Raw genomic sequence first — 57,671 nt, 5'->3', positions numbered from 1 at the left:
AAAGCGAGAAAGACAGAACAACTCATTACCGGGAAGGCAGCCTGACGCTAGCTGGAACCGTAATGCTGGGGACGGGCGTCATGATCGGTGCCGGTATCTTTGCGCTTACCGGGCAAATGGCAGAGATGACCGGCGCCCTGTTCCCTTTGGCGTTTTTGGCCGCAGCGGTGGTTGTCGGCTTTAGTGCATACTCCTATATAAAAATCTCCAATGCGTATCCGTCCGCCGGGGGCATTGGCATGTATTTGCACAAAGCCTACGGGAATCGCCTGCCTACAGCGTTTAACGCCTTGTTGATGTACTTTTCGATGGTGATCGCGCAGAGCTTTCTGGCCCGCACCTTCGGCTCCTACACCATGCAGCTCTTTGGTGGCGATGACGGTGGTCGCATGGTGCCCATTCTCGGGGTGTCGCTCATGCTCGCCGCCTTCCTGATCAACCTGCTTGGCAATCGAATGATTCAGGGGGTGGCCTCCTTTATCGGTATCTTGAAGATCACGGGCATTGTGACTTTCGGGCTGGTGGGGGTCTGGATTTCCGACAGCATTTCCGTCGATTTTTCCTCCCCTGGAGAGACTGGAACCCTGGTTAATTTCCTGGGAGCGACGGCTCTGGGGATACTGGCGTTCAAGGGCTTTACAACAATCACTAACAGCGGTTCAGAGGTGCAAGACCCCCATCGCAACGTTGGCCGCGCTATTGTGATTTCCATCGCGGCGTGTGTGGTGATCTATACCTTGGTCGGCTTCGCCGTTTCCAGCAATCTCTCACTGCCTGAAATCATCGAGACACAGGACTACTCCCTGGCGGCGGCGGCACGACCGGCATTGGGCGATTACGGGGTTTGGATTACCGTAGCTATTGCCATGATGGCCACCGCCGGTGGCATTCTGGCCAGTATTTTCGCGGTTTCGCGAATGCTGGCCATGCTGACCGAAATGAAGTTGGTGCCTCACCGTCACTTCGGCATGCCCGGGAGCATTCAAAAGCACACGTTAGTCTATACCGTAGTGTTGGGGCTGATGCTGACAGCATTTTTTGATTTATCCCGAATTGCTGCACTGGGTATTGTGTTTTACTTGATTATGGATATTGCTATCCACTGGGGCGTTCTTCGCTACCTGAAAGCTGATGTTAAAGCACAAGCTTGGGTGCCCTTTGTGGCCATTGTTCTGGACCTACTCGTTCTAGGTGGCTTTATCTGGGTGAAGTTAAACACCGATCCATTTGTAATTGGTGTGGCAGTCGTCACCATGATATTGATCGCCACAGCGGAACAGATCTTCCTGAAGAAATCTCCAGAATCTGCGCAAGCAGAAAAGAAAACCGCTGACACTCATCATCACCGCTAATGAACATTAAGCTATTGCCCAATGAATCCTTACGATGTTTGGCACTCACCCGAGAGAATAAGGATCGTTTAACAGGGTGGTGAAGAAATCGAGCTAAGGTTTCGTCGGAAAGGGGAATAAATATTAGTATTTACAAATACAAACCTTTAATGCGGTACAGACATCCTTCACTGTATGCGGACAGATTAATGTACCAGCTCGCAAAATTTGAATAGAGGACAATGAACCATGAGTTACACAATCAACCGACTGATCCAGAACGCCGATTTCGATACTGTCGATGCTCGTACCCGTAAAGCCCTGGCAGACCAGGGATTTGGCGTACTGACAGAAATTGATGTTCAGGCCACTATGAAAAAGAAACTGGACAAAGAGATGGCTCCCTATCGAATTCTCGGTGCCTGCAACCCGACAATGGCATTTGAGGCCATCGGTCTTGAACCACGCGCCGGCGCGATGCTGCCCTGTAACGTCATTCTTCGATCGATCGAAGACGGCGTCGAAGTGAGCGCAATAGACCCCGTGGCCTCAATGAGTGCGATAGAAAACGATGAACTAAAAGCCGTTGCCGGTCAGGTAAGGGACTTGTTAAGTAAAGCAGTTATGTCTGTGTAGTAAGGCTAGCAATCGCCCTGCCTGACTGGCAGGGCAATTTGTTAACATTAACACGGGATTCAACCAGTCAACGCCCCTCTCACACAGCCCGACGACGATACTGCCGATAACGAGGTGTCCAGAAGTTCGCTTCGATGGTTTCGCGAACCTGCTCTTCGCTGCTCATCAGAGCTACGCCATCGGCCTGGGCCTGACGGGCGACTTCAAAAGCAATCAGTTTGCTGGTTTCGCGAATATCGGCCAGCGGTGGTAGCAATGCGCCCTCACCGGTTTGCACCATGGGTGCCTGATTGGCCAGCGCCTTTGAAGCGGCCATCAGCATGGTATCGGTGATGCGTTCGGCACCGACGGCCAACGCACCAAGCCCAATGCCCGGGAAGATGTAGGCATTGTTGCACTGAGCGATGGGGTAAGTCTGGCCATTGACCGTTACCGGCCCAAACGGAGAGCCTGTTGCCACCAACGCCTGACCGTCGGTCCAGGCCAGCACGTCGGCCGGCGTTGCCTCGACTTTGGATGTCGGGTTCGACAATGGCATGACCACAGGCCGTGCACAGCCCGCATGCAATGCCTTAATGACGTCCTCTGTGAACAAGCCTCTCTGGCCTGAGACACCAATCAGAATGGTTGGGTTGGCGTGTTTCACGACATCCAGCAAGTCGGTACCAGACCAGTCGGCAACCATGTCGGCTGGCTGGGCTAGCCGCGCCTGAAAGTCATAAAGGTCCACCATATCACTGGTCAGCAACCCAAAGCGGTCGACCATAAAGACGCGCTTGCGGGCTTCGGCTTCCGACAGGCCTTCATCCTGCATCGCCACGATGATTTGCTCGGCAATACCGCAGCCGGCGGAACCGGCACCTACAAACGCAACACGCTGTTCGCTGACCGGCTCGCCCTTGGCTTTACAAGCGGCCAACAGCGTTGCCACACAGACCGATGCCGTGCCTTGAATGTCATCATTAAAGCAGCACAGTTCTTCGCGGTAGCGTTCCAGCAACGGCATGGCGTTGGTCTGGGCAAAATCCTCGAACTGCAACAGGGCATCGGGCCAGCGGCGTTTTACGGCCTGAATGAATTGTTCAATAAACGCATCGTACTCGTCCTGGCTGATGCGGTTATGGCGCCAGCCCATGTACATGGGGTCGTTCAGCAGCGTCTGATTGTTGGTGCCCACATCCAGCATGATCGGCAACGTATTGGCCGGGCTGATGCCACCGCAGGCGGTGTATAGCGACAGTTTGCCAATGGGAATGCCCATGCCGCCGATACCCTGGTCACCCAGGCCCAGAATGCGCTCGCCATCAGTTACCACAATGACTTTCACGTTGTCTTTGGTGGCACTGCGCAGCATGTCGTCCATGTGATCGCGGTCCGGGTAGCTGATGAACAGCCCCCGGTGGTTGCGATAAATATTGGAGAACTCCTGACAAGCCTCACCCACCGTCGGGGTGTAGATGATCGGCAGCATTTCCTCGAGATGATCTTCGAGCAAGCGGAAAAACAGGGTTTCGTTGTCGTCCTGAATCGAACGCAGGGCGATGTGGCGGTCCAGATCACTCTGGCACAACTGGTACTGGCGGTAGGCCCGCTCGGCCTGCTCTTCAATGGTCTCCACGTTTTGTGGCAACAACCCGATCAGATTGAACGAAACCCGCTCTTCCTGCGTGAAGGCACTGCCTTTGTTCAACAGCGGCAGCTCCAGCAGGGTTGGTCCGGCATAGGGAATATAAAGCGGGCGTTTTTCAGAATTACTCATAATGGGCTGGTCTGTTCCATGTCATTAATCGGATTTAACGGTCACTAATGGACGTATTTTAGCATCAATACAGCACCCTGTTCCCGCCACCGCCGGGTAGAATTCCCGGGACAGGTAGCGGGAACCTGCGTTCCAGCCAGCGAACCCGGGCATTGAGTCAGGGGGCCTGGTTGGCATCCAGTGCCGCTTCAATAACGTCGGCGCCGATTTGTGGTTCGTACTCCTGCCACAGGGGCTTCATGGCATTCTGCCATTGAGCCAACTGCTCCAACGTCGGTTCATGCAAACTCACGCCTGACATGGACGCAATGGCGGCACGGTCATTCTGGTTTTTCGCCAGGGCCACGGCATTGCCGTATTTCACCGACATTTCCATGGCAAAGCGGAACTCCTGACGTTGCTCTGCCGTCAGGCTGTTCCAGAAATCGGTATTGGTGATCACCATGTAATCCAGTACGCCATGATTCGATTGCATCATGAAAGGCTGATGTTCATAAAAGGCCTGCGAATAGATGTTCGACCAGGTGTTCTCTTGTCCCTGAATATCATTGTCTGCCAATGCTTGATACACCTGGCTAAAAGCCATAGGTACAGGCTCTGCGTTGAGCAATACAAACTGTTTTTGCAACACATCTGACGCGATGATTCGGAATCGCAGCCCGGCCAGATCCTCCGGCAGACTGAAATCACGGCTCGCAGTCAATTGCTTCAGACCGTTGTGCAAATAACTCAACCCCAGGATACCGTCTTCGCTCATGTGAGTGAGCAAGGCCTGTCCGGCGGTACTTCCCTGGAAACGTTCAACTGCGCCCATATCCGCAAACAAAAACGGTAAATCATAGACCATCAATTGAGTGGTATAGTTTTGAAACTTGGACAATGACGGTGCCGCAAAGTGAATACGGCCTTCGGCAATGGCATCCACAGCCTCGTCGTCATCCATCAACTCGGTATTCGGATAAATCTCAACCTGAAACTGATCCCCCATCCGACGCTCAATCATCGATTTGAACATCAGTGCCATTTTGCCTTTGGGTGTGTTTTCACTGACAACGTGAGAAAAGATCAGGGTTTGGGGTTCGGCCGAGGCGAACCCGGCGACCAGCACGCATGGCAATGCGAGTCGCAACCAGCGGAGAGAGAGCAGCGTCATGAACGTTTCCTGTGATTCGAATTGTTGTAATGGTAGGTCGCCGTAGCGCCAACCCGAATCATCTGCAAGAATGGCGCCACTCCCACAAGGCCGTGGCGACGCGAAGCTGCTTCGGATGACGGGTAGGAATCCACCCAATGCCAGACCGGAAGTGGCAGTATCCCATCCATTTATCCGGATTGGCTGGCAAGAGCGCTATTGCGGAGGGCGCTGCTTCTTGCGCCTGCCACTGACCACGTCGAAAACGACACCGGAAATGGGTGTGAAGCGTGACACTCGAAAAACCAGATCACGCACGCGACCACGTTGCTTCACCCGCAACTCAGGCGCCCTGGGCAAGTACCACAGGGCAACGACGGCACGAAGCACCGCAGAGATCACAAATATGACCCAGATGGGACGCTCAATTGGCCACGACCAGTTGCCGAGAACGAGAGCATCCGGCACCCAACTGATCAGATACCCGCCGCTGATGGCACCTACAAACACAGCAGCCGCGCCAATGGTGGATTGCATGGCGGCATAGCCGGCGAATTCACTGTCGTCGGGTTTCAGGTCATAGAGGTAGTTCGATGTTGCCAGCGTAAACCCGGCCCAGGCCGCGCCCCCCAGCATTTGCACACCCATCAGATACACCAGGTTATCGGAAAACAGCCAGAGTACCGGCAACACCGGTATGACCGTGGCACCCAGAGCCATGACATAGCGGTTACCCTTGCGGTCGGCAATGCGCCCCCAGTACCGCAACAACACAAACTGAACCAGAATGGAGGCAGCGGTGTTCAGCGTAAATTGCAGATAGGTGAATTGCAGATCGCGCAGCATATAAACGGCAAAAAACGGTGCCGACAGGGCCACCATGCATTGCATGCCGGCCAGAAACAACGTGAAACGCCGAAACCGCTGGTCGGCAAAGGCGCGTTTCATGCTGCGCAGCGTATGCATCAGGCCGCGGCCACGGGAGTGATCTGGCCGGTAGGGGTCGTACATCCGGTGCAAGTATCGGGTGGACATACCGCGGCCGAATACGGCAATGAGAAACAGTGCAGCAAAGCCCAGTGATTCAACACCCAGCGAGGCCGACCCATTCAGCAACAGGCCACCCGCCAGAAAGGCGAAGAAAGATGTTGCCATGGCCAGCCGGGAACGAACGCCGAAATAGCGCCCGCGCAACCGGGGAGGAACCAGGTTGCCCATCAGGGCTTTCCATTGCGGTTGCGCCAGGTTGGAAGCACCGTGATAGACAATGGCACAGCCAATCAACAGCGGCACCCGGGCGCCCTCGGGCCAGGGGAACGGCAGCGCCAGAGCACACAGCCCCACCAGCGACAGGGTCTGTACGGCAGCGCCCAACACGATCAGGCTGCGACGTGGCCAATAGCCGCCAAGCCAGACCGACAGTATCTGAAACAGGCCGCCCAGTAGCTGCGGTATGCCGGTCAACCAACCAATTTGCACACTGCTTGCCCGCAGAAATATCGCAAAGGCGTTGAGGAACTGATCCACCGTCCCGGTCATCACCGAAGACGCCACACTGTCTTTCATCGACACCTTCAGGCTGTAGCGAACCCGTTGCGCCTGTTCGGGCTTAGGTGGCGAAAGGTCCGTTGATTTTGGCGCTGCAGGTTCAGACATGAGAGATCCGTTTGAGACGACCGCCGGCCCTGACGCTCAGAGATGCTCCGGACACGCCATCCGATCCGACAAAAAATCGATGAATGTTCGCACTTTAGCAGACAGATAACGCCGGCTGGTATAAACCGCATACAGTTGGCTGTTAAGCGGTGTGTAGCCGGGCAGTATCTGGGTCAGATTACCCTGCCCCAACTCCCGCTCAACCAGGCCGCCGGGCAAGATACCGATGCCCATATCATTGATCGCCGCCGACAATAACAACGACTCATTATTTGACTGCAACACAGCGTTGAATTTGATTTTCACCTCCCCTTCCGGCCCGGTCAGGGTAAATTCGTTGCCGCGAATCAGCGAATACGCCAGCATGCTGTGCCGCTCCAGATCGCTGCCCTGCTCGGGCGTACCGTGGCGCTCCAGGTAGCCTGGCGAGGCGACAATGTAGAATGGGATCGTCATCAGCGGGCGGGCAATCAGGTTGGGGTGCAGCGTGCGGCTGGCCCGAAGTGCCAGGTCGAACCCCTCCTCAACGATATCGACAAAACGACCGCTGATGTCGATATCGAAGGTAACTTCCGGGTAATGCTCACGAAATTCCCGCAGCAACCGGGTGAAGTAGTCTGTTGCCAGCCACATGGGGGCGGTAAAGCGAATGGTGCCGCGCGGTGTTACCGTCGCACGACTGACCGTGGCTTCAACTTCATCGAGCTCTTCAAGCATGGCCCGACACCGCTCCAGATAGACCCGGCCAGATTCCGTCACACTCAGGTGACGACTGTTCCGGTTCAGCAAACGGGCGCCCAGCCGGCTTTCCAGGTGCATGACGTGCTTGCTGACCATCGCCTTGGACAAGCCCAGATGCTCGGCCGCCTGAACAAAACTGGCGTGATCAACCACGGCCACCAGCACCTTCATGCTCAGCAACGTATCCATAATCCTTGGTTTCCTATTAAGAAACGATCTGTCAATAATAGCCCCATTGATTGCCGCTGGGTAGTCTTCATACTGTGGGAGTGATACAGAATTCGGGTGCCCATTCGGTCACCCCAGAGGAGCTTACTATGAACAAGATTGCTGTCGTAACAGGTACAACCCGCCCGGGCCGTAACAACATTGCCGTGGCAAAGTGGGTTCTCGAAAACGCCCAAAAACGCGATGACGCTCAATTCGAGCTGGTCGATATTGCCGACTTCAACCTGCCGATTCTGGACGAAGCCATGCCCGCTGGGTTCCAGCAATACGCCAACGAGCACACTAAAAAGTGGTCACAGACCATTGCCCAGTACGATGGCTACATCTTCGTGACACCGGAATACAACCACAGCATTTCCGGTGCGCTGAAGAACGCGCTGGATTACATCAGTGTCGAATGGAACAACAAAGCCGCCGGTTTTGTCGGTTACGGTTCCGCTGGCGGTGTGCGTGCCGTTGAACACCTGCGCCAGATCGCATCAGAACTGCAACTGGCCCACGTGCGCAACCAGGTTCAATTGTCGCTGTTCACTGATTTTGAAAACTTCAACGAGTTCAAACCAGCCGACATGCATCAGGAAAGCCTGACCGCCATGCTGGATCAACTGGTTTCCTGGACTGCCGCCATGAAAACACTGCGCTAAGCGCGTCGCTTCATCAAAAAAGACGGGCCTTGCCCGTCTTTTTTTTGCCTGAATTCTCAGTGGGTCAGTGCCTGGCGCATCACATGCTGAGGCCCTGCCGCACCGCCCAGATACAGGTCACCGGTGTCTGTAAAACCACCCTGTTCATAGCACCGGTAGGCGGCCAGGTTCTTGCAATTGACCGTTAGCCAGATCATGGCCGATGCAGGGTAAGCCCCTGTCAGATAAGGCCTCAGCGCCTTTACGGCTGTTTTGCCCAGGCCCTGGCCTTGTCGCTGGCCATCGATCAAAAAGGTTCGGATGCCCAATGACCCCGCCTCGCAAAAATCGAACTCGTGATCAAATTGAGTATCGACGATAAAGAAACCGACCATTGACCTGTCGAGCCAGATGCCATGCGGGTGACACGCCTCATCAATCCCAGCCAGTGCGTCTGCGACGGTGCCGGTAAACTTCAGTTGCTCTGGGGCTACTAACAAGGAGGTGGCCGACTCATACAGATCATGAGTCAGCCGTTTGAGAACCACTGCCATCAACGCGCAAATAAACTGCTGCGATCGACAAACCCCTTCATTTCAATGGCATTGCCACTGGGGTCGCGGAAAAACAACGTGCCCTGCTCTCCTGGCTCGCCTTTGAAGCGAATGTAGGGCTCGATCACGAATTCAAAGTTCATGGCCGTCAGCCGGTCAGCCATGGACTGCCATTCGTCCATCGACAGCACGACACCGAAATGGGGCACCGGCACCTCATGCCCGTCAACCGCATTGGAGATGGGTTTTGCTGCTTCAGCCTTCTCGGACAGATGAGCGACAATTTGATGCCCGAAGAAGTCGAAGTCGATCCAGTGGTCGGAACTGCGCCCTTCGGCACAGCCCAGAACCTCGCCATAAAACTGCCGGGCGGCGCCCAGGTCGTGAACCGGAAAAGCCAGATGAAAAGGCGATAACGCTGTGGATTGGGTAGACATGGGGGAACCTCTCTCACGCAAAGAAATATAACTTGCCGGCACCAGAGATTATCGGCTCCGGTCCGGGCAATCAATGTCGTTCACTGGTGTTGCCTCACAACCCACCGGCCAGATCAATCAGACTGCCGGTGCAGTATGACGACCGATCCGACACCAGCCACGAAATCGCCTCGGCAATCTCTTCCGGCTGGCCACCCCGCTGCAACGGTATGAGCTCGCTCAATCGCGCCACCCGGCCCGGTTCGCCGCCATCGGCATGAATGTCGGTGTGAATAAGCCCGGGCCGGACCGCGTTCACCCTTATACCCTCGGCGGCCACCTCCAGTGACAACCCCCGGGTCATCGTATCCAGCGCGCCTTTGGAGGCTGCGTAATCGACATATTCATTGGGTGAACCGGTTCTCGCCGCCGCCGAAGAAACGTTAACAATGGTGCCACCGGGCCCGCCATAGCGTGTGGACATGCGTTTTACGGCTTCACGGCAACAAATAAAAGGCCCGGTCACATTCGTCGCCAGAACCTGGTTGATGCGCTCGGCGGTCATGTCTTCCAGGCGCATCTGGGTCTTCAATAGGCCAGCGTTGTTGACCAGAACGCGGAGTGTTCCGGGCAACTGGTCGATCACCTGGAACAACCTCACCACCTCGGCTTCCTGCGATACATCAGCCTGGATAACCTGGCACTTTCCGCCCGTTTCGCCAATGCTCATCGCCAACGCCCGGGCCGATGCGGCATCGGACCGGTAGTTGATGCACACAAAATACCCTTCTTTTGCCAATAACCGGGCAGTCGCCGCGCCGATGCCCCGGCCAGCGCCGGTTACCAGTGCGATGGCGTTTGTCGTTGTCATAGCGTTACCTGCCTGATCATGAGAATGGTGTGTCAGACACTGCCGGCCTGTTCGACCACCAGTATCCGGGCTTCACCCATTGGATGGGCGACGTGCTCGGTGCCAACCGACGCGTAAAACACATCACCGGTTTCCAGAACAACGGAGTGCTCAACGCCGGCTTCGCGATACAACATCTCAACCCGGCCATCCAGCACTGCAAAAACTTCCTGCCCGTCGTTGATGTGCCACTTATAGGGCTGATCAGTCCAGTGCAAGCGCGTTGAAATTCCGTTCATCAGGGCAATATCCTGAGCGCCCCAGGCTTTCTCTGCAGTGAAATCTTTGGCTCGATAGGTGTTCATGGTGTTAGAAGTCGCTTTAACAGTTAATTGAAACCCAACTCAACATGTTTTGTTTGCGGCTAAGTTCGCAGCTCACATCACAATAACGGCAACACCTGCCAAATCGCATCGATATTGGCTGCACCCAGTCGCTGGCAACGGTCCGGCGACCAACCGGTAGAGGGCATGGGTGTGGCGGTGGTGTCCTTGAACGGCATTTCCAGCGTCATCGCAAGGCATTTGTGGTGCTCGGCCACATGAGCGGTGCACAGCGTCAGGTTTGCCTTGCCCGGTTCCGCTACCGGATAACCAACATCAGTCTGAAAATCCGGGCAAGCCGTCTGCAACACTGACTTGAAGGTGCTGAGCTGCAAGGCCATGTGCTTGTTCCAGGCCGGTATGCCCTCGGCCCCGGCAATAAAGTTGTAGGGCAATTCTTCATCACCGTGAACATCCAGACAAAAATCCACACCGGTTTTAGCCATGGCTTCGCGGACGAAATAGACTTCCGGTGAAAACTCTTCACTCGGCTCCAGCCATTCACGGTTCAGGTTACGACCATGTGCGTTACAGCGCAGATGCCCGCGCACACTGCCATCGGGGTTCATATTGGGTACCACATGGAACACGCAATGCTCCAGTAACTGACGGCTCAGGCTATCCTGTTCATCCAGCAGGCGCTCCAGAAAGCCCTCCATCCACCATTCCGCCATGGTTTCACCGGGGTGCTGGCGTCCAATGACCCAGCAGACTTTCTTGTCGGAGGACGGTTCGCCAATGGTCAGGCGAGTCAGCGGATGGCCATCCGGAGTAATGCACAGGGTATTGGCCTGCACCAGCGGCGATGCCAGCGTCGCGGCAATCAACTGCTGATGCCGCTCAAAGCTGTAGGGCGCAAAATAGGCATAGTAGATGCTGTCGGTTTCGGGGCTGTGCTCGATGGTCAGCGTCTGACCGTCGTACCGGGTTGGCACCCGAAACCAGAATTCACGATCGTAGGACGCCACGGCCTGATAGTCGTGGAAGGCCCTGGGGAAAGACACCTGCCCGGCATTGGTAATGTCGAACCGGCACGCCTGATCGCGAGCATCCAGCACCTGAAAATAAAACCATTGTTTGTGCTCATCCCCGACATCGGAGCGAATCTGCAACTCCACCGCACCGGGGTCGGAGGCATCCAGACAAATAATATTACCGCCATCGAAACGCTGGTTAATGTGCATGCTCTTCACCCTCTTACCAATGTAATGGATAACTCAAGTCCCGGCGATCGCCTGGGAGACTGGCGGCGGCTACCGGGTGTGCCAACACCTCTCAGGCAACCCGAACGACGGAACTTGCGTTGATTAAATGACAGTCGATGCTACCTCACCATTGCCGCCAGTAAAGAGGCAAAGGTGAATCCTTTTTTCTCAGAACCGTAAAGCATCCTGAAAACTCGACCCAATCTCAATTAACCTGAGTACGCCATTCATCCCAAGCCTGAATAACCGATTCAGACTCCCAGATCTGCGGGTTGGAAGGGTCATATTGCTGGGCGAGCTCACGCTCGGTGACCGCGGCCTTGGCATCTTCGAAGACATCATCCAGCGGCTTTTCCAGTGAGAAAGCCGTTTCAAAGAAAGCACGGCCAAAGTAAGTCATGGTCTCTTCGTTGGAACAGCCGAAGGACGGTTTGTCGGCGGCGGCAGCGGTGATGACGAGCGTATTTTCATCGCTGAGTTCGGGAATAAAACCACCGGAATAGCAGGCGGAGATCACCACTACTTTCTGTTGTGGGGCTTCATTGAGGATCTCAGCCAGTTCCGTTGGGTCTATATCGGGCAAAGACTGGTCACTGTTGAAATCGATCGAGAGTTCGTGATCGGGGCTGCCGTGAGAGGTGAGGTAGACGAAGATCAGGTCTTCTTCTCCAAGCCGTTTACCGAGAGTGCGAAGGATGTGAGTCAGGCTGGTCTCGGTGGCAAGCGGGTGGTTGTCGCGATCGTGCAGTTCATTGGCAAGGGTGACCAGACGCCCTTCGAAGGGGGGCATGGCCGTGAGTTGAGCATCAATGGTTTCAATTTCGGTCCGAAAAACGGTTTCAGCGTTACTAAGGGCAGCGAGCACGGTGAAGACTTCGCGCTCGCCCGGGGTTTGGTCGCGCAGGCGTTTCAGCTGGGCATCGACCAGGGTGCGCTGGGAATAGAGTGCCCGCTCCAGTCGCGCCTGCTGGCCGGCCTGTTCTTCTTGGAAACGGGACAGGCCACTGTCGTTAATGTGCTCGCCATAGGCGAACTGGCCTTCAAGTACCTCGCCATCTGCCTGTACCAGGCGACCTTCCCCGTGCGGGCGCCAGTTCCTTAATTCACCGTCATAGACCGAGCCGTCCCTCGAAGTAAGCGTCCCCTGCGTCAAACGATCGTCACTGAAGGCGCCCTCATAGACAGTGCCATCCGCCGCGGTCATCTGCCCTTCTCCTTCCATCTTTCCGGCCTGAAAATCGCCCTCGTATACGGCCCGGTTACCAAAGGTGAGCTTGCCTTTGCCATCAAAGCGTTGCCGCTCGAATTCACCCTCATAGGACTGGCCATTGGGGAAGTGCAACACTCCGCTCACCCACTGCCCGTTTCGATACGCTCCCCGGTATATCCGGCCATCCGGCAGGGATTCCGTACCTTCTCCGTGCTTCAAGCCGTTACGGAAGCTTCCGATGTAATAAGTGCCATCGGGCCAGTCAATGCGGCCATCGCCGTGCAACAGGCCATTTTTCACATCACCTTCATAGTCACCGCCATCCGGGGTAGTCAGGGAGGCCGCTAAAACGGGCCCCGAGAGCGCCAGCAAGAACAACAGAGAGAACAGTGGCTTAGGCAAAGTCATTTCCTTGGCTTAAAAGGCGAAGCGTGAGATGTGCATTATCGGGATGACTATTGATGCTACCTCACCAATGCCATCAGTAAAGAGGCAATCGTGAATCATTTTACTCAAAGTTGGTAAATCATCCTCCGATACTAGACCCCCTGCCCGGCACCTCCTACTTTGAAGCACGCAGTAAAACAGCCTAATAAAAACAAAAAAGGCGAACAGATGAAACAACGATGGGTACTGGCCGGGCTGGCACTGGTCACCCTGGCTACTGTGAGTGGCCTGGCGGCGCTGAAACCCGTGTCGGATCCAGCACATACAAAGGTTTCCCGGGCATCGACCAATCCTGCGCCGGAAACCCATACGCCTGTGTCCGGTGCTGAAACGGCGTCCGGCGCTGCGAATAACACAACCCAGACCGGTGTTGCGCAATTACCAGCCGCGCCCCGGCTGATGCCTCCCAGGGAAATACCCGATGCAGAAACGGGTGCAGACTCTCTGGACGATGAAGTCAGCTTACCCGCCAACCTGCGCCAGTCGCTGACCCAGGTCGCCGATGTCTACCGGGAACAGAACCGGTATCCGCCATTTTCACAGCCCATAGGCTCTGAACTGGACGCACTGCGCTATCGGTTTAATCAGCCGCAGCAGGTCAGCATTCCCTTTCCGCTGGCCAACGGCGCCACCTTTGATGCCAGACTGACGCTGGACCGCTACCACTATTTTATCGGCGACGAACAGCGACTCACCTTGTCGCTGACAACCAGCGATAACAGCCTGGTAGGAGACGTCTCCCTCAGCGTAACCGACCATGCCGGTACCGTACTGCATCGCCAATCGCTGTCGTTGCCCGCGGATTCATCCATTCGTCACAACCTGACGGTCGATCTCAGCGACCACGCCAGTGCCTGGCCGCGGGAGCTGCAATGGCGGCTGCAAGCCAGTGTGGGCCAGCAACGGTTATCGGTTGCGGCGCCCTTCACTTACGAAGCCCCGGTTGTAACGCTAACCGGCATTACCGACCCGCACATCGACGGCGAGTTTCTGGTGCTGCCGCTGTCACTGGATTACGACCGCAGTGGCTACTATTTCGTGCAGGCCAACCTCTACAGCAGCGGCGGCGACCCGCTGCTGCACCTGGAAACCGAAGGCCCGCTAACGGCCACTGAACCGGGCCTCAGGTTGCGTGCCTCGGGCCCTGCCTTGATCGACCTAGAGGCGCCAGGCCCCTATGTACTGCGTGACGTGCACCTGACCCGCATGGGCGGCAATGGCATACCCGACTTACAAGGCCAGGCACCTCAGGATGAATTTCCGATTCCGGCCTTTGATCTGGAAGGCTATGCCGACAGCACCTGGAGCGACCCGCTGGCACAGCAACGCCAGGAATTTCTCGATGAACTGAGCAACAACCTGTAATCGGCGGATCACGTTCTCCGCTCCGGTACAGGACCTACAGGGACGTACTGACCTGGCAATAACGAGTGTCGGGCAAAAAGTCTGGGCGCAGAGCCCGTCGTACTGCGCCGCAACACCACAACAACAATAAGGTAGGTTCACTATGATACGACCCATCACCCGCGCCACCACGCGCCTTCTACTTCTGCTCGGCTTTGCGTTGCTGAGCTGGCAGGCCCAGGCAAGCCTTAACGGCAAACCGGTTGTGCTGATACACGGTTTCCAGTACCAGCAACTGGGCACCCAGCCGACAGATGCCAGTCTGCAGGCTGAAGCCATCGATTACTGGCAGAAATACTGGCTGCAACGCTCCGAAGTCGTGCTGTACTGGTCCGCCAGTGAACGCATCAGCCAGGGCATCAGCGATCAGATCAAGCGGCAGGTAAAAACTCTGGCCGACAATGGCACCTGCCAGTCCGGCTGTGTGCTGCTCACACATTCGACGGGCGATCTGGTCGCAAGACAGATGCTACGCAATCTCAATGGCTGGTTGTGGGAATGGGGTTATCCATCCAGCCGGGTCAATTTCCTGGTGTCTCTGGACATGGCCGGTGCCGGTGGCGGGACTGAACTGGCCGACCTGGCCGTCTCGGTGATCGACAGCGATAACATCTTCACCGGCGCCGCCACCTCGGTCGTGAACTGGTTTCTGGGCACCAATGTCGGTCCAAACGAACTGGGGGTCGTGCGTGATTTACAACCGGCGGCAGCCCGCTCTCTGGCAACCCAGAACAATGCGGTACCCAGGCTCCGTTTTGTCGGCAGTGGCGATGCCTTCCTGCGTGCCAGCAAACCCTTCATTCTGGGGTATGACGACAGCGTTGTGCCATTGCACAGCGCCTGTGGTTCCGTCCGTCAGGAGAACCTGGAATCCTGCTCAGCGAGTATCAAGACCAACGGCGAACTGGATGCGGTGGCGAAGTCACCTACCGGCCTGCGCTATAACAACTTCCCGGTTCTGATGGGCGACAGCACCGATCACTTTGAAGTGATCGGTTCGGCCACCTCGGGCGATTACGCGCCCGTGATCAACAACTTCACGGTCGGTGGACTGGGCGTCGACTTTGCCATTGACCAGTACTGGAGCTGGTGGCATTGGGACACCCTGCGACTGGTGCGCAACGGGTCCGACAAGAGCCTGTCGGCCAATGTGTTCGATACCCTGAATCAGTAGCACACCAGCCGGGGCGTTCACGAACTTGCGACACGCACTAACCTGAACGCCCCACTGACGGTTCGCACTGCCGACACACTGACCTGACGGTCGGCATTATTGAAAAACTCGAGGGTTCAGCCAGGGATTCAGTAACATTTTTGCCATAAATGACAGTGTGCGGACAAAAAACACACAAACAGTCGCCTTTAAATCTCGCTGCTTTACTATCCGAACCCGCTCAGGTGATCGTAAAAAAAACCGTAAAAATTCATCGGACTGTCCGGCTATTATCACTATCCGACAGAACCGGGACGCGCCTGATAACCGGTGTAAAACAGGAAAATCCTATGTGGTACCGTATTCTGGTCGCTGCCGTGCTCAGTCTGGCATGCAGCAGCCAAACCCTGGCCAACGAATTGATGTTAAATGGCCTGGCTCCCTATCAATACCTAAGTAAGACCTTCTATCTAGCCAGCTTCTACGCTGAACAACCGATCACATCGACCCGTCAGTTTGCGGCCGATAGCGGTGCCAAACGCATGGTGATCAAGGTCAGCGCCGATAAATGGTCGCCCCGTCAGTTCAATCAGATGTGGAAACAGGACATCGCGATCAACAATAACTTGCGGGCGAATCCGGAGGTTATTGACCTGATCACCGCCTTTACCGAAACGCCGAGCGACGACTTTACCCGGGGCGATACCATCGTGGTCGACTATACACCTGACCAGGGAACCCGCATTACACTGAACGATGCTGTTTGGCTCCAATCAGGCGATGAGGTGCTGTTTCGCACCCTGGCGAATGCCTGGCTTGGCGAGATTCCCACCTCGTTACGGTTTCAGGAAGCCATGTTAGCCGGCGGCGCCTTTTCAGACCATCGCACTCATGCGCAATGGGTAAACGAGAACAATGACCTGACTTATGCGGCCAACCGCCGGCAATTGCTTGCATCATTCAGCGGTGAATCGGTAGTGGCGCGCCGCCAGGCTGAACAACGTGCTGCCGAAGCCGCCGAGCGAGAAGCTGAACGGGCCGCTCAGGCCGAACAGGAGGCACAACGCCAGCGCGATGCAGCACGGTTGGCCGATGCCCGCGAACAGGCCCGGCAACTGGCAGAAGCACGCGCTCTGGCCGAGGCTGAAGCGGCGGAACTGGCACGCGCCAGAGCGCGGGCCAGTGCGGAAGCGCAGGCGCTGGAACAAGCCAGAGCCCAGGCTGATGCCGAGCGCAGGGCCGAAGAACTGGCCCGAGCACAAGCGGCGGCTGAAGCCGAGGCAGAGGCCGAGCGTCAGGCTCGCTTGCAACAGCAGGTTGCGGAGTATCACCAGGATCAGTATCGATGGGAATTGTTGCGTACCATTTACCCTCGGGTTAGCTACCCGGACTGGGCACAGCAGCTATCCCAGGAGGGTCGGGTTCAGGCTGAAGTCGTCATCACCCGGGGCGGTGAGCTGGTCGAAATTGCCTCGATCCGCCCTGCCGATGCCGGTCTGCTTGGCCAGGCGTTTCGCACCGCCATTGAGAACGCCGCTCCCTTTCCACCGGTGCCGGACGCCTATGAAGGCAATGGCGACAGCGACCGCTTTCGCGCCACCCTCGATTACCACTTTCAGCTGAACCAGCCCCAGGCCGCCCTGCCACCTCGGCCAGTGCCACCCGAAGATTACCGGGAACTGCTGGGTGCGTTGTCTGAAGAAGATCGGCAGAACCGGCTTATTGCCTACCAGACCCGGTTGCAAGAACAGATCCTGAGCCAGGTTGAATACCCCTACTGGGCCGAAAACCTGGGCCAGGAGGGCCTGGTTGCGATGCGCCTGAACATCACCGCCGATGGCCAGGTGGGACGCATGGAGTTTACCGAACGTTCCCGCCATGCCGTTCTGAACAAAGCCCTCGAAGATGCCATCAGCCGGGCCTCTCCGTTCGAATCCATTCCGCCGGAACTGGATCTGCCGGAAACCGATCTGACCATTCAACACGAATTCGCCATTAACTGACCTTTGGCCCGGCCCAACACGGGCCGCGCCCATTTACCACTGCTGGAGAACCCTATGAAACCAACCCTCTGGGCCCTGATTGGCGCCCTGGCAATGCCCCTGGGCGCCTCTGCCTTTGACATGCGACTGAACGGCTTTATGTCCATTGCAGGCGGCATGACCCTCGGCGATGACCAGACCCTGGTCATCGACCCGGTCAACCTTGCCGCCTACGACAACGACCTCAACTTCGCGACCGACAGCCTGGTGGCCATTCAGGCCATTGCTGAAGTCAACGACCGCATGACCGCCACCGCGCAAATGGTTGGCCGCGGCGGTGAAGACTTCAACACCCAGTTCGAGTGGGCCTACCTGACCTATGAAGCAACCGACAGCCTGGATGTGAAAGCCGGCCGCCTGCGCATGCCGCTGTTCTATTACTCCAACTTCCTGGAGCTAGGCTATGGCTATCAGTGGGTTCGTCCACCGGTTGAGACCTACAATATTTTTGTGACGACCCTGGAAGGCATCAGCGCCGACTACAACTTCTATATCGGTGATTTTTCGGCAAAAGCATCGGCTTATGCTGGCTCAACTCAGGGCACCGATCCGGAATCCGGGTCAGAGGTAGATTTCAACACCCTGGCGGGTGGTTCACTGGACCTGGCGATCAACAATTTGTCATTCCGTGGCTCCTACAACACGGCCGACAACGCCACCCTGACACGCGGTGCCAGCCCGGCGTTTGACTTCCCCATCACCTTTATATCCGGTGCGGCCATGTACGACAACGGCACGCTGTTCAGCATCGCTGAATACACCAGCACGCTGAACGACACTGACCTGATCAATAACCGCTACAACAGCTACGTCTCGCTGGGTTATCGCGTCGGAACCTTAACGCCCCATGCCACCTTCGCCCGGTACGAGGAAGAAACCAACTCCATCGACCCGGGGTACAACCAGAACCCCAGAGAATATCAGTCTGCCACTCTGGGCATGCGCTGGGATTTCGACATCGCCGCCGCCCTGAAAGTGGAATACACCCGCCGGGAAGACACCAACCCGGACTCCCAACGTGCAGTCGGTGATGCTGACCTGCTCTCCTTCGCCATCGACGTTGTATTTTAAGGCTGGATACTGACTTATGAAGCACTTTGCACTACGAACCCTCGCCGGCCTGATGCTGACAACCCTGATGATGTCTGCAGCCGCACTGGCTGATCTCGTGATCGTGGTTCACCCCAGCAACACAGCGGTGATCGACCAGAGTTTTTTGAAAAACCTGTACCTCGGCAACACGCGCCAGTTCAGCACCGGTGTTCGTGCCGAACCGCTCGATCTGCCAGCAGGTGACGCCATTCGCGAGACCTTTTTGAACACGGCCATTGACCAGACACCGGTGAAATACCGGCGCCACTGGTCCAAGGCGTTGTTCACCACCGGTCAGCAACCACCGCAGGAACTGACCAGTTCAACAGCGGTAATCAATGCCGTCGCATCCGACCCCTCGGCTATCGGCTATGCAGATTCAGAGGCCCTGAACGACAGCGTTAAAGTCGTTATGCGCGTGCGTCTGTAACCCCGCCAGCGGAGGCTGGGGCGTTCGCCGCGCCAGCCTCCGTAACGCCTGATCAACGCTCTGAAACGGTGCTTTTGCTCAGGTGAATCTTCCACTACGGATAACAAAACAGTAGGGTAACCGCAAAACAACGGAGCCCTGCCTGATGTCGTTAGATCGTAGTCATTGCCTGTCCCTGGATACACAAGACCCCCTCGCCCCTCTGCGCGACCAGTTCGAGATTCCCGACGATGTTCTGTATCTCGACGGCAACTCTCTGGGTGCCCGCCCCAAAGCCGCTTCGGAACGCGCGCGCCAGGTGATCGAACAGGAATGGGGCCAGGGCCTGATTCGCAGCTGGAACCAGGCTGGCTGGATTGATCTGCCACGCCAGGTCGGCGGCCAGATCGCTGCGCTGATCGGTGCCAAACCGGAAGAAGTAGTGGTCACCGACTCCACCTCAGTCAACCTGTTCAAGGTCGCCGCTGCGGCACTGAAACAGCAACTGGCGACAGACCCGTCACGGCGGGTCATCCTCTCTGAGCCTGGCAACTTCCCCACCGATCTGTACATGCTGCAAGGCCTCAGCCAATTCATGACCGGTGGCCCGGTTCTGGAAACCCAGCCGGCCGATTCACTGCTTGAGCGTATCGACACCGATGTGGCAGTGGTTGTATTGACCCACGTTCACTACAAAACCGGCAAGCTGCATGACATGGCGGCCATTACCCAACGTGCCCACGAGCAGGGTGCCCTGGTGGTCTGGGACCTGAGCCACAGTGGCGGCGCGGTTGAGGTAGACCTCAATGGCGTCAATGCCGATTTCGCCATCGGTTGTGGCTATAAATACCTGAACGGCGGCCCTGGCGCCCCGGGGTACATCTTCGTTGCAGAGCGCCATCTGGCGGCTTTTGAACAGCCGCTCAGTGGCTGGTTCGGCCATGAAGCTCCGTTTGCCATGCGTGACGACTTTGCTCCGGCCGGTGACATCCGCCGCGCTCTGACCGGTACGCCTTCGGTGGTGGCCACGCAATTGCTCAGCGTTGGCCTGGATACCTTTGCCGACACCAACATGGCTGAATTGCGCGCCAAATCGGTCGCACTGACACAGTTGTTCATCGAGCTGGTCGAAACCCGGCTGCCCGATGCGGGCTTCGAACTGGTCTCGCCGCGCAATGCCAACGAGCGTGGCAGCCAGGTAGCCTTCGCGCACCCGGAAGGTTACGCCATTATGCAGGCGCTGATTGATCGCGGAGTGATCGGAGACTTTAGAGCGCCGGATATCCTGCGCTTCGGTTTTGCGCCACTCTATGTGCGTTTTACCGATGTATGGGACAGCGTCGACTGTCTGAAAGACATTATGGACAACCGCACCTGGGATCAGCCCAAGTACCATGAGCGGCACGCGGTCACCTGAACCCCACGCAGTCCCTCAGCAACACCCCTTGAAGCGTTGTTCAGAGGCTCGTAAGAAAGGGGCTGAATCATCAGCCCCTGAATGGCCGCAAACGCTTCTCTAGCCGTAGCGCACTTCGGGCAACCACAACACCAGCGGCTCCCAGAAAAAGACCAGTGTCACCGCCAACACCTGCAATGCAATAAACGGCATAACGCCCTTGTAGATATCCGTTGTTTTAATCTCCGGCGGCGCTACGCCTTTCAAATAGAAGAGTGAGAACCCGACCGGTGGCGTCAGGAAGGACGTTTGCAACGTCAGCGCAAACAACACCACAAACCAGGTTAAATCAAACCCCAGCTGCACCACCACCGGCCCGACCAGCGGCAGCAAAATCAAACTGATTTCCAGCCAGTCCAGGAAAAAACCGGCCAGAAAGGCGATGAACAGAATCACCAGAATAATGCCACCCGGCGACAGCGGAATACCGGTTAACAGGCCGGCAATGAATTCATCACCACCGAGCGACCGAAGCACTACAGCAAAGGCCGTTGCACCCAGAAAGATACCGAACACAAAGGCTGTAGTGATGGTTGTTTTACGCGATACATCGCGCAGCACATCCCAGCTCAGGCGTCCGTTCATGGCCGCCAGAATGGTCGCTCCCAGGGCGCCGACACCGGAGGCTTCTGTCGGTGTGGCGATGCCAAAAAAAATGGAGCCCAACACCGCCAGAATCAGCGACAGCGGCGGCAACACCGAGCGCAGCGTTTCAATGACGACCGCCCGGGTAATGGGTGGCAGGTCGGCCTTTGGCGGCGCCAGCGACGGTTTGAGCCAGGCCGCGATCACAACAAAGGCAATGTACAACATGCCTAGCATAACACCCGGAATCAGCGCCCCCATAAACAGATCACCGACTGAGAGCGACAATTGATCGGCCATGATAATCAGCATGATGCTCGGCGGAATCATAATACCGAGCGTACCCGACGAGGCGACAATACCACTGGCAAAAGCCGGCGAATATTTCTGATCCAGCATCACCGGTAGCGACAACATCGCCAGCAAAACCACCGAGGCGCCGACAATACCGGTGGACGCCGCCAGCAGGATACCAATCAGAATGACCGCAACGCCCAGACCACCGTTAAAGCGCCCGAACAGATTAACGAAATTGACCATCAGCCGCTCGGCAACGCCGGAGCGTTCTAACATCAGCCCCATAAATATAAACATGGGCAAGGCAACCATGATCCACTTGGTCATCTGATCATAAATTCGCTGAACAACGATGCCGAATATATTCCAGTCGGTTAAAAAGTAGGTATCTGCATCCAGATAGTTATAGGCCAGCACCGCGCCAATACTGAAAAAGACGGATACGCCCGCCAGGACCCACGCCACCGGAAAACCGGTAAAAATAAGCAGAATAAAACTGCCCAGCATGGCCATGACGATGAGTTCGTAGGTTTCAAACACAACAAGTCTCCACGGCTATTCAACCGTTACAACACAATAACAACGGGCATTGGTTCAACGATCCGCTGTAACCCGTGCCCGGGGAAAGCCGGTTAAAAACGACAGCGCCCGAACAAACCGGCTGAAGGCAGCGATCAACAGGAGTCCGAATCCGATCAGAATCACAGACTTGATCAACCAGCGCATGGGCAAGCCACCCGGAGATCCGGAGATTTCGCCCATCAAATAAGACCGTTCAACAAAGGGATAGGCGTAATACAGTACGAACAGGCAAAACGGCATTAAAAACAGAGCCAGCCCCAACAATTCAAGCCACGCCCGTTTGCGATGCGACAGTTTTTCAGCCAGCACATCTACCCGAACGTGTCCGTCGTGCAATACGCAATAAGACAGGCCCACCATGAAACCGATGGAATAGATATGCCACTGCAGCTCTTCAAGGGCAACGTAGGAGTTACTGAAGAAATAGCGCAGCACGACATTCAACACAACCAGCACCATCAGCAGTAGCCAGCTCCACGAGAAAAAACGCCCGACGACTTCAAGAAAGGCATCGAGTTTGTCGGATAACCAGGTGGGTGGGTACGGAACGGCGGTGGGGCCATGCCCCACCGCTTGCTCCACCTTATCCAGATCGAGCTTTATGTCAGACATGGATCAGTCCTGTGCATGCCAGTCACGTGACAGGTAGCCATACTTCTTCCAGGTAGCGTGCTCAGCCTGGAATTCCTTCATGGAGCTGTAGATCCGATCGAACATCTCGTCCTGCTCGGAATACTTGGCCATGACAGACGCCGTGGCTTCTTCAAAAGCACCCAGCATCTCGGCATCGTATTGACGCAGGTTCACACCTTCTTCGGCGAACTCGTTCAATACAGCGCCCTGCAGTGCTTCGGCTTTCGCCAGTGCTACCGCATTGCCAGCCATGCAGGATGTTTCGATCAGGCTTTGTGTCTGACCGTTCAGCTTGTTCCACTCATCGAGGTTGATGTACAGGAACTGGTTGGTTGACGGCTGGTGCCAACCTGGCAGGTAGTAGTACTTGGCCACCTGTGAGAAGCCCAACTGCTTGTCGACGGTCGGCAACGAGAATTCGGTGGCATCCAATACACCGGTTTCCAGTGCCTGGTACAACTCACCACCGGGCAACACGTTAATGGACATGCCAAACTCGCCCATGATTTCGCCACCAAGACCCGCAGCACGGAATTTCAGACCACGCAGGTCTTCAACTGAATTCATTTCCTCGGTAAACCAGCCAGCTGATTCAGGGCTGATGGTGCCGCACAGAATCGGGTAAACGTTGTAAGGCTCAAACATTTCTTTCAGCAGATCATCACCACCGTGGTGATACATCCAGGCCAGAAATTCCTGGGATTCCAGACCGAATGGCGTGGCGCCGTAAAGGGCTGAACCCGGTACCTGGCCCCATTCATACCCCATCCAGGAATAACCGGCAGAAATGTTGCCAGCGCTGACGTTGTCGAAAATTGAAAGGGCGGGAATCAACGCCCCGGGCTCTACAGTTTGCAGTGTAACCCGGCCATCACTGATGGTGGACACCATGTCGGAAACCACCGGCATGGTGTCGCCCAGTGCGGTCAGTGACGATGAAAACGCCATCGGAACCTGCCAGCGAACCCGGTTGAATTCAGCCTGAGCGGCAAAGGGCGCGGCGGCCAGGGTGGTGGCCAGTACGGCCAGGGGCAATGCTTTTTTCATGATCATTGTCTCTCTGTTTTTGTAATTGTGGAGTGAGTCTTAGTGCTTTCTACCAAATCTACGGTCTGGCTCTGAGCCTCCTGAAACCGGCAACACCGATATCCAAAAAGAGGCTTGGCTTGACCCGTGGGTGTAAGCCAGTGACTGCATGCTAGGCCGGGGCTTAGAGCGTGGCTTTCGTTCGTTAGTAGGAGGGTGCTACAGGCCACCGGAAATCGGGCGCTGGCGGGCCTCCTGCTTTGGTAGGAGAGGCTGCTATGGTGGTAAAGCAGCGGCCACCGGGTAAGCCTCTGTGGGGTCGGCGTGAATCCGTCCATGGAGCCTAGGCCGCAGCATCCCTGCTGCGGACTTCCCCACAGAGGCTCACCCGGTGGCCGCTGCAAGCGTGTACTTTCCAGCCAGCTCCGGCTCAAATAACAGATAACACAAAGAAACACGGCGAATAAGATGCGTGGCGCTTGAAGCCAGATTGGAAGGCGCTACAATACCGCTCCTTTTTTGACCAGCCCTGAGGTTTTCATGACCACCCATATCGTCAATCCCCGCGAAGGCAAGCCCGTTACCGAGCAGGGGCGCGTCGGTTTTGTCAGCCTGGGCTGCCCGAAGAACACCGTCGACTCCGAACGCATCCTGACCCAGCTGCGGGCTGAAGGGTACGATGTGGTGCCGTCCTACCACGATGCCGATGTGGTGATTGTGAATACCTGCGGCTTTATTGACTCGGCGGTGAAAGAGTCACTCGACACCATCGGTGAAGCGCTGCGCGAGAACGGCAAGGTGCTCGTCACTGGCTGTCTGGGCGCCAAGGAAAACGACATTCGGGAAGTCCACCCGAACGTGCTGGCCGTTACCGGACCGCATGCCTACGAAGAAGTGGTGCGCCAGGTGCATGATGTGGTGCCGCCGCGTCACGACCCCTTTATTTCCCTGGTACCGGACACTGGCGTCAAGCTAACTCCGAAGCATTATGCCTATTTGAAGATTTCCGAAGGCTGCAACCATCGCTGCACCTTCTGCATCATTCCCTCGTTCCGGGGTGATCTGGTCAGCCGCCCGGTCGGACAGGTGCTGAGCGAGGCCGAGCGCCTGGTGAAAAACGGCACCAAAGAACTGCTGGTGATCTCCCAGGACACCAGCGCCTACGGTGTCGACATGAAATACCGCACCGATTTCTGGAACGGCAAGCCGGTGAAAACCCGGATGAAGGAACTGTGTGAAGAGCTGGGTCAGCTGGATGCCTGGGTGCGGTTGCATTATGTGTACCCCTACCCGCACGTCGACGACATCATTCCGCTGATGGCCGAAAACCGCATTCTGCCCTATCTGGACATTCCCTTTCAGCACGCCAGCCCGACCGTGCTCAAGGCGATGAAACGCCCGGCACACGCCGAAAAGGTGCTGAATCGGATCCACAAATGGCGGGAAATCTGCCCGGACATCACCCTGCGCTCGACCTTTATTGTCGGCTTCCCCGGTGAAACCGAAGCCGACTTCCAGATGCTGCTCGATTTTCTGGAAGAAGCCCAGCTGGACCGCGTCGGCGCGTTTCAGTATTCCAACGTCGATGGCGCTGCCTCTGCCGCCCTGCCCAACCACGTAGACGAAGCCGTCAAGCAGGAACGCTACGATCGCTTTATGGAAGTGCAACAGCGCATCAGCACTGCCCGACTTCAGGCGAAGGTCGGCACCGACATTGAAGTCATCGTCGATGAAGTCGTTGCCGAGGGCGCTGTTGCGCGTTCGAAAGCCGATGCACCCGACATCGACGGCCAGGTCTTTCTCGACAACCAGACCCAGCTGAAACCTGGCGATCGCCTCTGGGTTCACGTCGAAGACGCCGATGAGTATGACCTGTGGGCTCACCCAATTACGCGGTAAAACCCTGCGTTAGACATTCAAGTTTCGGAGTTCGCCAAAGCAGAGTCTGTGGCAATAACTCGCCCTCGGCACTGGCAGTGCCCCTGCTGGGACGCCGTAAACCCATCCATGGGGGCTCGACTGCCGCATCCATGCGGCAGACGCCCTGCAGTGGCACTGCCAGTACCAAGGGCTAGTCTGTAGTGCAAACTCCGAAACTTGAATGTCTAACGCATGCCACAGCGGCTCAATATTGATTCCCGGCTACTCCATCCTTTAATCCGGCCCCCAACCATTCAATACACGCCCGAACCTTAGGCGACAAATGCCGATTAGGCGGGTACAACGCCCAGACGCCCTCTTCCGCCGGTGCAAACGCATCAAGCACAGTCACCAGCCGGCCAGCTTGAATATCCTCTTTAACGTAGTAGTCCGGCAATTGAACAATGCCCAGACCTTTCAAAGCCGCATCCCGCAGCGCAGGCCCGCTGTTACATCGAAGCCTGCCGGTAACCCGGACATCCCGCCGTTCACCCTGATCGGTAAAACGCCAGTGGTCCAGTGTGCCCAGCAAACAGGAATGGTTCTTTAACTCGGCGAGAGTGTGGGGCTGTCCGAACCGGGCCAGATAATCCGGTGAGGCACAGACGAACTGGGCTCTATGCGCCAGCGGCCGGGCGACCAGGCGTTCGTCCTCCAGCACGCCAACCCGAATCGCCATGTCGATGCCTGATTCAATCAGATCGAGGCGCTGGTTGGTCAGTTGCAGGTCGATTTCGAGGCGGGGGTAATGCATCGTGAACCCGGCTATCAAAGGGGCTATGAAGCGCTCGCCATAAGACAGCGGCGCGGTAATCCGCAACCGCCCGGTTGGCTCAGACAGCCGCTCGCCGATGGCCTGTTCGGCCTCAACCAGGCCATCGAGCAAGGCGCGGCAGTGGTTGTAGTAGATCCGGCCATCGTCAGTGAGCGTGACCGAGCGCGTGGTGCGCTGAAACAACTGAACATCCAACCGATCCTCCAGCCGGCTGATCTGTCGACTGATATTGGCAACGGAACTGCCCAGACGCTCAGCAGCCCGGGTAAAACTGCGGGTCTCGGCGACTGCTACACACTCTTCAATACCATCCCAACGCGCCATCAGCCCCTCTCTCATTCTATTATTGCACTATGGTAAAAATGATTTACTCAGTGGTCCCATTATTAACTTGGCGAACCCTAATACAATCGACTTTACTGTTCCAACTCATCTGACCAACGAGGTTCGACCATGATCAAATCCAAAGCCGCCATTGCCTGGGGCCCCGGCCAGCCGCTGAGCATTGAAGAAATCGACGTCATGCCACCCAAAGCGGGCGAAGTGCTGGTGCGCATCGTCGCCACCGGCGTCTGCCATACCGATGCCTTTACCCTTTCGGGCGACGACCCCGAAGGTAACTTCCCGGCCATTCTCGGCCATGAAGGCGGTGGTATCGTTGAACAGGTCGGCGAAGGCGTAACCAGCGTGAAAGTCGGCGACCATGTTATTCCGCTGTACACTCCGGAATGCGGCGAGTGCAAGTTCTGCCTCTCCGGCAAAACCAATCTATGCCAGAAAATCCGCGCAACTCAGGGCCAGGGCCTGATGCCGGACGGCACCAGCCGTTTCTACAAAGACGGCAAGCCGATTTTTCACTACATGGGCTGTTCAACCTTCTCCGAATACACCGTGCTGCCGGAAATCTCTCTGGCCAAGGTGAACCCGGAAGCGTCGCTGGAGGAAGTCTGCTTACTGGGCTGTGGCGTGACCACAGGTATTGGCGCAGTGATGAACACGGCCAAGGTCGAAGAAGGGTCAACCGTGGCCATTTTCGGCATCGGCGGCATCGGCCTGTCAGCGGTCATCGGCGCGGTAATGGCCAAAGCCAGCCGCATCATTGCCATCGACATCAACACTAGCAAGTTCGATCTGGCCCGCAAACTGGGCGCGACCGATTGCATCAACCCCAAAGATTACGACAAGCCGATTCAGGAAGTGATCGTCGAGCTGACCGATGGTGGCGTCGATTACTCGTTCGAATGCATTGGCAATGTAGACGTTATGCGCTCGGCGCTGGAATGCTGCCATAAGGGCTGGGGTGAATCAGTCATCATTGGCGTCGCGGGCGCTGGCCAGGAAATCAGCACCCGTCCGTTCCAGCTGGTGACCGGTCGAGTCTGGCGTGGCAGTGCCTTTGGTGGCGTGAAAGGACGCACCGAATTGCCAGGCTATGTTGAGCAGTATCTGTCAGGTGAGATACCACTGAAAGAGTTCATCACCCACACCATGTCGCTCGAACAGATCAACGAAGCCTTTGATTTAATGCATGAAGGCAAGAGCATTCGCAGCGTTGTGCATTACTGAATACCAGCCGAGCGAATGCTCCCGAAAGAGTGCATCCGTTTTTAATATCTCAAGTTTCGGAGTTCGCAATGGGCTAGCGACGGGTGGCAGGGCTGCTTTTGCGGGGGTATCTGAGGCATGGACTAAAACGCCGGGAGCGTTTTAGCATGAGCTCAGCGAGCCCGGAGGGTGAATCCCAGGGATGGGATTCATATCCCGAAGTTAAGCCTACATGGAAGTATTTACGGCGCCCTCGCAGGAGCAGCCCTGCTATCCGTCGCGGGTTCTGGCAACGCAGTCAATTTGTCCTCCGAAACTCAAGTTAAGACTTGAGGATTCCATGAGCTTGAATCATCTGAACAGCAACAAGTGCTTCAACGGTTGGCAGAAACAGTATGAACACGCTTCCGCCACCCTCAACTGTACCATGCGTTTCAGCGTCTACCTGCCGCCCGGTGCCGATGCCCAGCACCCGGTACCGGTGCTGTACTGGCTCTCGGGCCTCACCTGTACCGACGAAAATTTTGTGCACAAGGCCGGCGCCCAGCGCATAGCAGCTGAGCTCGGTATTGCCATCGTCGCTCCCGACACCAGCCCGCGCGGTGACGGCGTCGCGGACGACCCGGAGGGAGCCTATGACCTGGGCCTGGGCGCTGGCTTTTACGTCAATGCCACTGAAGCACCCTGGAACCGGCACTACCGGATGTACGACTACATCGTGTCGGAATTGCCCAGCCTGATTGAGGCGCATTTCCCAGTGACAGAACATCGGGCGATCAGCGGTCATTCCATGGGTGGCCACGGTGCGCTGGTGATTGGATTGCGCAACCCCGATCGTTACAGCTCGGTCTCGGCCTTTGCACCCATTTGCAACCCAACGGCGGTACCCTGGGGTCACAAGGCGTTTTCCGCCTATCTCGGCGACGACCAGGCGACATGGCGTGACTATGATGCCAGCCTGTTACTGGCCAGCAGCGACGCTCACTTTCCAATTCTGGTGGATCAGGGCGATGCCGATAACTTTCTGGAAGCGCAACTGCACCCCCAGGCACTGAGTAACGCCGCTGAACGCAGTGCTCATCCGTTTGAAAGCCGCACTCAACCGGGTTATGACCACAGCTATTATTTCATTGCCAGCTTTATTGATGATCACCTGCGCTTTCACGCCAAAGCCTTGCAGAGCAATTAGCACGAGCGTTCACCGGTCATCCGAGGTGACAAGCCTGTGCAACGAAGTCGACCCGGGATCAACATTCGGGCTACACTGAGATTCACACGTTGTATCTCGGAACTACCGCCACCATGCGCCATGCCGATTACCAGGATTTGTCTGTTTCCGTCCAGGATCTGGAAATCGGCATGCGTGTGGTGGCGCTAGACCGGCCCTGGGAAGAAACTACCTTCCTGTTACAGGGCTTTGTCATCGCTTCCACCGATGAGATACGGGAACTGCAGCGTCAGTGCCAGACCGTGACAGTGCAAGTCAGAATTGACGCATCTCCCGCGTCGGGACAACGCACAACCGCCAGCCATGGCCCAGCGACCCCCACGCCCAAGCCAACCAAAACCGGGCCAGCCAGTACCCGACGGGTCAACTACATCAATCAGGTTGGCTTTGAACGGGCGGTTGAAGCGTCCCGACTGACCTTTGATTCGGCGCGCTCATTGGCCACGTCCATCATGGATGGTTTGCGCGTCGGGCGCAGCCTGGAAGTAACTGAATGCCGCGACATCGTCGATAAGGTGGTCGATAGCATTCTGGCCAACAAAGATGCCCTGCGGTTTCTGTCGATGATCAAACACAAAGACAGTTACACCGCCGAACACAGCATGAATGTCTGCATACTCAGCGCCACCTTTGCTCGCCACCTGGGGCTGATGGAAGCTGAAATCCGGGATGTTGCACTCTGTGGCTTGTTGCACGATGTGGGCAAGAGTCGAATTCCCGCCGACATACTGAACAAACCTGGCCGGTTTACACGGGAAGAAGCCTACATTATGGCCGAACACCCTACGCACGGCCGCAATATTCTGATGTCCGCCTCGGCCGAATTCAAACATGCCATTGATGTTGCGCATTCGCACCATGAGCGCATCGATGGCAAGGGGTATCCACGCGGGTTGCGCCAGCAACAAATTTCCTACTACGCCAAAATTGTGGCCCTGGCCGATGCCTATGACGCCATGACCAGTGAGCGCTGCTATGGCACGGTCAAAACCTCCGAACAGGCACTGAAAAGCATCTTGCGCGAGCGGGGTACGCACTTCGACTCTGACTTGTCCAAAGCCTTTATCACCTGTATCGGGTTTTACCCGACGGGCAGCCTGGTTCAACTGAGCGGAGGACAAGTTGCCATGGTACTGGAACCCAACCCGGACGATTTTGCCCGGCCTCGCATCCGGGTGCTGACCAATGCCCGGCAACAACCCTTGCCGGCCCCTCATGAACTGGACCTGGCCGATCCTACCAATCAGAGTGTGACCATCCGCAGTGAAGTGCTGAATGGCACGGCCAGCGTCGATATCAACACGGCCGTAAAACAGGAACTCAGCCTGCTCTGAGTGATTACACCAGATGACTCAGGCTGTTGCGCAGGCGCCGTACCTGACGGACCGGTTCTGAGGTCGTATCCAGATCGCAACCACCGTGCTGATGGTCCAGAAGCCGAACCAGTCGCTCTGGCTGAGCGACCCAGCGGAACGACTCCGACTTGCCTGTGCGCGTAGTCACCGTCAGCTTGCCAACCTGAAAGAGCAGCCCGAAATCCCGGTTCACCAGATCGATACTGGCCAGTTCATTCAGCGGTATACAGCGGGCTCTGCGCCAAAAAAAGCCTTTGTGTTCGATGATCTGACGGCTGGTTACGGAAAACGAGTAACTCAGTTGCTGTACCGCCAGTATCAGCAGGGGCAGCAACAGCCAGGCAGAGGCCATTAGGCTGACCATTGACGCGACACCCAGGGCAACCCAAACCGCCGGGTGGCGTTTGCTGGTATGCAGTATGAATTCATCCACAGCCAGTGTGGGGACGGCCGCTTGCGCTGAAGCGGTATCGGCTTGGTTTGGAGTAGCGGTTGTTTTATGCGTTAACGTCGTAGTCATGAGCCTGTCTCCGGTTGAGTGACTAGCCCATGCTACGAAGCGCCTTAACCAGGCGCAGTGATGTAAATCACTCGCTCTGATCCAGTATCGCCTGCAGCGCTGGTGCATCCAGCACGGTCAGCTGACCACGATGAAACTGCAGCCACCCCAGCGCCTGCCATTCTTTCAACAGCCGATTGACGTTTTCTCTGGCCAGCCCGGCAAATTCGCCCAGCTCTGCCTGGCTTAGCTGTTGTGACAGGTGCAGGATGCCTTGCTCGTCCGTTTCGCCCCATTTGCGTATCAGCGTCAGTACACAATGCGCCAGCCGCACTGACGCGGGCGCAACGGCCCGGTTCTCGAACATATCCGATGCGTTACGAACCCGGCTGCACAGCAACCGAATGACTTCCAGGCAGGCATCGCTGTCATCGCGCAATACCTCGGCGAGCCGCTGCTTGGGAATCACCAGACCCCCGGTATTGGTCAGCGCCAGCGCATCAGCACTGCGCGGCAGCTGATCCAGTGCCGACAGTTCGCCGATCACCTCGCCCGGGCCCAGGTGGTTTAGCGTGGCTTTTTTACCCTGCAACGACATCAGGCTGATCTCGACCAGGCCCTGCTCGATCAGGTACAGCCAGCTGCCATCATCGCCCTTGTAAAACAAGGCGGAACCGGCGGTAAAGTGACGCGGTCGGGCATGACGCATCAGTTGCTCGCGGGACTTGGCCGTCAGGGCTTCCAGAATGGATACTGCCTCAGCCATTACCTTGCCCTGGTGCACAGTCTGTCGTTCCAGTAACGCTCACAATGACGTCGCAACATAGTCAGCCACCGAGTCAAGCACCGACGTTTCAAGAACTTCCAGCTGATCCAGCTCACCCTGCCACTGCTCACTGAACAATATGCTGTCTTCGTCGGCTTCCACTACGCTGATTTCGATCGTCACCTGCTGCCCGACCAATAACAGGCTGCCCTCCATGAAAAAGTCGACTTCTTCATCTCCCAGGTACCCGCTGGCATCGGTTAATCGCCGGGCATTGGCCTGTGACGCCAGGTTGATGTTTTCAAAGGGAGCCAGGTGAGATTGCAATCGGCTGGTAAGCGCCGAGGCCAGGTACTGGTAATCGGCATCGGCACCGACATACTCAAGTGGCAGAACGGCCAGCGAATCCGGGGTGTCAAACACCTGAGAGGCGACAAAGGCCGCCGCCAGGCTAAAACACAGCACTGTAGCCAGCGCCACGACGCGGGTGCGGCTGAACTGTTGATGGCGGTAAGAAAAACGCGCTCTGGGTGCGGCGGCCGGTACCGTACCGGATACCGACCGAACCTCAAAAAGCTCCAAAGCCTCTGGCAAATTCTTCAGTGTAAACAGGCCGGCCGATTCAAACGTCAGTTGGGCGCTGCTGCGCAGATCGGTCGCCACCCTGGCCGAGACCCAGACCCCGGGCGCCGGTGCATTGCTTTCTATCCGGGAAGCGGTATTGACGGCATCGCCGATCACGCGCAAGCCCCTAAGACCATCGCGCTCTACCACCGTATCGCCGACGTGAATGCCTACCCTCAACCGGGTGTCATCCTGGTTGGCCAACAGATCATGCTGCAATGCCAAACCGGCATATACCGCGTCGAGACTGCTGGAAAACAGACACAGATGCCCGTCGCCTATGGTATCGACAATGCGTCCGTGATAGTGCGTCACGATGCGCTGATGCCGTAATCGGTTGCGTTGCAGTACCTCGAGCGTGGACGCCTCATCGGCGGCCATTTGACTGGAATATCCTACGATATCGCTGAAGAGAATGGCGTTGAGTTGATGTTCTTTCATCGTCGCGTCCTGACTGCTCGGGCAAGGCTGACTTCACTGCCCGAAATCCATGTGTCACACCATCCTGTGCGCTATGCTATTGCGTTCCCTGTCGGCTTGCCTTGCCGGGACCGGGTCTTAACCTAGCACATTCTTTTGAACGGTGCACAGGGCCACGCAGCCGGACCCGGATAGTGCAGATTCCTGCTTTACTGGCTGTGACTTCTCTGTAATTCTGATCTTTCACTGTCCGACCTGACGGATACAGCAGAACGCGACTTACAGGGAGGTTTATCGTTGAACGAGCACACTCCGGATATACAGACGCACCACCAGGCCTTACTGGACCAGCACCTCACTGAGTTTCTGGGCGCTATCGAGCCCGAAGCCCTGGCGTTATTGCGTAAATGCCTGCGCTGGGTGGAAATAGCCGGGGGCGAGACGCTGATGGAGCAAGGAGACCCCGGCGATGCCCTCTATCTGTCGGTCAGTGGCCGTTTGCGCGCTTACATCAATGACGAATCGGGAACGCCAAAGCCGGTTCGCGAGATGGGCCGGGGGCAGGTCTTTGGCGAGATGAGCCTGTACACGGGCGAACCCCGCTCAGCCACGGTAATAGCGATTCGCGATTCGGTTCTGGTGCGGCTCGACAAGGCCCATTTCGATGAACTGCTGGCCAGTAGCCACCGGCTGTCGATGGCACTGACCCGGCAGATCATTCAACGCCTGCAAACCCAGCATACCGTCAACCCCATGCCATTGCCGGTTACTATAACGCTGGCGCCGATATCACCGGGCGTAGACCCCGGCGACTTTGCAAACCGCCTCGCTGCACAACTGGAGCAACAGGGTTCGGTCACCCTGATCGACGCCAAGCGGCTGGAAGCCCACCTGGCACAGACCGACACGGGCACCCAAGCCGACCCGCGCGACCGGCAGCAGCGCACCACGCTTTATCTGGACCAGATTGAATCTGAATCCGATTTTGTATTGCTGGTCACCGACGATTCCCCTTCTGACTGGACCCGGCGCTGTTGCCGCCACAGCGACGAAATATTGTTGCTGGCCGATGCAACGCAACCACCGGCACTGCATGCGATTGAAACCGAATGCCTCGGCAGCGACTCGATGCGCACCGAAGCGGCCGAGGTGCTGGTATTACTGCACGCAGCCGACACCCAATGCCCGCGCAACACCCGGGCCTGGCTGAACCGGCGACCGGTGACGGATCATGTTCACATTAGACCGGATCTCGAACGCGACATGGCCCGGCTGGCACGCATTGAAACCCGCACCGCCACCGGGCTCGTTCTGGCCGGTGGCGGTGCCCGTGGCTTCGCGCACCTGGGCGTGTTCAAGGCATTGCAGGAAGCAGGCATTGAAATCGATTATGTGGGCGGAACCAGCATGGGCGCCGTCATGGCAGCTCTGATAGCTGCCGACCAGCCACTGGATCGAACGCTCGATATTTGCCGGCGGTCGTTCAAACTCAACCCGACAGGCGACTTCAACTGGTTACCCATCGTGTCGCTGATTCGCGGACAACGCCTGGCCCGCATCATCGTTCAGGCGTTTCAGGATTTGCTCGGCCACAAAGCCAACTTGGACGACCTCTGGAAAACCTATTACTGCGTGGCGACCAACTATTCCCGCGCCGAGGAACACGTTATGCGCCACGGCTCGCTGGCCAAGGCCCTGCGCGCCAGCACGGCAATACCGGGCGCATTGCCACCCATTCTGCACAAGGGCGACCTGTTGTGTGACGGTGCCACCCTGAACAATTTTCCGGTCGACATCATGCGCAAGGCGCGCGGCGTAGGTACGGTGATTGGCATCGACCTGAGCATCGCTGCCCGGCGACCGCTGACGTTCGATGAAGTGCCAGGCACCTGGACACTGCTGCGCGACCGGTTGCGCAAGCGTCACAAACGAAAGTACAAATTGCCCTCTCTGGCGTCCTATCTAATGAACGTGAGCATTCTCTACAGCACCTCACGCCGCACCCAGTCGGAACAACTGACCGACCTGTATTTTAACCCGCCACTGAAACGGATTGGCTTGCTCGACTGGCGCCGGTTTGATCAGGCAGTGCGTCAGGGCTATGACCACGGCAGGGACGTTCTCGCCAGAGTTGAAACAGCCAGAGAGTCGACACCATGAATACGCTACTGCGACCCCCGAATACCAACCGGTGGCACCGGCTGGCAAGCGCGATGATAGCCAGCCTACTGCTGCTGTCGGCGTGCGGTGGCGCCCGGCTCGACCCCATTGCCCCGGGTGACCGCATACTGGCGTTTGGCGACAGCCTGACCGTAGGTGTAGGCAGCGGCCGCGACAACGCCTACCCGGCTGTTCTGCAACGGATGACCAGCATCGAGGTGATTAACGCCGGCGTATCCGGAGAAACCAGCGCCGAGGGCCGACAGCGGCTACCGGCTGTGCTCGACGAATACCGGCCAGACCTGGTGATACTGTGCCATGGCGGTAACGATTTTCTGCGCCGCCAGGATACCTCGGCCACCAAAGCCAATCTGGCTGCCATGATCGAACTGATGCAATCGCGGGGCATTCAGGTTGTGCTGATAGGCGTGCCGGAGCCAGGCATCTTTCTGTCTTCAGCCACGTTGTACGCAGAGCTGGCCGATCAGTACGACATTCCGATCGACAACGACACCATGGCCGACCTGCAAGGCAACGCGAGTCTGAAGTCGGACCGGGTGCACCTGAACGCTGCGGGCTACCAGCAATTTGCCGAGGCCGTGTCAGCCTTACTGAGCGATGCTGGCGCCCTGCCCTGAAAGGTTGCCTGTTCAGTTCAATTAAGAATAAAAAATCACGGGTTTTTGATAATCGACAAAATGTGCAGGCATCGTGGATCTCGTGTAAAGGTCACGACCAGCGGCTCTCGGATTGACCAGCCAAATGCACGACTCTGCGCCATACTGTGTTTTTGAGGTCCGCGTTCGCACCATTCACGCATCGACACCAGGAGGTCAGTTCCATGTTCAAGCGGCCCTTGTCTGTTCGTCGTTCGGTGACACTTGTTCTGGCCTGCCTGGTCATCGCCCCGGTTGCACTGGCCGAGTCATTCAAACCAGTCACTGAAGTCAACCTGCCAGTGGCACCCGCCTTGCTAACCCTCAACAATCGGGTAAGCGATCTCCCCGAAGGACCTTTGTTTATCAATATCTGGGCCAGCTGGTGCAAGCCCTGCATTGATGAACTTCCTGCGCTTAATGAGCTCAAAGCACACTATCCGCATGCCGACATTCAATGGGTTGCATTGAACTACGGTGACAGCCTCTCAACGGTTAGGGAATTCATGAACAACACCGAGGTCGAGTTACCGGTGTTGCTGGATCTTACTACCCGGTTCACGGCGCAACTACCGCTTAAAGGATTACCCGCAACCTTTCTGGCTGACGCCAATGGTGAGGTTCGTTACCAGCTCGATGGCTATGCAGACTGGACAGACCCGACGCTGATCCGGCAATTGGAATCGCTCTTGCCTGAACTCACCGACCCACAATGAGAACCAGACAGGGTTTCTTTATACTGATTTAGGGTTAAAAAATATCTGTTAATAGCGATAAATCATGTTATGCCAGGTTTCATTCGCCCACACTATTACGTTCATTGCATTAACCGACTGATATTCCAACTGTTTTAACCGATTCATCTTTTTTTAAAGACCACTTTCGATTTCTATTTACCAGGCGCCAATGTTTCCTTGTGTTATTCAGCCGGTTGAAAAAACGCAACCTTGAATTAACGTTAAGCCAAATAATAAAAACCAAGCCCATGACAGACTGCTCAACCTTGCTATTTGAAATGGTTTGTCACAAAAAGAGGAACGCCAATGAAGTGCTTATACTATTTATCGCCGACACTGAAAGAGAGCGCCGATATCGCGGAAGATTTGCACGAAGTTGGTATATCTGACTGGTACATTCACGTCATCAGCAAAGATGAAAGCGGACTCACCCAAAAGCATATTCAATCGGCCAACTACATCGAAACACTGGACCTGTACCACAGCTCCATACTCGGGGGGCTCATCGGTTTCTGTGCCGGTATGCTACTGATCATTCTCTTTCATTTAACCGGCATCTTCAGCGATAACCTGCCCTGGTGGGTAAACGTCATCTTCATCGCGGTAACCACGCTGTTTGGTATCTGGGAAGGCGGCCTCTGGGGTGTCGATACTGAAAATAAGAAGCTGCAACCCTTTCACGATGATATCGAAGCTGGCAAATATCTGATCCTGATATACACGCCCAAAGAACAGGAGGCCGCTGTCAGAAAGGTGATGGAAGAACGTCATGCTGACGCTCAGTTTGCAGCAGTCGACCGACATTTTATCTCGCCTTTTTCAAAGCTGAAACGCGTATAGCCGACTCAGATACCTGAACAAAGAGAGACCCTGGCAGGTCTTCAGCAGAATCGCTGAGCAACCACCGGCAGGACCCGGTGGCACCCTATAACAACACCATGCTACCTGGCGCAACGCGCAGTTTCACACTGTGCTGTGTCGCTGCACATCGGTCGCGAACAAGCGGTTCGGGCCGGTCGTGTTCAGGAGGGATACTGTGTATATAGCCATCGTCATTGTCGGTCTGGTTGCGATTACGCTCATACTCCATTTTGCCAGCCCATGGTGGCTGACACCTCTGGCGTCAAACTGGTCGTCCATCGACACCACCATTGAGATATCGTTTTGGATCACCGGCGCCGTGTTCATTGCCGTTAACCTCTTTCTCGCCTGGACTGTCTGGCGCTATCGCCACAATAAAAACCGGCGCTCCCATTACGAGCCCGAAAACAAGAAACTCGAAATCTGGTTAACCGCCCTGACGACGGTCGGGGTTATCGCCATGCTCACACCCGGGCTGATCGTCTGGGCCAAGGTCGTGAATGTACCGGACGATGCCATGGAAGTTGAAGCCATTGGCCAGCAATGGCAATGGACGTTTCGTTTTCCCGGTGATGACGGTGTACTCGGTGCCGCCAATGCGCGTTTCGTCAGCAATGGCAACCGCTTTGGCCTCGACCCGAGCGACCCAAATGGTGCCGACGACATTCTGGTAGAACACCATCGCCTGCACCTGCCGGTCGATCAGCCGGTCAAGCTCGTCTTGCGCTCCAACGATGTCTTGCACAACTTTGCGGTACCCCAGTTCCGGGTCAAGATGGATCTGGTGCCGGGTACTCAAACCTACCAGTGGTTTACGCCGACCCGCGAAGGCACCTTTGATGTCTTGTGCGAAGAGCTATGCGGCCTGGCGCACTACACCATGAAAGGCCAGGTACAGGTGGAACCCGAACAGGATTTCGAAACCTGGCTGGCCACCTACCCGACCTTTGACGACGTTCAGTCAGGCAACGGAATTGACCTGGCAGCCGGCGAAGCCGCCTATCAGAGCTGTGCTGGCTGCCACGGCGCCGATGGTCAGGGTAACCCGGCGCTGAATGCGCCCAATCTTACTCGACTCGACAGCCGCTATATGGCGCGACAGCTGCGGCACTACCGGAACGACATACGCGGGACTGCACGGGAGGACTCCCCGGGCCAGACCATGGTAGCCATTGCCCGGGGTATTGAGCCCGACACCGAGGCCGACTTGCTGGCCTACATCGAATCGCTCAACGCGGTTGATGTCGACGGCACGCTGGTCGGCGATATTGCCAACGGGCAGCGCCTCTATGGCGCCTGCGTAGCCTGTCACGGTGCCGGCGGTGAGGGAAAGGTGCTGCTCAGCGCACCGGCACTGGCTGGCCAGAGCGACCTCTACCTGAAACGCCAGCTGGAGCATTTCAGCATGGGCTGGCGGGGCAAACACCCCGAAGATCAGTTTGGTACACAGATGCGGCTGATGACAAGCACCATTCACAGCCCCGAACGTTTGCGTGACTTGCTGTCCTACATTGCAATGCTTTAACCAGTATCACAAAGACCAACAAGAACCTTTGCACAGGGATCTACCATGACACACATTGCCATTGCCGATCAGGAACCCGAGCTGCATCACCCCCGAACCTTTATCGGCAAGTACATCTGGAGTCAGGATCACAAGGTCATCGCCGTTCAATATGCCTGTACCGCGATCTTTGTCGGGCTGGTTGCCCTGTTGCTGTCGGTGGTGATGCGCTTGCAACTGGGTTTCCCCGACCAGTTCGACTTCATCAATCCCAACATGTACCTGCAATTCGTGACCATGCACGGCATGATCATGGTGATCTATTTGCTAACGGCACTGTTGCTGGGCGGTTTCGGCAATTACCTGATTCCGCTGATGGTCGGCACCCGCGACATGGTTTTCCCCTACCTGAACATGCTCAGCTTCTGGTTCTATTTTGTATCGGTACTGGTACTGCTCTCCAGCTTTTTTGTGCCTGGCGGGCCAACCGGTGCTGGCTGGACACTCTATCCACCCCAGTCGATTCTTGAAGGAACGCCGGGCTCGGGCTGGGGCATTGTGTTGATGCTCGCCTCTCTGGCTATTTTTATCATCGCCTTTACCATGGGTGGCCTGAATTATGTGTCGACCATTCTTCAGGCGCGCACGCGTGGCATGACGCTGATGCGCATGCCACTGACCATCTGGGGCATTTTCACGGCCACCATTCTAGGTCTGTTTGCCTTCCCGGCCCTGCTGGTCAGCGCCATTATGATGCTGTTTGATTCCCTGCTCGGCACCAGCTTTTTTATGCCCGCCATCGTATCGCTGGGTGAGGCAACCGACTATGAAGGCGGTAGCCCAATCCTGTTTCAGCATTTGTTCTGGTTTTTCGGGCACCCGGAAGTGTACATAGTGGCACTGCCTGCGTTTGGTATGGTCAGCGATGTACTCAGTGTGCATGCGCGCAAGAACATCTTCGGCTACCGGATGATGGTCTGGGCCATCGTTATTATTGGCGGGCTCAGCTTTGTGGTCTGGGCGCACCACATGTATGTCAGTGGCATGAACCCCTATTTCGGGTTTTTCTTCGCCACCACCACGCTGATCATTGCGGTTCCTACGGCGATCAAGGTGTACAACTGGGTACTGACACTATGGCAGGGCAACATTCACCTGACCGTGCCCATGCTGTTTGCCATCGGGTTTATTTTCACCTTTACCCATGGCGGCTTAAGCGGCCTGTTTCTGGGCAATGTTGTCATTGACCTGCCGCTGTCCGATACCTTCTTTGTTGTTGCCCACTTTCACATGGTGATGGGGGTCTCACCGATCATGGTGCTGTTTGCCGCCATTTATCACTGGTTCCCGCTGGTGACCGGCAAACAGCTCAATACCCGTTTGGGCATGATTCACTTCTGGGGCACCTTTCTCGGTACCTACGCCATTTATCTGCCGATGCACTACATCGGGTTCCTCGGGGTTCCACGACGCTACTACGCTCTGGGTGACACCAGTTTCATTCCCGATTCGGCCCATGCACTCAATGCGAACATCACCATCGCCGTCATCATTGTTGCGTTATTCCAGCTGATTTTTATCTTCAACCTGTTCTGGACGATTAAGCGGGAACCCAAGTCCCGCATCAACCCCTGGGATGCAGCCTCGCTTGAATGGCACACGCCGGATGTCCCGCCACACCATGGCAACTGGGGTAAGGAACTGCCTACCGTATATCGCTGGGCTTACGATTACAGCGTACCGGGCGTCGTGGACGATTTCATACCGCAGCACGTACCCGACAGCGACGTGACCTACGAACCAGGCTACGACCGCACCGCAACCGGGAGGGAATCGACATGAAAGGCTTCAGCGCTCTGACTGAAAAACCCTGGCTGGCCATGCCCGATGGTTCAATCGCGTATGATGCCCGGAGCGGCACTCCCCCGGCCCAGATTGCCCTTCGGTTTTTACTGATGGTGGTCAGCATTGCCTTTGTGCTGATTTTTGTGACCTTTCTGACCCGGTCCCAGTACCCGGACTTTCAGGCGCTGGCTGGCGAGCCGTGGTTGCCGTTCAACCAGAGCCCCAGGCTTTGGGCCACCACGGCCATTCTGGTTGTAGCCAGTGCCGCCATGCACTGGGCCTGGCATTCGGTGAAAACACAACGGCCCGATGGCGTTATGCTGGGTATCAGCGTCGGCGGTTTCCTGGCGCTGGTGTTCATTATGGCGCAATGGACCACCTGGAATTACCTTGCCAACCTGGGCTACGGCGTCAGCGAAAACCCGGCCAATGCCTACTTCTATCTGTTTACCGGTTTGCATGCCCTGCATCTGTTTGGTGGTGTGCTCGCGGTTGTGCGGGTTTTTATTCACATTGGTCAGGGGTGCAGCATTGAGCAGGTCGCCGTTGCCGTTAAAGCCTGTACCACCTACTGGCATTATTTACTGGCGTTGTGGTTACTGCTGTTTGTTTTGCTCACCCGTACGCCTGAAACCTACGCCTTAATTGCCGCCGCTTGCGGCCTGGGGTAACCACCATGACGGAAATGAACAGCAAGCCCCAGGGTTACTGGCAACACCTGATTGTCGACTGGTCGGCCGACAAGGAAGCCTTCAAGGTCAACTGGGGCAAGGTCATGATGTGGGTGTTTCTGGTCAGCGACACCTTTATCTTCAGCCTGTTTCTGATTGGCTACATGAACGTGCGCATCTCGGCGACTGAAGCCTGGCCACTGACCAGCGAGGTCTTTGCCCTGGTGGTCGGCGGTGAACACATTCCGTTGCTGCTCATCGCCATCATGACGTTTATTCTGATTACCAGCAGCGGCACCATGGCGATGGCGGTTAACACGGCCTATCAGGGCAACAAGAACGCCACATTCTGGTTAATGATTACCACAGCGGTACTGGGTTTCAGCTTCGTTGGCATGCAGGCTTACGAGTGGAGCAAACTGATTGTCGAAGAAGGCATTCGCCCCTGGGGTAATCCGCTGGGTGCCGCCCAGTTTGGCTCCACCTTCTTTATGATTACCGGTTTTCATGGCCTTCACGTTACCGGCGGGGTGATTTATTTAACCATCGTTGCGATCAAGGTAAAACTGGGTCACTACGATAAAAGGGGTTTCCAGATTGTCGAGATCACCGGCTTGTACTGGCACTTTGTCGATCTCGTCTGGGTGTTTATTTTTGCCTTTTTCTATTTATGGTAAGCCGGTCACAACCGGCCCGCGTCAGGAGGAAATATGAGCGCAGACACTCAGGGTCAGCAGCACCCGTTAAGCCTGTATTTTAAAGTCTGGGGGTTATTGTTTGTCCTCAGCACCCTGTCGTACATGGTCGATTATTTACAGTTTCAGGGCCTGCTACGCTGGAGCCTGATTCTGATTTTCATGTTCCTCAAGGCCGGCCTGATTCTCAGTGTGTTCATGCATTTCGCCTGGGAGCCCATCACCCTGCGTGTGGCCTTACTGGTACCCACTCTGGCAATTCCCATCTTTATTGCCTTTATGGCCATTGAAGGCAATTACACCATGACCAGCCGACTGATGTTCCTGGCGGGGTAGCGGCTATTGTGCAAGGTGCCAGACTGATCCCGTTCATTGCTCCGCCGGTTATTCTTATCTTGCTTGTTGGCTTCGCCCTGTGGGTAATAGCACCTGCGGTGCCCTCGCTTCCCGCAATACAGGGTGCCTGGCTGATGCCCGCCCAGCCTCTGCCGGCATTCAGGCTGGAGCAACACAAAGGGCCGGTGGTTACGCCAAACACCTTGCCCGGCGACTGGCACCTGATCAGTTATGGGTTCACGCATTGCCCCGATATTTGCCCGACAACCCTGGTGGAAATGGCCCAGTTTAAACGCGCGCTCGACCAGCAATCACAATTCACTGATCTGAGACTGCATTTTTATACGGTCGATCCGGGTCGGGATTCACTGGCGCAACTGGCCGACTACCTACCCTGGTTTCATGAACAGTTCAGCGGTTGGCGTGCAGCTTCAGGTCAGGATGCCGAAGCATTTGAATCGGCATTGGGCATCCATGCCAGCGTGACTCAGGATGAACAGGGCTCGGTGCAGGTCACACACGGGTTAACATTGTTTCTTATCAACAACGACGGCCGGTTGCAGGCCGTGCTTGAACCGACCCGAACCCTGACCGGTCGGCTGCATTTCGAGCCCGACCGGCTACTGCAGGATTACCTGACCGTTCGTCGCTGGGCGAACAACCATCAACTGTAACGGTAGGGGCGTCCGGCCCGGTCCATCGCCGCGTTGTAATCTTTGAAAATCTGCACAACGCGCGCAGCGGTTTCCGATTCTTCGGCGATGTCGTCCCAGAAAACCCGCGCTGCCTGCTCGACCTGCGCCCACTCTGCATCCGGAATCGACGTCAGTTCCAGCTTGGTCCCCTGGGTGCGCAACCGGGCTTCGCCGGCCCAGTACCAGTGCTGGCGATAGTAATGCGATTGCTCGAAGCAAGCGGCCATCAGGGTTTGCAAATGCGCCGGCAATTCATTCCAGCGTTCCATGTTGGCAAAGAAATGGCCAATCCAGGCACCGGATATGTTGTTGGTCAGAAAATGCGAACAGATATCAGCCCAACCCACTTCATAGGCTTCGGTAATACCGCACCAGGCAACGCCGTCGATTTCACCGGTCTGCAACGCGATTTCGACGTCTTCCCAGGGCACCGTAACCGGCACAACACCGAACTGGTTCAGGAAGCGGCCTGCAGTCGGAAAGGTAAACACCCGCTTGCCTTCCAGTTGCGACAAACTGGTAATGGGTGACGTGGTAATAAAGTGACAGGGATCCCAGGAACCGGCGGAGATGTGCTTCACGCCCACAGAGGCGTATTGCTCGGCCCAGATTTCATTCAAACCCCAGTCGTTGAACAGCGCCGGTACATCCAGGGAGTAACGACTGGCAAAGGGAAAATAACCGCCAAACACGGTCACGTCGGTGGGTGACATCATTGAATCGTCGTCAGACTGCACCGCATCGATGGTACCGCGCTGCATCGCCTGAAACAGTTCGGACGTTGGTACCAGCTGGTCGGCATAAAACAGATCGATCTGCATTTCATCGCCCGCTATGGCATTGAACATATCAACAGCAGGTTTGATCACCTGAGCACCGAGTGACGACCCGGCATAGGTTTGCAAACGCCAGCGGATGGTCGATTCTGCCAGTACCTTGGGAGCTGTTATGGCAGCTGCGCCAGCCATTGCACCGGCCTTAATGAACGTACGTCTTGATGTCATGGTATTTCCCTCTTTCCAGTTGAAACAAAGGTTGCACCAGCGCAGCCTTTTTATCAGCGGTTGTAAAGGGTCTCGGGCAACCAGAGTGCGATTTGGGGAAACACCATCACTATGATTAAACCGAGAATCATTACACCCACAAACGGAATTATGGATCGATAGATGTCACTCAGCGTTACGTCGTTCGGTGCCATGGCACGCATTAAAAACAGGTTGTAGCCAAAGGGCGGTGTCATATAGGCAATCTGGCAGGTAATGGTGTACAACACGCCGTACCAGATGAGGTTGAATTCCAGCATGCTGACGATAGGTACATAGAGCGGTGCAACAATCACCAGCATGGCGGTATCGTCGAGAAAGGTGCCCATCAGAATAAAGCTGAGTTGCATTAATATCAGAATTTCCCAGCGCCCCAAGCCCAGGTTGTCCATAAACAGATTGCGCACAAAATCGACGGCTCTAAGCCCATCGAAAACCGCACCAAAGGCAAGTGCGGCCAGAATAATCCACAGGAACATGCAACTGATGGCGAGGGTGTTACGGCTGCAGACCTCCAGAACCCGCCAGCTCATCCGTCCTTTGAAAACAGACACTGCGGTCGCCGCCAGGGCACCAATAACCGAGCTTTCCACCAGACGGGTATAGCCCATCACAAAGGGCACCATCATGACGGCGAAAATACCCAGCGGCATCAGACCAGCCAACAGTAACCGGTATTTCTCGCCCTGACTGATGCTCTTTCGGTCTTCATCGGAAATGGGCGGACCCAGCTCCGGGTTCAACTTGCACCGCAACCAGATGTAGATAATAAACAGCGACGCCAACAACAACCCGGGCAAGACCCCTGCGAGCCATAATTGACCAACGGGTTGGCGAGCGATCATGGCGTACAGCACCATTACCACCGACGGCGGCACCAGAATACCCAGACTCGCACCGGCCTGTATGACGCCGGTGACCATGCGTTTATCGTAGGAGCGTTTCAGCAATTCGGGCAGGGCAATGGTTGCGCCAATGGCCATACCCGCCACTGACAAACCGTTCATCGCAGAAATAAGCACCATCAGCAAAATGGTGCCAATGGCCAGGCCGCCGGGCACGGGGCCGAACCAGACATGGAACATGCGATACAGGTCATCTGCCAGGCGGGATTCCGACATGACATAGCCCATGAAAATAAACATCGGCAAAGTCAGCAACGGGTACCAGTTCATCACCTTAATGGTCTGGGCAAAGGCGAGATCGTAGCCGCCCCGGTCACCCCACAAGAACACCGATGCAACCACCGCCACAAACCCGATCACGCCAAACATGCGCTGACCGGTCAGCATCATCACCAGCATAGAACCGAACATCAGCGCGGCAATCAGATCGTAGGACATCAGAGCTCCACCTTTCTCAGCCGGGCGATATCACGAATAAAAAAGGCAGTGCATTGCAGGATCATCAGCACGATACCGATGACCATGACTATTTTTATGGGGGCCATGTAGGGGCGCCACAGGCCACGTCGTCGTTCGGAATATTCAAGGGCGTAAAGGGTGCTTTCAATGCCACCCCACAGCAGAATGCCAAGGTAAACCACCAGCATTAAAATGGTGACGGCATCAACGGCGGCCTTGGTACGATCGGACCAGCGGCTGTACAGCAGATCCATCCGCACAGCCGAGCCCAGTTGCATCGCGTAGGCACCACCCAGCATGAAGTAACCCATCAACAGAAACTGGGCCATTTCATCGGTCCAGATCTGGGGTTGCCAGCCAGCTCGTGCGATGGCGCCCCACAGCAGAATGCCCATCAGCGCAAACAGCGAGAACATGGCCAGCCGACCGACGCCATAGTTCAGACGTTCAACCCAGCGCACATACGCTATCAGCAAGCGAGGCATGACCGAACTCCCGGGTCATATGAGGTTGTCGTTGCAATGGGAACCCTGGTGGCCCCGGCTGTGCCGGTCGCGGTACAGGCATCGGCGGTCAGCATTGGACAGTCCTTTCCTACTCAACGATAAAACCAGTCTCTGACGCTCTCCGCATCTTGTCAATATCTTTTCAGAATTACATCGACTGTTACAAATCAAACAAAATGACTAAACTTCATACAGAGAAAAAACGCACTGACTTGGGTTGTTCTGGTCAAAGACGCACCGGTTTGAGACAGTCTGCGCCCCTATTTTTCACATGCCTGCAGAGACCTGACCGCATGAACGTGCAATCCCATACCATCGAGACCCAGTTACGCACTGCTCTGCCCAAACTGACCCGGGCAGAACGTCAGGTAGCCACCTACATGCTGGGTAATTTTCCGGTAACGGTTCTGGGTTCGGTGGCGTCGGTTGCCCGGGCAGCCGGGGTTTCGAGCCCAACCGTGGTGCGACTGGTGCAAAAACTGGGTTACAAGGGCTATCCGGATTTTCAGGCGGGGCTGCATGAAGAACTCAGCGATACGCTGGCCTCCCCGCTGGCCAAACACGACAAGTGGGCCGATGCCTACCCTGGCGCCCACATACTGAACCACTTTGCCGACAAGCTGGTCGATAACCTGAACGCCACCCTGAGCCAGATCGATCAGGCCAGTTTCGATGCGACCACCGGATTGCTCTCCGACCCCAAGCGACGTATCTATACGCTGGGCGGCCGCCTGACGCATTCCATCGCGGACTATTTCGCCACCGCCCTCAAGGTGATGCGCGGTGATGTGGTTGTTCTATCTTCCATGCCCAACACCTGGCCGACCGCCTTGCTGGATATGAAAGAGGGCGATGTACTGATCGCCTTCGATGTACGTCGCTACGAACCGGCTGTCGTGCAAATGGTCGAACTGGCGCGGGAACAGGGCGTCGACATTGTGCTGATAACCGACCGTTGGGTCTCACCCGCCGCGGTTCACGCACGCCACACCATGCCCTGCCACATTGAAGCCCCTTCAGCCTGGGATTCACTGACGCCACTGATGGCACTGGTTGAAGCATTACTGGCAGGCGTTCAGGGACGGCGCTGGGAAGAGACCAGCGCACGACTGAAACGAATAGAAGGGTTGTATGAGCGGACTCGCTTGTTCAAGCGCCCACGTTGAAGTCATAACTCAAATTTCAGAGTTAGCAACCAATTGAGTGTCAGGTGCCGGGGGTACCTATCCGGGGAAGTCTGCAGCATGGATGCTGCAGTCTAGGCCCCATGGACGGGTTCACGCCGACCCCGGAGAGGTGCCCCCGGTGCCTGACACGGACCCATGGCAACAATGTAAAGCCAAACTCAACACTCAGGACGCTAGTCGTCCAGATCCTCGGCGTTTTCCCAGCCTTTGCGCTCTTCCTCTTCGGCCAGAATGGCGGCAATTTCGCCCAGTACGCCATCGACATCGGCGGCTGTTTCATCGACGTCAAAGTGACCGGTCAGTTCGGTCTCGTCCGTCAGATCGCCGGCTTCATAGAGCGCCCAGAGTTCTTCGGCGTAGTGGGTTTTATTTAGCTCGGGCGCAAACTGGCCGTAGTAGCGGGTCATGTTATCGACATCGCGCTTCAGCATGGCCTGAGCGTTATTGTTGGCCGCTGCATCGACCGCTTGTGGCAGGTCGATAATTACCGGCCCGTAGGCATCAACCAGCACATTGAATTCAGACAAGTCACCGTGAATCAGGCCTTCGACCAGCATCAGTTTGACGTAATGCATCATCAGCGCATGATCTTCCCGCGCCTGCTCCGGCGTCAGCACTACGTCGTCCAGACGCGGTGCGACACCGCCCTCGTCGTCGGTTACCAGCTCCATGATCATGACACCGTCGATGCAACCAAAGGGTTCCGGCACCCGAACGCCCGCCGCCGCTAGCCGGTACAAGGCATCAACTTCAGCGTTCTGCCAGGTTTCTTCCTGTTGCTTGCGGCCAAAGCGCGAGCCTTTTTCCATGGCCCGGGCGCGACGGGTGCTGCGAACCTTACGGCCTTCGGTATAGGTGGCAGCCTGTTTAAAACTGCGTTTTTTGGCGTCTTTGTACACCTTGGCACAGCGAATTTCTTCGCCACAGCGGACCACAAACACAGCCGCTTCCTTGCCACTCATCAGGGCACTGATCACTTCATCGATGACGCCATCCTCAATCAGAGGTTGCAGGCGTGCAGGGGCTTTCATTCAGTTAAGTTCCTCTTCCAATCCGGTATGGATAGTCCGGGCTCGTGTGCATTGCGCAGTCACAGATACTGCGCCGCGCAATGTCCGCTGGCCCAGGCCCACTGAAAATTGTAACCGCCGAGCCAGCCGGTTACGTCCAGCACCTCTCCAATAAAGTAGAGCCCAGGCACCGACTTTGCCTCAAATGTCTTTGACGATACTTCGTCAGTACTGACGCCACCCCGGGTCACTTCCGCCGTACGGTAGCCTTCTGTGCCCGCCGGCACCAGCGTCCAGCGGTGCAGCACCTGGCCGAGTGCTTCGGTATCGGCTTTGCTCAGATTGGCCAGGGTGGTGCTTCCCAGCGACCTGACCGATGGATGATGCTCCAGCCAGGCCTGCACAAAGCGCTTGGGCAGCAACTGCGCCAGGGCGTTTTTAAGCTCGCCCTTGCGACCCTCTGTCCGCCACTGTGCCAGACAATCGGCAATGGCAACATCCGGCAGAAAGTCGACTTCGATCGACTCGCCCGGCTGCCAATAATTGGAGATCTGCAGCATCGCCGGCCCACTCAGGCCCTTATGAGTGAACAGCATGGCTTCGCGAAAGCGGGCATCACCGCAGGAGACACTGACCGGCACGGCAACACCTGCCAGCGACTGAGCCAATTCCAGCAAATCGCCCGAGAGCGTGAAAGGCACCAGCGAGGCTTCCCGCCGCTCCACTTTCAAACCAAATTGCCCGGCTACCTGATAACCAAACCCCGTCGCCCCCATGGTCGGGATCGACAGGCCACCGGTGGCCACCACCAGTGAGGGTGCCGCTACCCGGCCTGTTGAAGTACTCAGCTGAAAGCGGGTATCTTGCTGCTCGGCCTGATACTCAATGGACTCGACGTCGCATTGGGTGCGAATTTCAACGCCGGCGGCCTCGCACTCGGCCAGCAATATCGCCAGGATATCCTTCGACGACCGGTCACAGAACAACTGCCCCAGCGTTTTTTCATGGAACGCCAGGTCGTGTTTCTGCACCAGTGACAAAAAGTCGTAGGGCGTATAGCGCTTCAGCGCCGATACGCAGAAATGCGGGTTCTGTGAAATAAAATGGGAAGGCTCTACCTGGTAGTTGGTGAAATTGCAGCGTCCGCCACCCGACATGAGAATTTTCTTGCCAACCTTCTTGGTATGCTCAAGCACCAGCATACGCTTGCCGCGCTGACCCGCCACAGCAGCGCACATCAGGCCGGCGGCACCGCCACCGATAATCAGTCCATCGTACTGCTGCATATCAGAAATGGGGTTCCCGTCGGGTCTGAAGTTTGGTTGGCGCTGAGTGTATCACAGCCCTTCGCCCGACGATGCGGCCATCACCCAGCGATCGCGACCACCATCCTTCGCCCCGTACAAGGCATCATCTGCACGTTGAATCAAACTGTTCAGAGTGTCACCCGGAGCCCAACTCGCCGCACCCGCACTGAAGGTCACTGGCCCATGTTCCAGGTGACAGATAGCCCATTCGGAGCGCAGATGAGCGAGAAACACATTCGCTGCCTCTTCAGGCCCGGGAATTATCGCCAGGAACTCTTCGCCTCCGGCCCTGCCAACCTGGCCTTTAGAGGGTTCACAGCAGGCACGTAACACCAGTGCAAATTGCACCAGAACGAGATCCCCGTATAGATGGCCGTTACGGTCGTTTACCTTCTTGAAATGGTCCAGATCGAGCATGATTAGCGAGAAGGGGCGCTGGAGCGCAAGGGCTGACATTACACCCTGGTGAATGACCTTGTGGTTCAGCAAACCAGTCAGGCTGTCCTTGCGCGCCATATCGGTCAATCGTTTCGACAGGACACTGGCCTTGTACAACTCCTGACTAAAGCGACGTACATGGCCGAAAACGACAATGCTCAATAGAATGGCACCGGCAGAGTAACTGAAGATGAGGTCAAAAATGCGTGTCGTCGCATCGGGATAAGGCACTATCCAATGAGGGACCCAGAGCTCGGCCAGCAGCCAGGCAACCGGCGAAACCAGCAACAGGGCCAGCACACCGCGTCGTGATCGACTCTGTGTGCTTTGGACCCCAACGGCATAGCTCACCAGCACCAGATAGAGGATCAGCGTGGGCCCCTGAGAGCCGGCATTGAGAAACCAGGTGGCCGGGGCGACGATTAACGACAATAAGACCAGCACAATCGTTGTTGCCTGCTGGGTCCGGTCCCGCCAGCGGCCTTGCCACCATAGCCAGGCCAACACCGGTAACGACGATATGTACAGGCTGACCAGCAATAGCGGTGTGACACCGAACAGCCCATTGAACACAGCGGCCACGAGCAAAAACAGCATAGCTGACACGATCAGCATCAATTGCTGTTGCTTGAGCGTATCGGTATCGGGGCCTAACAGCCAGCGCACTATACGACGCAGGCCCAGGCGACGGCGACGATCTGCCAGCACACGGCTTTTCGGTGAGTCAGCGATGGGGGTGGTCGATGTCATCTGGCATCACTCTGGGCAGGTTTCCTGGCATGGCCAATGTGGGAACTAGCTCACAGTATGATCGTTTCCCAGGCAGGTCGCAAAACCAATTGCGCTTGCCTCAGGGCTCAACCTTACCACGCATGGCCTTGGTCTTGCCGCGCTGAACTTTCTTCTCTACCCGGCGACGCTGCGAACCCCGGGTGGGCTTGGTAGGCCGCCGGGCTTTCTCCTGTTTTACCGCACCGCGAATCAGCTCGGCCAGGCGCTGTAGGGCATCGTCCTTGTTTTTTTCGAACGTTCGAAACCGCTGCGCCTTGATGACGATCACACCATCTTTGGTAATCCGGTGGTCCGACAACGCCAGCAGCCGCTCCTTGTAGAAATCCGGCAGGGCGGTTTTGGGCACATCGCAGCGCAAATGCACCGCAGAAGCGACTTTATTGACGTTCTGGCCTCCGGCTCCCTGCGCCCGAATCTGGACAATGTCGATCTCCCAGTCGGCCAGTGACACCGCGTTGGATAGTTGTAGCATGATTACCTTGAATTAGAGGGCGAAACACTGAGACCTGCCGATCAAACCACAGGGGTGGCCAACACAGCAACCCTGCCAGCGGCAGCCTGGCGTCAAACCATCGGAATTTCGGCCACCAGAAAATCAACGGCAGCCCGTATTTTGGGAACCTGATACCGGGTCTTTTGGTACAGCAGATAGATCGCCATACCCGGCTGTGTCGTCACCTGCAAGCCAGGAGATACCAACACCGGCACCAGCTCACCGCTGTCCAGATAGGGTTTCAGCACCCAGCCCGGCAGCATCAGAATGCCATCGCCGCGAATGGCCCGATTCAGCAACCAGGGACCGGCATTGGAGTAGCCGACGCCCGGGGCCGAGACATCCTGCCAGCGGTCATCCAGCTCACATATCCAGCAGGTTGGCCCCTGCGGGGTACGAAAATAGAGCCCTTTGTGGTGTTTGAGGTCCAGCGGGTGCCTGGGTGTGCCGTATCGGGCCAGGTACTCCGGTGACGCTACGGCGATGAAGTCGTTATTCATCAACTTGATGGCGACGACCCGGGCATCGGGCGCATAGCCACCGCGAATGGCGATGTCCACCTCATCCCGATCCAGCACACTGAGCTCGTCGCTGAGCGTTATGTCCAGCTGCACATCCGGGTAACGCTGGTTGAACCGGTCCATCAGCGGCAACAGAATGCGCTCCCCGAAACCAACCATGGCACTGATGCGTAACCGGCCCATGGGCTCGGCCTGGTAGAGGCTGACGGCCTCGTGGGTTGCATCCAGTTGTGCCAGCACATCGACAATATCCCGGTAGTAGCGCTGGCCGATTTCAGTCAGTCGCACCACCCGGGTCGAGCGGGTCAGTAACGTCGCACCGAGATGCGCCTCAAGGTCTGCCACGCGCCGCGACAACGACGACGGCGGTACCTGAAAGTGCTCGGCTGCGCGCGAAAAACTGCGGGTTTCAGCTACTTTCACAAAGTACTTGATGGCTCTCAACTGGTCCACGGTTTCGAAAAGCCCTTACTATTGCTTTTAAGACAACAAATATTCGCTCATTTGGCACTTTTTGTCATCTCAGCCGTCGCAATAATAGACATCAGACCCAACAACCATTCGATTTTGTTCAATCAACACAGTGAGCCAACATCATGAGCACTTATACCGCAATAAACCTGATCAAACGTCCCTCTGGACCCATTGGTCCCGATTTGTTCGAGGTGGTTGAAAAAACCGTTCCAACCGCCGGTGACGGCGAATTTCTGGTTCGCCAGACCCACATGTCACTGGACCCGGCCATGCTGGGCTGGATGTCGCCCGACACCGAAAGCTACATTCCCCCGGTGGAGCTTGGCAGTGTGATGCGTTCTTCCGGTCTGGGTGAGGTCATCGAATCGAATCACCCGGATTTCTCAGTGGGCGACCGGGTCATGGGCATGTTTGGCTGGCAGGAACTGGCCATCAGCACGGGCAAAGGCGTCAACAAGGTTGATGCATCGCTGCCGGCTGACATGCTGCTGTCGGTATTTGCCCTGCCCGGTTTGACGGCCACTCAGGGCCTGTACGGAATTGGCAAACCCAAGGCCGGTGAAACCATTGTTGTATCCGGTGCAGCCGGCTCGGTTGGGTCGATCGTCGGCCAGTTGGCCAAAGCCGATGGCCTGAGGGTGATTGGTGTGGTGGGCAGTGAAGACAAAGCCAGCTGGATCATCAACGACCTGGGGTTCGACGGAGCGGTTAATTACAAGACGGATGACCTGGGCGCAAAACTCGATGAACTGGCGCCAGAGGGCATCGACCTCTATTTCGAAAATACCGGTGGCCCTATTCAGCACCGGGTATTCGAACGCATGAATGCACACGGGCGCATCATGGTGTGCGGCATGATCGCTGATTACACCGCGCGCGAACCCAGCCCCGGCCCAAACTGGATAAACATCATCAAGAAGCGCCTGCTGATTCAGGGTTTCACCATGCCGGATCACCTGCACCAGGCGCCACAGTTGCTGGAAAAACTGACGCCCTACGTTCAGCAGGGCAAGATCAAATACCGGGCGCACACCCTGGAAGGGCTCGAATCAGCGATGACCGGGTTGAATCTGTTCTTTACCGGTGGCAACGATGGCAAGCTGATCGTAAAACTCTAACAGCTGGTAACACCAGCCGCCTGCCTCTCAGCGGGCGGCTCAATTCAACGAGCTGCTGACAGGGCTTCTGTTGCCAGCCCGACAAAGGCGTCATAGGCGCCAGTGGCCCCGCTGATGGCATCGACCCCTTCTGGTACACCCTGTTCAATCAACATCTGTTCATAGGCCGGGTAGGTAGACAGCTGCGTTACGCCACCGCTGACCCGGCGCCAGCGTTCGGCATAATTCATGTCAGCCGATTTGCGGTAATTAACGGTGCCATCCTCATCGCGCGACAGCTCATCATAATACACGCCAACAATGCGGTTGCCCTTGACGGTAATTTCGATGATTCCGAAGGTACCGCGACTGCCGGGTTCGGCTTCTGCATAGTAGCTGCCATCGCGATAGGGCCCGGTTACGGCATCTCCAACAACCGCAGACCGCTCGGGAGGCGTGGTGTCTGACCCGGTTGCTGGCTGATTCAAGGCGTCCAGGTCAACATCGGCACCGGCCAGATAGCCCACCAGAAAATCATCCAGCAGAGCTTCAGCTCCAGCGCTGTGAGGCCGGCCATTGCCTTTGTCGACCCAACCTTCGGTAGAAGGTCGACCGCACCATTCGGTCATCACCGACGCCGGCGTTGGATGCCGGTCGATGAAGTCGGTAACGTCATAAACCAACCCTTTTATCTCTTTCCAGCAACTGTCGGCGGTGTTGTGACTGGCCAGCTCATCCAGACTGATTTCACGCACCTTCCCTTCGGTTTCCGCTGCGGTCGGGGCCACCCAAACGATGGTGATCAGGGTCAGCAGACTGCTGACGAAGGCAACCAGTGCAGAGTACGCAAATTTGTTCATAGGAAATCAAAGACCTCGCTGTGAATGGCGTCGCCAGAAAGTCCGGCTTGTTTTAACAGGGGAATCAGGTGTCTCATCATGCCCGGCGGCCCGCACAGGTAGACCTCCCGCTCGCGGAAATCCGGACAGTGTGTTTCCAGAAAGGCTTCGGTGATGGCCCCCTGCACCGAAAAGTGATGAGCCGTGATATCAAAACGCGGCTGCTTGCCGGCAATGTCCTGAAGCTCGTCCAGGTAGTAGGAGCGGTATTCATCCTGAGACAGGTAGAACAAATGCACCGAGGTGTCGGTGTTGTCATCCAGCATGGCGCGGGCACCACTGACAAAGGGAGTAATGCCAATGCCTCCACCCAGCCAGAGCTGATTGCGCCCCGGGTAATGTCGCTCGTAGAAATCACCATAGGGGCCTTCTAATTCGATACGGCTGCCCGGCGGCACTCGCTGCAAGGCATGGCTGGCATCACCAAGGTCTTTGATGCCCAGACGCAGCAGCGGATCAGACGGCGCCGAGGCAAGGGTGTAAGGGTGTTCCTCCCGATTACCGGCACTCAAACCAGACACGTTCGGTGTCAGGTAAACAAACTGACCAGCCATGTAACGCAACGGCTTGCCCAGTGGCTTCAGGCAAATTTCCACGACGTCGTGTTTCAGCTGATGCACCTCGGTGACTTCCCAGGCCGACCGGCCCAGATGAGGTGAAAGGACTTTGCGCCAAACAATGGCCCCGATGGACAATGCGCCCATTAGCCACCAGACCAGAGGCTGAGCAGCCAATGGCAGGGTATGAACCAGCGCCAGAATCAGCGCCGGGGCTGACAACAAATGCAGCCGTTTCCAGCGCTGGTAGTTGAGCCGACCAAAAAACTGGAAGGTCGGTGCCAGAAACACCACCATCAACGCCAGGGCGAGCCAACCAGCCCAAATTGGCCAGTTCGATGCCTCAGGAAATAAGCCGGCCAGACTCAAAGCACGTCCCTGGGTGACCGTTGCAAATCCAAGCAACCAGGCATGAAGCAGAACGCCCACAAACCCGAGAAAGCCAACCAGTCGATGAAGGGTCCACAACCGGGGCAGACCCCCAAAGTAGATATCGAGCCGCGGCAACCGCAGGCTCATCAGTGCCGCCAATAACAATAGCGTTAGCCCGAAAACCCCAATCAGACGACCACACCAGCGAAACCAGTACAGGGGGTCGGCTAAGGGTGCAGGCCAATGATTCAGTAGAAAAATCGAGACAGGGATAAGCCCCAGTATCAGCAGAATCCCGTCTCCGGATTTGAACCAGCGCATTGGTGCTCCTTGAGTAGCAGAGCACCCACTATAGCAGAGGCCTGTTAACTGCCAACTGACTCAGGTCAAACATAGTGCACCTGGCTCTGCGGTCATCAGGGCGCTATTCCGATGACTGCACTTTAAGCTGGCTGAGCTGCCGGTCCAGGTCATCGGTAATGGTGCGCATTGAATCGCTGACGCCCTGGGCATCCTGTGCCAGCTCTGCCAGGCGAACACTGGCCACTTCAACCCGGTTGATGTTCCGGTTAATTTCTTCATTCACCTGGTTTTGCTCTTCGGCGGCGGTCGCCACCTGGGCGGCATTATCGGTGATCGATGCAATGCCGCTGGCCGCTGTCTCCATTTGCTGATAGGCGTTGTCCGCCTCACTGACGGTGATATTGATGCGCTCGGTACTGCTCTTGATCTGACCGACAGCGGCGTCGACTTCCTGCTGCAGTGTCTGGATCAGGGCTCGTATCTCAACAGTTGAGGACTGGGTACGCCCGGCCAGGCTGCGCACTTCATCGGCAACCACGGCAAAACCCCGGCCCTGTTCTCCGGCCCGGGCCGCTTCGATGGCGGCGTTGAGCGCCAGCAAATTGGTCTGCTCGGCTATCCCTTCAATGACCTGGGTAATGCCGTTGATGTTGTCACTGCTCTTGGCAACCAGCGCAACCCGCTCACTGGATTCTGTCATCGCCGCCGCCACTGCCCGGATCTCCGACACTGTATGCGCGAAGGCTTCGCGCGCCTGTTGCAGCGACTGGTTCGATTGCTCGGCATCGCCTGCCGTGCCACTGGCAAGCCGGGCAACTTCATTAGCGGTTGCCGACATCTCGTTCATGGCCGCCGCAACGCTCTGCATTTCTTCCTGCTGCGCCGACGTTGCTTCGGTGGTGTCGCTGGAGGTTTTCACCAGAATATGGCTCTGATCGCGAAGCTCTGCAGCCGAATGCTTCAACACCTGAATCATGTCGCGCAATTTGCCGGTAAAGCGATTGAACCCGTCGGCAATGGCAATCAGTTCAGCATGGCTGGAAACCGTCAGTTGCTTGGTCAGATCGCTTTCGGCACCAGCCAGCTCATCCACCAGGCTTTGCATCTGGCGCATCGGTTGCGTGCTGCTGCGCAACCACAAACTGATCAGCACAATGGCAATCACCACCAGCACCAGTCCGATACCGACCATGCTGGCGGCTGTTGACTGATAGCCCTCACGCAGACTTTGTTCAAGCGCCTGACTAGCAGCAAAGGCGATATTCCGGGGGATGGATATCGCCACGATCCACTCGACGCCCGCATCTTCGATGACGACCGGAGCCCGGACCAGAATGGTGCTGTCATCGGCCTTGACCTGCCCGGTCATCGACGCCAACCCGCGAGCCATGCTGGCATCGACCCGTTCGTTCAGCTCACCCAACCGCTCCGGGTAAGCGGAACTGGCAACCAACAGACCCAATTCGCTGAGCAAGGCAATATTGGCAGCCCCGTCAAAGAGCTCTTGCTGATAGGCCAGAACCTGTTCCTGCACCTGGGGCATATTAATGTCGACGCCCACAACACCCCGAAACTCGTTGCCGACAACCACCGGGTGCACCAGTGACGTCAGTAAAACCTCATAGCCTTCTTCAATTTCATATAAGTAGGGTTCCATGATGCAGGGTTCCAGAGTATCCCGGCTGCACAGAAACCATTCCGCTTCGCGGTTGCCGAATTCATCCACGGAATCCAGGTATTTGAACGATTGTTCTTCCGTGCGGTAATACTCGATGGCATCCCCGTCCCGAACCCAATAGATATCCAGATTACCCTGGGGGGCACTGTGGTCTTCGGTGCCGTTGCGGTATAACTGATCGGCGCCGTCGTACCCGTCGGGTTCAATATGTACGTAAGCCGACCCCAGGCTTGGCCCCACCTCCAGTGTGGCTTCGACCAGGTCATAGACGGCCGTTCGCTCCATGGGCTCACGCCCGGCAGAGTTTCCTTCGGCGGTGTTTTCGAGCACTACTCTGAGCGCACGTGACAGATCGAAACTGCGATTGAGAAAGGTTTCAACATCACCGGCAATCAGTTCTGCCGTGTTGGCCAGATCCTGTTCTACCAGGGTTTCGATTGATTCACTGGCGTCCGCAACGGCCCGGTCACCATTGGTTTGCATGGCGT

The 57,671-nt window shown here is 56.5% G+C and carries 53 protein-coding genes (2 of these 53 only partly in view); 25 read left to right on the top strand and 28 right to left on the bottom strand.

Annotated elements, in window-relative coordinates; genetic code table 11:
* Together ACHUE7_RS11890 and ACHUE7_RS11885 are read left to right on the top strand one after the other, a co-directional pair.
* On the top strand, positions 1–1,352 hold the 3' portion of the coding sequence (locus ACHUE7_RS11890; RefSeq protein WP_394170157.1) for an APC family permease. 4 nt of this gene lie to the left of the window's left edge; the window shows 1,352 of its 1,356 coding nt (coding positions 5–1,356); the start codon falls outside the window, past its left edge; its stop codon occupies positions 1,350–1,352.
* Between the two features lie 228 nt (positions 1,353–1,580).
* A complete protein-coding gene (locus ACHUE7_RS11885) occupies positions 1,581–1,967 on the top strand; it encodes a DUF302 domain-containing protein (protein ID WP_394170156.1) in 387 nt (128 codons plus the stop codon).
* Between the two features lie 79 nt (positions 1,968–2,046).
* Here ACHUE7_RS11885 and ACHUE7_RS11880 read toward each other — a convergent pair whose 3' ends face one another.
* From ACHUE7_RS11880 to ACHUE7_RS11865, 4 genes are all read right to left on the bottom strand, one after another.
* Positions 2,047–3,726 (bottom strand): NAD-dependent malic enzyme, encoded by a 1,680-nt coding sequence (locus ACHUE7_RS11880; RefSeq protein WP_394170155.1) that lies wholly within the window; start codon positions 3,724–3,726, stop codon positions 2,047–2,049.
* Between the two features lie 157 nt (positions 3,727–3,883).
* Positions 3,884–4,879 (bottom strand): DctP family TRAP transporter solute-binding subunit, encoded by a 996-nt coding sequence (locus ACHUE7_RS11875; RefSeq protein WP_394170154.1) that lies wholly within the window; start codon positions 4,877–4,879, stop codon positions 3,884–3,886.
* A gap of 195 nt (positions 4,880–5,074) precedes the next feature.
* The gene (locus ACHUE7_RS11870) at positions 5,075–6,514 is read right to left on the bottom strand and encodes an MFS transporter (protein WP_394170153.1); all 1,440 of its coding nucleotides are present in this window, start codon (positions 6,512–6,514) and stop codon (positions 5,075–5,077) included.
* A gap of 36 nt (positions 6,515–6,550) precedes the next feature.
* A complete protein-coding gene (locus ACHUE7_RS11865; protein WP_394170152.1) occupies positions 6,551–7,444 on the bottom strand; it encodes a LysR family transcriptional regulator in 894 nt (297 codons plus the stop codon).
* Positions 7,445–7,572: 128 nt separating this feature from the next.
* Between ACHUE7_RS11865 and ACHUE7_RS11860 the strand changes: the two genes are divergently transcribed.
* Positions 7,573–8,127, top strand: coding sequence for an NADPH-dependent FMN reductase (locus ACHUE7_RS11860; protein ID WP_394170151.1), 555 nt, complete (start codon positions 7,573–7,575; stop codon positions 8,125–8,127).
* A gap of 56 nt (positions 8,128–8,183) precedes the next feature.
* Here ACHUE7_RS11860 and ACHUE7_RS11855 read toward each other — a convergent pair whose 3' ends face one another.
* The 6 genes from ACHUE7_RS11855 to ACHUE7_RS11830 form a co-directional block, all read right to left on the bottom strand.
* Entirely contained in the window at positions 8,184–8,660 is a 477-nt protein-coding gene (locus ACHUE7_RS11855; protein WP_394170150.1) for a GNAT family N-acetyltransferase, read from the bottom strand.
* The gene (locus ACHUE7_RS11850) at positions 8,660–9,097 is read right to left on the bottom strand and encodes a VOC family protein (RefSeq protein ID WP_394170149.1); all 438 of its coding nucleotides are present in this window, start codon (positions 9,095–9,097) and stop codon (positions 8,660–8,662) included. The genes ACHUE7_RS11855 and ACHUE7_RS11850 overlap by 1 nt, the downstream gene beginning before the upstream one ends.
* Positions 9,098–9,191: 94 nt before the next feature.
* Complete coding sequence (locus ACHUE7_RS11845; protein ID WP_394170148.1) at positions 9,192–9,947, bottom strand: SDR family oxidoreductase; 756 nt, start codon at positions 9,945–9,947, stop codon at positions 9,192–9,194.
* 32 nt (positions 9,948–9,979) lie between these two features.
* Positions 9,980–10,291, bottom strand: coding sequence for a cupin domain-containing protein (locus tag ACHUE7_RS11840; RefSeq protein ID WP_394170147.1), 312 nt, complete (start codon positions 10,289–10,291; stop codon positions 9,980–9,982).
* Between the two features lie 77 nt (positions 10,292–10,368).
* Complete coding sequence (locus ACHUE7_RS11835) at positions 10,369–11,493, bottom strand: M14 family metallopeptidase (RefSeq protein ID WP_394170146.1); 1,125 nt, start codon at positions 11,491–11,493, stop codon at positions 10,369–10,371.
* A 226-nt stretch (positions 11,494–11,719) separates the two neighbouring features.
* Positions 11,720–13,126 carry a C13 family peptidase gene (locus ACHUE7_RS11830; RefSeq protein ID WP_394170145.1) on the bottom strand — a complete coding sequence of 469 codons (1,407 nt, stop codon included), beginning with the start codon at positions 13,124–13,126 and terminating at the stop codon, positions 11,720–11,722.
* A gap of 213 nt (positions 13,127–13,339) precedes the next feature.
* Here ACHUE7_RS11830 and ACHUE7_RS11825 point away from each other — a divergent pair, with 213 nt between their 5' ends.
* From ACHUE7_RS11825 to kynU, 6 genes are all read left to right on the top strand, one after another.
* Positions 13,340–14,536, top strand: a complete 1,197-nt coding sequence (locus ACHUE7_RS11825; protein ID WP_394170144.1) for a hypothetical protein — start codon at positions 13,340–13,342, stop codon at positions 14,534–14,536.
* A gap of 142 nt (positions 14,537–14,678) precedes the next feature.
* Positions 14,679–15,749 carry a hypothetical protein gene (locus ACHUE7_RS11820; RefSeq protein ID WP_394170143.1) on the top strand — a complete coding sequence of 357 codons (1,071 nt, stop codon included), beginning with the start codon at positions 14,679–14,681 and terminating at the stop codon, positions 15,747–15,749.
* A gap of 329 nt (positions 15,750–16,078) precedes the next feature.
* Positions 16,079–17,731 (top strand): TonB family protein, encoded by a 1,653-nt coding sequence (locus ACHUE7_RS11815; protein ID WP_394170142.1) that lies wholly within the window; start codon positions 16,079–16,081, stop codon positions 17,729–17,731.
* A 54-nt stretch (positions 17,732–17,785) separates the two neighbouring features.
* Positions 17,786–18,841, top strand: a complete 1,056-nt coding sequence (locus tag ACHUE7_RS11810) for a hypothetical protein (RefSeq protein ID WP_394170141.1) — start codon at positions 17,786–17,788, stop codon at positions 18,839–18,841.
* Between the two features lie 16 nt (positions 18,842–18,857).
* The gene (locus ACHUE7_RS11805; protein ID WP_394170140.1) at positions 18,858–19,292 is read left to right on the top strand and encodes a type 2 periplasmic-binding domain-containing protein; all 435 of its coding nucleotides are present in this window, start codon (positions 18,858–18,860) and stop codon (positions 19,290–19,292) included.
* A 145-nt stretch (positions 19,293–19,437) separates the two neighbouring features.
* Positions 19,438–20,688 (top strand): kynureninase, encoded by a 1,251-nt coding sequence (gene kynU, locus ACHUE7_RS11800; RefSeq protein ID WP_394170139.1) that lies wholly within the window; start codon positions 19,438–19,440, stop codon positions 20,686–20,688.
* 99 nt (positions 20,689–20,787) lie between these two features.
* On the opposite strand, the gene ACHUE7_RS11795 is transcribed toward kynU, so the two are convergent.
* The 3 genes from ACHUE7_RS11795 to ACHUE7_RS11785 are packed head-to-tail and all read right to left on the bottom strand — an operon-like array spanning position 20,788 to position 23,871.
* The gene (locus tag ACHUE7_RS11795) at positions 20,788–22,149 is read right to left on the bottom strand and encodes a TRAP transporter large permease (RefSeq protein ID WP_348477466.1); all 1,362 of its coding nucleotides are present in this window, start codon (positions 22,147–22,149) and stop codon (positions 20,788–20,790) included.
* 54 nt (positions 22,150–22,203) lie between these two features.
* The gene (locus ACHUE7_RS11790) at positions 22,204–22,803 is read right to left on the bottom strand and encodes a TRAP transporter small permease subunit (protein WP_394170138.1); all 600 of its coding nucleotides are present in this window, start codon (positions 22,801–22,803) and stop codon (positions 22,204–22,206) included.
* Positions 22,804–22,806: 3 nt separating this feature from the next.
* Positions 22,807–23,871 carry a TRAP transporter substrate-binding protein gene (locus ACHUE7_RS11785; protein WP_394170137.1) on the bottom strand — a complete coding sequence of 355 codons (1,065 nt, stop codon included), beginning with the start codon at positions 23,869–23,871 and terminating at the stop codon, positions 22,807–22,809.
* A 519-nt stretch (positions 23,872–24,390) separates the two neighbouring features.
* On the opposite strand from ACHUE7_RS11785, the gene rimO reads away from it, so the two are divergent.
* Entirely contained in the window at positions 24,391–25,749 is a 1,359-nt protein-coding gene (gene rimO / locus ACHUE7_RS11780) for a 30S ribosomal protein S12 methylthiotransferase RimO (protein ID WP_394170136.1), read from the top strand.
* A 226-nt stretch (positions 25,750–25,975) separates the two neighbouring features.
* Here the strand turns inward: rimO and ACHUE7_RS11775 are convergent, their stop codons facing one another.
* Positions 25,976–26,869 carry a LysR substrate-binding domain-containing protein gene (locus ACHUE7_RS11775; RefSeq protein WP_394170135.1) on the bottom strand — a complete coding sequence of 298 codons (894 nt, stop codon included), beginning with the start codon at positions 26,867–26,869 and terminating at the stop codon, positions 25,976–25,978.
* A 129-nt stretch (positions 26,870–26,998) separates the two neighbouring features.
* Here ACHUE7_RS11775 and ACHUE7_RS11770 point away from each other — a divergent pair, with 129 nt between their 5' ends.
* The 3 genes from ACHUE7_RS11770 (at position 26,999) to ACHUE7_RS11760 (ending at position 30,652) form a co-directional block, all read left to right on the top strand.
* Positions 26,999–28,111 carry an S-(hydroxymethyl)glutathione dehydrogenase/class III alcohol dehydrogenase gene (locus ACHUE7_RS11770; RefSeq protein ID WP_394170134.1) on the top strand — a complete coding sequence of 371 codons (1,113 nt, stop codon included), beginning with the start codon at positions 26,999–27,001 and terminating at the stop codon, positions 28,109–28,111.
* 319 nt (positions 28,112–28,430) lie between these two features.
* Positions 28,431–29,279: an S-formylglutathione hydrolase gene (gene fghA / locus ACHUE7_RS11765; protein ID WP_394170133.1), complete on the top strand. Its 849-nt coding sequence runs from the start codon at positions 28,431–28,433 to the stop codon at positions 29,277–29,279.
* A gap of 89 nt (positions 29,280–29,368) precedes the next feature.
* Positions 29,369–30,652: an HD-GYP domain-containing protein gene (locus ACHUE7_RS11760; RefSeq protein WP_394170132.1), complete on the top strand. Its 1,284-nt coding sequence runs from the start codon at positions 29,369–29,371 to the stop codon at positions 30,650–30,652.
* Positions 30,653–30,656: 4 nt separating this feature from the next.
* On the opposite strand, the gene ACHUE7_RS11755 is transcribed toward ACHUE7_RS11760, so the two are convergent.
* From ACHUE7_RS11755 to ACHUE7_RS11745, 3 genes are all read right to left on the bottom strand, one after another.
* The gene (locus ACHUE7_RS11755; RefSeq protein ID WP_394170131.1) at positions 30,657–31,193 is read right to left on the bottom strand and encodes a PH domain-containing protein; all 537 of its coding nucleotides are present in this window, start codon (positions 31,191–31,193) and stop codon (positions 30,657–30,659) included.
* A 67-nt stretch (positions 31,194–31,260) separates the two neighbouring features.
* Complete coding sequence (locus tag ACHUE7_RS11750; RefSeq protein ID WP_394170130.1) at positions 31,261–31,938, bottom strand: Crp/Fnr family transcriptional regulator; 678 nt, start codon at positions 31,936–31,938, stop codon at positions 31,261–31,263.
* A 39-nt stretch (positions 31,939–31,977) separates the two neighbouring features.
* A complete protein-coding gene (locus ACHUE7_RS11745; RefSeq protein WP_394170129.1) occupies positions 31,978–33,003 on the bottom strand; it encodes an adenylate/guanylate cyclase domain-containing protein in 1,026 nt (341 codons plus the stop codon).
* A gap of 276 nt (positions 33,004–33,279) precedes the next feature.
* On the opposite strand from ACHUE7_RS11745, the gene ACHUE7_RS11740 reads away from it, so the two are divergent.
* The 10 genes from ACHUE7_RS11740 (at position 33,280) to ACHUE7_RS11695 (ending at position 43,121) form a co-directional block, all read left to right on the top strand.
* Positions 33,280–35,142 carry a patatin-like phospholipase family protein gene (locus tag ACHUE7_RS11740; RefSeq protein ID WP_394170128.1) on the top strand — a complete coding sequence of 621 codons (1,863 nt, stop codon included), beginning with the start codon at positions 33,280–33,282 and terminating at the stop codon, positions 35,140–35,142.
* A complete protein-coding gene (locus tag ACHUE7_RS11735) occupies positions 35,139–35,780 on the top strand; it encodes an arylesterase (RefSeq protein ID WP_394170127.1) in 642 nt (213 codons plus the stop codon). The genes ACHUE7_RS11740 and ACHUE7_RS11735 overlap by 4 nt, the downstream gene beginning before the upstream one ends.
* Positions 35,781–35,983: 203 nt before the next feature.
* Positions 35,984–36,514 carry a TlpA family protein disulfide reductase gene (locus ACHUE7_RS11730; RefSeq protein ID WP_394170126.1) on the top strand — a complete coding sequence of 177 codons (531 nt, stop codon included), beginning with the start codon at positions 35,984–35,986 and terminating at the stop codon, positions 36,512–36,514.
* Between the two features lie 327 nt (positions 36,515–36,841).
* The gene (locus tag ACHUE7_RS11725; protein ID WP_394170125.1) at positions 36,842–37,375 is read left to right on the top strand and encodes a hypothetical protein; all 534 of its coding nucleotides are present in this window, start codon (positions 36,842–36,844) and stop codon (positions 37,373–37,375) included.
* Positions 37,376–37,571: 196 nt separating this feature from the next.
* Complete coding sequence (locus ACHUE7_RS11720; protein WP_394170124.1) at positions 37,572–38,921, top strand: c-type cytochrome; 1,350 nt, start codon at positions 37,572–37,574, stop codon at positions 38,919–38,921.
* A 45-nt stretch (positions 38,922–38,966) separates the two neighbouring features.
* The gene (locus ACHUE7_RS11715) at positions 38,967–40,742 is read left to right on the top strand and encodes a cbb3-type cytochrome c oxidase subunit I (protein WP_394170123.1); all 1,776 of its coding nucleotides are present in this window, start codon (positions 38,967–38,969) and stop codon (positions 40,740–40,742) included.
* On the top strand, positions 40,739–41,416 hold the full coding sequence (locus tag ACHUE7_RS11710) for a cytochrome c oxidase subunit 3 (RefSeq protein ID WP_394170122.1): 678 nt from the start codon (positions 40,739–40,741) through the stop codon (positions 41,414–41,416). Before ACHUE7_RS11715 ends, ACHUE7_RS11710 begins: the two co-directional genes overlap by 4 nt.
* A gap of 5 nt (positions 41,417–41,421) precedes the next feature.
* Positions 41,422–42,093, top strand: a complete 672-nt coding sequence (locus tag ACHUE7_RS11705; RefSeq protein WP_394170121.1) for a heme-copper oxidase subunit III family protein — start codon at positions 41,422–41,424, stop codon at positions 42,091–42,093.
* A gap of 33 nt (positions 42,094–42,126) precedes the next feature.
* Positions 42,127–42,447, top strand: coding sequence for a cytochrome C oxidase subunit IV family protein (locus ACHUE7_RS11700; RefSeq protein WP_394170120.1), 321 nt, complete (start codon positions 42,127–42,129; stop codon positions 42,445–42,447).
* Between the two features lie 8 nt (positions 42,448–42,455).
* The gene (locus ACHUE7_RS11695; RefSeq protein WP_394170119.1) at positions 42,456–43,121 is read left to right on the top strand and encodes an SCO family protein; all 666 of its coding nucleotides are present in this window, start codon (positions 42,456–42,458) and stop codon (positions 43,119–43,121) included.
* On the opposite strand, the gene ACHUE7_RS11690 is transcribed toward ACHUE7_RS11695, so the two are convergent.
* Genes ACHUE7_RS11690 through ACHUE7_RS11680 form a run of 3 tightly spaced genes read right to left on the bottom strand, consistent with a single transcriptional unit; the run spans position 43,112 to position 46,034 of the window.
* Positions 43,112–44,146 carry a TRAP transporter substrate-binding protein gene (locus ACHUE7_RS11690; protein ID WP_127556074.1) on the bottom strand — a complete coding sequence of 345 codons (1,035 nt, stop codon included), beginning with the start codon at positions 44,144–44,146 and terminating at the stop codon, positions 43,112–43,114. The two genes, ACHUE7_RS11695 and ACHUE7_RS11690, sit on opposite strands and share 10 nt — an antisense overlap.
* 53 nt (positions 44,147–44,199) lie before the next feature.
* On the bottom strand, positions 44,200–45,528 hold the full coding sequence (locus tag ACHUE7_RS11685) for a TRAP transporter large permease (RefSeq protein ID WP_394170118.1): 1,329 nt from the start codon (positions 45,526–45,528) through the stop codon (positions 44,200–44,202).
* A complete protein-coding gene (locus ACHUE7_RS11680; protein WP_394170117.1) occupies positions 45,528–46,034 on the bottom strand; it encodes a TRAP transporter small permease subunit in 507 nt (168 codons plus the stop codon). The genes ACHUE7_RS11685 and ACHUE7_RS11680 overlap by 1 nt, the downstream gene beginning before the upstream one ends.
* A gap of 314 nt (positions 46,035–46,348) precedes the next feature.
* On the opposite strand from ACHUE7_RS11680, the gene ACHUE7_RS11675 reads away from it, so the two are divergent.
* A complete protein-coding gene (locus ACHUE7_RS11675) occupies positions 46,349–47,221 on the top strand; it encodes a MurR/RpiR family transcriptional regulator (protein ID WP_394170116.1) in 873 nt (290 codons plus the stop codon).
* Between the two features lie 194 nt (positions 47,222–47,415).
* On the opposite strand, the gene ACHUE7_RS11670 is transcribed toward ACHUE7_RS11675, so the two are convergent.
* The 5 genes from ACHUE7_RS11670 to ACHUE7_RS11650 form a co-directional block, all read right to left on the bottom strand.
* Complete coding sequence (locus ACHUE7_RS11670) at positions 47,416–48,273, bottom strand: PA4780 family RIO1-like protein kinase (RefSeq protein WP_394170115.1); 858 nt, start codon at positions 48,271–48,273, stop codon at positions 47,416–47,418.
* Positions 48,274–48,332: 59 nt separating this feature from the next.
* Positions 48,333–49,538, bottom strand: coding sequence for a BaiN/RdsA family NAD(P)/FAD-dependent oxidoreductase (locus tag ACHUE7_RS11665; protein ID WP_394170114.1), 1,206 nt, complete (start codon positions 49,536–49,538; stop codon positions 48,333–48,335).
* 51 nt (positions 49,539–49,589) lie between these two features.
* Entirely contained in the window at positions 49,590–50,747 is a 1,158-nt protein-coding gene (locus ACHUE7_RS11660; RefSeq protein WP_394170113.1) for a GGDEF domain-containing protein, read from the bottom strand.
* A 100-nt stretch (positions 50,748–50,847) separates the two neighbouring features.
* Positions 50,848–51,261: an alternative ribosome rescue aminoacyl-tRNA hydrolase ArfB gene (gene arfB, locus ACHUE7_RS11655; protein ID WP_213677192.1), complete on the bottom strand. Its 414-nt coding sequence runs from the start codon at positions 51,259–51,261 to the stop codon at positions 50,848–50,850.
* 92 nt (positions 51,262–51,353) lie between these two features.
* Positions 51,354–52,256 (bottom strand): LysR family transcriptional regulator, encoded by a 903-nt coding sequence (locus ACHUE7_RS11650; protein ID WP_394170112.1) that lies wholly within the window; start codon positions 52,254–52,256, stop codon positions 51,354–51,356.
* Positions 52,257–52,399: 143 nt separating this feature from the next.
* Here ACHUE7_RS11650 and ACHUE7_RS11645 point away from each other — a divergent pair, with 143 nt between their 5' ends.
* Entirely contained in the window at positions 52,400–53,395 is a 996-nt protein-coding gene (locus ACHUE7_RS11645) for an NADP-dependent oxidoreductase (protein WP_394170111.1), read from the top strand.
* Between the two features lie 44 nt (positions 53,396–53,439).
* Here ACHUE7_RS11645 and ACHUE7_RS11640 read toward each other — a convergent pair whose 3' ends face one another.
* From ACHUE7_RS11640 to ACHUE7_RS11630, 3 genes are all read right to left on the bottom strand, one after another.
* The gene (locus tag ACHUE7_RS11640) at positions 53,440–54,234 is read right to left on the bottom strand and encodes a cytochrome b5 domain-containing protein (protein ID WP_394170110.1); all 795 of its coding nucleotides are present in this window, start codon (positions 54,232–54,234) and stop codon (positions 53,440–53,442) included.
* The gene (locus tag ACHUE7_RS11635; protein ID WP_394170109.1) at positions 54,231–55,523 is read right to left on the bottom strand and encodes a ferredoxin reductase family protein; all 1,293 of its coding nucleotides are present in this window, start codon (positions 55,521–55,523) and stop codon (positions 54,231–54,233) included. Before ACHUE7_RS11635 ends, ACHUE7_RS11640 begins: the two co-directional genes overlap by 4 nt.
* Positions 55,524–55,626: 103 nt before the next feature.
* Positions 55,627–57,671: the 3' portion of a methyl-accepting chemotaxis protein gene (locus ACHUE7_RS11630; RefSeq protein ID WP_394170108.1), read on the bottom strand. It continues 91 nt past the right edge of the window; 2,045 of the gene's 2,136 nt are visible here — the last part of the coding sequence; its start codon lies beyond the right edge, outside the window — the gene reads right to left on this strand; the stop codon is at positions 55,627–55,629.

Source organism: Saccharospirillum alexandrii, assembly GCF_043641555.1.
Classification (GTDB): Bacteria; Pseudomonadota; Gammaproteobacteria; order Pseudomonadales; family Natronospirillaceae; genus Saccharospirillum; species Saccharospirillum alexandrii_A.
Note: the sequence above shows the minus strand (reverse complement) of the source record. Positions and strands in the feature narration are given on the sequence as shown.

What these genes read in the sequence shown, in the direction of transcription:
- ACHUE7_RS11885 (WP_394170156.1), top strand. Translation starts at nt 1,581, where the DNA reads ATGAGTTACACAATCAACCGACTGATCCAGAACGCCGATTTCGATACT.
- ACHUE7_RS11880 (WP_394170155.1), bottom strand. Translation starts at nt 3,726, where the DNA reads ATGAGTAATTCTGAAAAACGCCCGCTTTATATTCCCTATGCCGGACCA.
- ACHUE7_RS11875 (WP_394170154.1), bottom strand. Translation starts at nt 4,879, where the DNA reads ATGACGCTGCTCTCTCTCCGCTGGTTGCGACTCGCATTGCCATGCGTG.
- ACHUE7_RS11870 (WP_394170153.1), bottom strand. Translation starts at nt 6,514, where the DNA reads ATGTCTGAACCTGCAGCGCCAAAATCAACGGACCTTTCGCCACCTAAG.
- ACHUE7_RS11865 (WP_394170152.1), bottom strand. Translation starts at nt 7,444, where the DNA reads ATGGATACGTTGCTGAGCATGAAGGTGCTGGTGGCCGTGGTTGATCAC.
- ACHUE7_RS11860 (WP_394170151.1), top strand. Translation starts at nt 7,573, where the DNA reads ATGAACAAGATTGCTGTCGTAACAGGTACAACCCGCCCGGGCCGTAAC.
- ACHUE7_RS11855 (WP_394170150.1), bottom strand. Translation starts at nt 8,660, where the DNA reads ATGGCAGTGGTTCTCAAACGGCTGACTCATGATCTGTATGAGTCGGCC.
- ACHUE7_RS11850 (WP_394170149.1), bottom strand. Translation starts at nt 9,097, where the DNA reads ATGTCTACCCAATCCACAGCGTTATCGCCTTTTCATCTGGCTTTTCCG.
- ACHUE7_RS11845 (WP_394170148.1), bottom strand. Translation starts at nt 9,947, where the DNA reads ATGACAACGACAAACGCCATCGCACTGGTAACCGGCGCTGGCCGGGGC.
- ACHUE7_RS11840 (WP_394170147.1), bottom strand. Translation starts at nt 10,291, where the DNA reads ATGAACACCTATCGAGCCAAAGATTTCACTGCAGAGAAAGCCTGGGGC.
- ACHUE7_RS11835 (WP_394170146.1), bottom strand. Translation starts at nt 11,493, where the DNA reads ATGCACATTAACCAGCGTTTCGATGGCGGTAATATTATTTGTCTGGAT.
- ACHUE7_RS11825 (WP_394170144.1), top strand. Translation starts at nt 13,340, where the DNA reads ATGAAACAACGATGGGTACTGGCCGGGCTGGCACTGGTCACCCTGGCT.
- ACHUE7_RS11820 (WP_394170143.1), top strand. Translation starts at nt 14,679, where the DNA reads ATGATACGACCCATCACCCGCGCCACCACGCGCCTTCTACTTCTGCTC.
- ACHUE7_RS11815 (WP_394170142.1), top strand. Translation starts at nt 16,079, where the DNA reads ATGTGGTACCGTATTCTGGTCGCTGCCGTGCTCAGTCTGGCATGCAGC.
- ACHUE7_RS11810 (WP_394170141.1), top strand. Translation starts at nt 17,786, where the DNA reads ATGAAACCAACCCTCTGGGCCCTGATTGGCGCCCTGGCAATGCCCCTG.
- ACHUE7_RS11805 (WP_394170140.1), top strand. Translation starts at nt 18,858, where the DNA reads ATGAAGCACTTTGCACTACGAACCCTCGCCGGCCTGATGCTGACAACC.
- kynU (WP_394170139.1), top strand. Translation starts at nt 19,438, where the DNA reads ATGTCGTTAGATCGTAGTCATTGCCTGTCCCTGGATACACAAGACCCC.
- ACHUE7_RS11790 (WP_394170138.1), bottom strand. Translation starts at nt 22,803, where the DNA reads ATGTCTGACATAAAGCTCGATCTGGATAAGGTGGAGCAAGCGGTGGGG.
- ACHUE7_RS11785 (WP_394170137.1), bottom strand. Translation starts at nt 23,871, where the DNA reads ATGAAAAAAGCATTGCCCCTGGCCGTACTGGCCACCACCCTGGCCGCC.
- rimO (WP_394170136.1), top strand. Translation starts at nt 24,391, where the DNA reads ATGACCACCCATATCGTCAATCCCCGCGAAGGCAAGCCCGTTACCGAG.
- ACHUE7_RS11775 (WP_394170135.1), bottom strand. Translation starts at nt 26,869, where the DNA reads ATGGCGCGTTGGGATGGTATTGAAGAGTGTGTAGCAGTCGCCGAGACC.
- ACHUE7_RS11770 (WP_394170134.1), top strand. Translation starts at nt 26,999, where the DNA reads ATGATCAAATCCAAAGCCGCCATTGCCTGGGGCCCCGGCCAGCCGCTG.
- fghA (WP_394170133.1), top strand. Translation starts at nt 28,431, where the DNA reads ATGAGCTTGAATCATCTGAACAGCAACAAGTGCTTCAACGGTTGGCAG.
- ACHUE7_RS11755 (WP_394170131.1), bottom strand. Translation starts at nt 31,193, where the DNA reads ATGACTACGACGTTAACGCATAAAACAACCGCTACTCCAAACCAAGCC.
- ACHUE7_RS11750 (WP_394170130.1), bottom strand. Translation starts at nt 31,938, where the DNA reads ATGGCTGAGGCAGTATCCATTCTGGAAGCCCTGACGGCCAAGTCCCGC.
- ACHUE7_RS11745 (WP_394170129.1), bottom strand. Translation starts at nt 33,003, where the DNA reads ATGAAAGAACATCAACTCAACGCCATTCTCTTCAGCGATATCGTAGGA.
- ACHUE7_RS11735 (WP_394170127.1), top strand. Translation starts at nt 35,139, where the DNA reads ATGAATACGCTACTGCGACCCCCGAATACCAACCGGTGGCACCGGCTG.
- ACHUE7_RS11730 (WP_394170126.1), top strand. Translation starts at nt 35,984, where the DNA reads ATGTTCAAGCGGCCCTTGTCTGTTCGTCGTTCGGTGACACTTGTTCTG.
- ACHUE7_RS11725 (WP_394170125.1), top strand. Translation starts at nt 36,842, where the DNA reads ATGAAGTGCTTATACTATTTATCGCCGACACTGAAAGAGAGCGCCGAT.
- ACHUE7_RS11715 (WP_394170123.1), top strand. Translation starts at nt 38,967, where the DNA reads ATGACACACATTGCCATTGCCGATCAGGAACCCGAGCTGCATCACCCC.
- ACHUE7_RS11710 (WP_394170122.1), top strand. Translation starts at nt 40,739, where the DNA reads ATGAAAGGCTTCAGCGCTCTGACTGAAAAACCCTGGCTGGCCATGCCC.
- ACHUE7_RS11705 (WP_394170121.1), top strand. Translation starts at nt 41,422, where the DNA reads ATGACGGAAATGAACAGCAAGCCCCAGGGTTACTGGCAACACCTGATT.
- ACHUE7_RS11700 (WP_394170120.1), top strand. Translation starts at nt 42,127, where the DNA reads ATGAGCGCAGACACTCAGGGTCAGCAGCACCCGTTAAGCCTGTATTTT.
- ACHUE7_RS11690 (WP_127556074.1), bottom strand. Translation starts at nt 44,146, where the DNA reads ATGACATCAAGACGTACGTTCATTAAGGCCGGTGCAATGGCTGGCGCA.
- ACHUE7_RS11685 (WP_394170118.1), bottom strand. Translation starts at nt 45,528, where the DNA reads ATGTCCTACGATCTGATTGCCGCGCTGATGTTCGGTTCTATGCTGGTG.
- ACHUE7_RS11680 (WP_394170117.1), bottom strand. Translation starts at nt 46,034, where the DNA reads ATGCCTCGCTTGCTGATAGCGTATGTGCGCTGGGTTGAACGTCTGAAC.
- ACHUE7_RS11675 (WP_394170116.1), top strand. Translation starts at nt 46,349, where the DNA reads ATGAACGTGCAATCCCATACCATCGAGACCCAGTTACGCACTGCTCTG.
- ACHUE7_RS11670 (WP_394170115.1), bottom strand. Translation starts at nt 48,273, where the DNA reads ATGAAAGCCCCTGCACGCCTGCAACCTCTGATTGAGGATGGCGTCATC.
- ACHUE7_RS11665 (WP_394170114.1), bottom strand. Translation starts at nt 49,538, where the DNA reads ATGCAGCAGTACGATGGACTGATTATCGGTGGCGGTGCCGCCGGCCTG.
- ACHUE7_RS11660 (WP_394170113.1), bottom strand. Translation starts at nt 50,747, where the DNA reads ATGACATCGACCACCCCCATCGCTGACTCACCGAAAAGCCGTGTGCTG.
- arfB (WP_213677192.1), bottom strand. Translation starts at nt 51,261, where the DNA reads ATGCTACAACTATCCAACGCGGTGTCACTGGCCGACTGGGAGATCGAC.
- ACHUE7_RS11645 (WP_394170111.1), top strand. Translation starts at nt 52,400, where the DNA reads ATGAGCACTTATACCGCAATAAACCTGATCAAACGTCCCTCTGGACCC.
- ACHUE7_RS11640 (WP_394170110.1), bottom strand. Translation starts at nt 54,234, where the DNA reads ATGAACAAATTTGCGTACTCTGCACTGGTTGCCTTCGTCAGCAGTCTG.
- ACHUE7_RS11635 (WP_394170109.1), bottom strand. Translation starts at nt 55,523, where the DNA reads ATGCGCTGGTTCAAATCCGGAGACGGGATTCTGCTGATACTGGGGCTT.